The organism is Cupriavidus sp. 291-E7 (genome assembly GCF_057798835.1).
On sequence record NZ_JBYOJV010000017.1, the window covers coordinates 1 to 56,930 of the forward strand.

Below are 56,930 nucleotides of genomic sequence, written 5' to 3' on the forward strand. Positions count from 1 at the left end.
GGTTCTTCGGAGAATTCCGGGGACTGAATTGCCACATTCCGTATCCTAATGGCCGTTAAGACGGCTGTTGAGGAACGGGATGCTGGATCGGAAGACGCTGCAGGCCTTGGGCTGCTGGGATGGCTACAGGCTGGATCGGGTGGTATGGCCTGAAGGGGAGAGCCGTACGCTGGCGCTGTACTTGAAGCCAGTCAGCAAGGTCATGTACTGCGAGGAATGCGGATCGAAGTGCCGGCAGGTCCATGAAACGGTGGTGCGGCGCGTGCGCGATCTTCCGCTGTTCGAGTACCGGGTGGTGCTGCATGTCCCCCGCAGGCGCGTCTGGTGCGATCAATGCGGGGGGCCGCGACTCGAGCGGCTCGAATGGCTTGGGCGCTACCAGCGTGTCACAGCCAGGCTGGCGCAGGCCTGCGGGCAGTTGCTGCGTCACTGCACGGTGCAGGCCGTGGCGGCTTTCTATGACCTGGGCTGGCATACCGTCAAGACGATCGACAAGGCGCGCCTGCGCGAGGCAGTCGTCGAGCCGGACTGGTCCAGCATCCGCTACCTGGCCATGGACGAATTCGCGCTGCACAAGGGCCATCGCTATGCGACGGTGGTGGTCGATCCGATTGGGCGGCAAGTGCTCTGGATCGGTCAGGGCCGCTCGCGCGAGACGGCGCGCGCCTTCTTTGCGCAACTCCCGGCAGGCGCGGCAGAGCGCATCGAGGCCGTTGCCATCGACATGACGACCGCCTATGAACTGGAGATCCGCGAGCATTGCCCGCAGGCTGAGGTGGTCTTCGACCTCTTCCACGTCGTGGCCAAGTACGGGCGCGAGGTGATCGACCGGGTCCGTGTAGATCAGGCCAACCGCCTGCGGCACGACCGTCCGGCCAGACGGGTACTCAAGTCCACGCGCTGGCTACTGCTGCGCAACAAGGAGAACCTGAGCGACCCTCAAGCCGTGCATCTGAACGAGGTGCTGCAGGCCAATCAGCCGTTGCTGACGGTCTACATCCTGAGAGACGAGCTCAAGCGGCTGTGGTTCTACCGCCGCCCGGGATGGGCGCAAAAGGCGTGGGAGCATTGGTGTGAACAGGCAAGCCAGAGCCGGATTCCGGCTCTCGAACTGTTCGCCCAGCGCCTGAAAGCCTATTGGCACGGCATCATCGCCCGATGCCGGCACCCGCTGAACACGAGCGTCGTAGAGGGCATCAACAACACCATCAAGGTCATCAAGCGTAGGGCCTACGGCTACCGCGACGAGGAATACTTCTTCCTGAAGATCAAGGCTGCCTTCCCCGGAATTCCTCGTTGAACCTAAAAAAAGCCCCGCATTACGCGGGGCCTGCAGTACAGCTATTCAACTACGTTCAACCACCAGTGAAGAGGTCGCTTCTATTAATGTAGACGCGGACGCCCGCACTACCTGGCAGGTCTGGCATCAGCAAGCCAAGATCGACGCTCGTGTTCTTGATCATCTGTGCGAAGGTCCAGGCGGAGGTCTTCTCGCCGGCCCGAAACGCGACTGTCTCGCCTGAGTCCACATTGACGTAACGCAACCCTGGTTTGACATCGACAATGCGGGTTACGCGGGACGGATCGGTTGGATTACCGAACAATGCGGCGTAACGCTTTGCCTTCGCTTGCCCGGCCGACGCAGACACACCTGACTTCGGCCCGCTCGCTTCCATTGCGTACGACGCCGACATCCCACCCAACAGAATCGCCACGAACAGCAAGGCCTGTCTCTTCGCTTTCATAGTCATCTCCTTCTCAGAAGCGTGGTTGATCTATGAAAGCGAGTGTATGGATTGCACGCCTACTACAGCCTTGCCCAGGGATTACAAATAGGCAATCGCGCGCGATCTGGTTCCCGGTAGGTCCGCCAAGCCCTGCCCTTACCCCTTCGCCGCAACGACCTTCTTGTAAACCAGCGCGGAGAGCGCGACATCGACGAGACCGACGCCGACCGACTTGTAAACCCGAATGCCCTGGCCCACACCGTTGGCCGCGCCGCCGGTCAGCACATCGCCGATCTCCACGACGCGATCCCAGTTCACGATGCCCTCCTTCGCCATGACGAGGTCGCCAGCTTCCTTGCGCGCCTGCTCCTTGTGTTCGACGATGATCCGCGCCGCGCGTTGCAGCGTGACATCGTCGATCTCCCGCGTCTGAGGCTTGCTCGATCCGATGGCCGCGACGATGGCGTCGGACTTCAGAAGGTTGCCATCGAACAGCGGCGTCGCGCTGCGCGTGCAGGTGATGATGACGTCCGACTCCGGTACCGCCGTGGCTGCGTCAGCGGCCTTGAACTCGACATCCGGATGCGATTTGGCGAAAGCATTTGCCATCGCCGCGCCATCCCCCCTGCTCACGATGAAGACCCGCCGGAATACGCCGAGTTCGAGCATGGTGGCCAAATGCGCCCTGCCCTGAACGCCGGTCCCGAAAATCGCCAACGTCGAGCCCTTTGGCGGCAGTTGCGCCTCGATCACGACACGCGTTGTGGCGGCGGTCCGGAACTCCGTCAACGCATTGCCCTGCATCGTCGCCACGTAGTGCCCGTCCTTCCCATCGAACAGCACGACGACGAAATCGAACTGGCCCGCGTTTGTGGAATACACCTTCGCGCCGCACATCCCGGCCGGCGCCACGATTCCGCCCATCACGCTGAGCGTCAGGTGATCCAGCATCGTGCGCGAGCGCGGCAACGTCACCGCTTGTCCGCGCGCGGCAGCGATAAACGCATCGCGTACCACATCGCTGCTCTCGCGCATTGTGAGAACGTTGCGAACCTGCTCATCGGTAATCAGTGTCATGGCGTGCTTCCAGTCGGCTATGGGGTATTGCGTCAGCAATGAAGAGGGCGATTGTTTCCGGATCGCGACGTGGCGTCTAATGACTTTTCGTTCGCAGCCATGTCTTGGAGGTATGGCGAGCTGAACCGCGGATCGACGCAGCTGATCCCTTCTTCGCGATTCCCGCGCCGAACCCAGCCCCTGAAAGCACCTTTCACATTGCGAAATCCCGCAGGAATTCCGCTGCCACCCCGGTTTCGTTCTGAGAAAACACGTTCCACATTACAAAATATCATCGCTATCTTGTTGAAACATAAGGATAAACAAAGTCTTATGTCTTATATAAGAGTTGGGTTTCGAGCCGGGAAAGGGCCATACAATGTTTCCCATGCTGCTTGCTTCGACACCCTGTGGCGGCACCGGAACCCTTCTACAAACGCGTTACTTCTTAGGAACTTCTCATGGCCCAGTATCAAGACGACATCAAGGCAGTTGCCGCTTTGAAAGAGACCAACGGCAGCGCTTGGAATGCGATCAATCCCGAGTACGCCGCACGCATGCGTGCCCAGAACAAGTTCAAGACGGGCCTGGACATTGCCAAGTACACCGCCAAGATCATGCGCGCCGACATGGCCGCTTACGATGCGGACCCCTCGAAGTACACCCAGTCGCTGGGTTGCTGGCACGGCTTCATCGGCCAGCAGAAGATGATCTCCATTAAGAAGCACTTCAACAGCACCGACCGCCGCTACCTGTACCTGTCCGGCTGGATGGTGGCTGCGCTGCGGTCGGAGTTCGGTCCCCTGCCCGACCAGTCGATGCACGAAAAGACGTCGGTCAGCGCCCTGATCCGCGAGCTGTACACGTTCCTGCGCCAAGCCGACGCCCGCGAACTGGGTGGCCTGTTCCGTGAACTCGACGCCGCCCAAGGCCCGGCCAAGGCCGCCATTCAAGCAAAGATCGACAACCACGTGACCCACGTGGTGCCCATCATCGCCGACATCGACGCCGGTTTTGGCAATGCCGAAGCTACGTACCTGCTGGCCAAGCAGTTCATTGAAGCCGGTGCCTGCTGCATCCAGATCGAAAACCAGGTGTCCGATGAAAAGCAGTGCGGCCACCAGGACGGCAAGGTCACGGTGCCGCACGAAGATTTCCTGGCCAAGATCCGCGCCATCCGCTACGCGTTCCTGGAACTGGGCGTGGACGACGGCGTCATCGTGGCCCGCACCGACTCGCTCGGCGCCGGCCTGACCAAGCAGATCGCCGTGACCAACACGGCGGGCGATCTGGGCGACCAGTACAACTCGTTCCTCGACTGCGAGGAACTGTCGGCCGACCAACTGGGCAACGGTGACGTGATCATCAAGCGCGACGGCAAGCTGCTGCGTCCGAAGCGCCTGCCGAGCAACCTGTTCCAGTTCCGCGCCGGCACCGGCGAAGCACGCTGCGTGCTCGACTGCGTCACCGCACTGCAGAACGGCGCCGACCTACTGTGGATCGAAACCGAAAAGCCGCACATCGCCCAGATCAACGGCATGGTCAGCGAAATCCGCAAGACCATCCCGAACGCCAAGCTGGTGTACAACAACAGCCCGTCGTTCAACTGGACGCTGAACTTCCGCCAGCAGGCCTACGATGCAATGAAGGAAGCCGGCAAGGACGTGTCGAACTACGAACGCGGCCAACTGATGAGCGTGGAATACGACGACTCCGAACTCGCAAAGCTGGCCGACGAGAAGATCCGCACGTTCCAGGCCGACGCATCGCGCGAAGCCGGCATCTTCCACCACCTGATCACGCTGCCGACGTACCACACCGCCGCACTGTCGACCGACAACCTGGCCAAGGAATACTTCGGCGACCAAGGCATGCTGGGCTACGTGGCAGGCGTGCAGCGCAAGGAAATCCGCCAGGGCATCGCGTGCGTCAAGCACCAGAACATGTCCGGCTCGGACATCGGTGACGACCACAAGGAATACTTCAGCGGCGACGCAGCGCTGAAGGCGGCAGGCAAGGACAACACGATGAATCAGTTCTGATTCGTGTTGTTGGAATGAAAAAAGCCAATCCTGTGAAGGGTTGGCTTTTTTTGTTGTGACAGGCGCTGCGGTTCAATCCTCGCGCAGGCGCAGCGCTGCCAGTGTCAATGGTTTCGCCACCATTGTGGTAGCCAACGCCATTAGCAACAGGCCAGAGAAGGCAGCGGTACTGATCAGGCGGTTTTCCAGCAGGATTGCCAGAACCACCACTTCCATCAACCCCTTGGTTTGAGCCAGCGCGCCCACGGTCCACGCATCGCGCCGTCCAAGACCAGCCCAATGCGCGGGTAATGCGGTCCCCGCCATCTTGCCGATCACAGCCACGACCGTCGTCAATGCAAAAACCATCAACGCATCGCTTCCTGCCGCATTGAGGTCCGTCCGCAGGCCCGTCATCAGGAAGAAGAATGGCATCAACACCACAACGGTGGTGGGTTCGAGCCGAGCCTCCAGATCAACGGCAACGCGGTGCGGCACGACCACGCCTGCCAGAAAGCCGCCGAGGATGTAGTGCAGGCCGATGAGTTCAGATACGCAGGCCGATGCAAAGATCAGCAGCACCGCAGCCGCGAGCCGTGCGTCGCCGGCGTTCAATGTCGGTAGCCAGCGCGCCAACAGCGGCCTCACGATGACGAACATGGCCGCCACATAGATGGCACCGCCGATGGCCAGTCGCAGTGGGTCCTGCGCTGCCTGCCCGGTACTGGCCAGGATGCACGACAGCACGATCCAGATCGCGGCATCGCTGACCGCGGAACACGCTAGCGCAAGGCGGCCGGCTGTTGTATTGGTCATGCGCATCTCGCGCAGAATGGCACCGAGCACCGGGAGCGCGGTCACTGCCATCGACACACCCACCGCGATCGCAAACTGCCAACGCGTGGCCAGCTCACCGGCCAGCGCCGGTTGCCATCCGACCAGCAGCCAACCCGCTCCTAAGCCCAGTACGAACGGGACCGTCACGCAGCCGACCGCGGCGCTGACCGCGATACGTCTTAGCCCGGTCGATTCGGCACCGCTGATATGCAGGCCGGACAGAAATGCGAAAAGCACTACCGCCAGCCATTGGAGGCCCATCAATGGCGCCAGTTTCTGGGGGCCAAACAGCGCGTGCCAATGCTCCGGCCACAGCGCGCCCAGCAACGACGGCCCCAGCACAATGCCGCCGAGGATCTGCATGACCACCAAGGGAACGATCCTTCCAAGGCGGAACGCGCGCCAGAGGATCAACGGTGTGGCCACAACCAGGCATGCCTGGACAAAAAAGATCGCAACTGGAGATATGGCGGACGAATTCATGGCATTCCTGCACCGACGCGGGGGCTGCCGCCCCATTGATACAAAGAGCGGATGATACAGGTGCGGGTTTTGCGGCAGGCAATGACCGACCTAAGCTGGCGTCCGCCGACCGCTAGCGGCCCGGTCTAAGCCCCAGGTTGCTCGCTTACGATTTTCAGACGCTATTTTCAGACGCTACTTCGCCAGCAGCAGCGACCTGCCCATTTCTATCGTACGAACCTCATACCCCAGTTCGCTGTACAGGCGGCGTGCTCCCTCATTGAACGCCCACACCACTAGCCTGATATCCGTCGCGCCTTGATCGCGAGCCCATCTCTCTGCCTGAGCCATTAGCGCACGACCGATACCTTGGCCGTGCATGTTTTCGCACACGCAGACCGAGCCGATGCGGCCGATCGTTGCTGGCTGTAGAAGCGGACTATTCAACGTCGTGATCTGCACCGTTATGAATCCAACTGCGACCTGCCCTTCTTCGGCGAGGAAAGCCGCGTGCTTTTCCCCCTGGAGGCTCGGCAACCAATGCGGCGCATCGCGCATGGCATCCGTAGTCGCCTCCGTATAGATGTCGGGATGTTGCCCGTGATGGATCGCATTGAGAAGTTGGCCCAGCACGCAAATGGCTTCCAGATCTTCCACGCCAGCGCGGCGGTAGGTGACGGCATTTGTCACGGCGTCATGCGCCCAACGCCCGATCCAGGGCAGCTTGGAGCGCGGCACCATCCAGATCCTGGCCGATCAGCACGATACGGGTACCCTTCGTCTCGTCAACGCGCCAGGCGCGGTCGAAATAGCTGTCGAAGCGTTGGCCCACGCCATGCAGCACCAGCCGCATTGGCTTGCCGGGCAACGCGGCAAAGCCCTTGACGCGATAGATCGTGTGACCGGCCACCAGCTTTTGCAGCGCCGTCACCAGTGCGTCGCGTTCGACCGTGCCGGCTTCCACCACGACGGAGTCGAACTCGTCGTGATGGTGGTCAGCGTGATCCGGGTCGTCGGCGTTGCCGTGGTGATCGACGCGCAAGTGGATCGTTTCCTCTGAAGCCCGGTTCAGCCCCAGCAAGCTGTTCACATCGAGCGAGCCGGCTTGCGCTGGCACAATCTTGACCTCTGCCGGAATCTCGGGGCGTACCAGCGCTTCCACGGCCGCAATCTGAGTGGCGTCCATCAGGTCAATCTTGTTCAGGATGACCAGGTCGGCACTGGCCAACTGGTCTTCGAATAACTCGTGCAGCGGCGACTCATGATCGAGATTCGGATCAGCGCGGCGTTGTTCGTCAACGGCCGCCGGGTTCGCCGCGAACTGTCCTGCCGCCGCGGCGGGACCATCGACCACGGTCACTACCGAATCCACGGTGAAGGCATTGCGGATGCTGGGCCAGTGGAACGCCTGCACCAGCGGCTTGGGCAGTGCCAGCCCCGACGTCTCGATCAGCACGTGGTCGATCTGGTCGCGGCGCTCCAGCAGTTGCTCCATCACCGGAAAAAACTCTTCCTGCACGGTGCAGCACAGGCAGCCGTTGGCCAGTTCGTAAAGCTGGCCAGTCGGCTCGCCGGCGGCGTCGCAGCCGATGCCGCAGCCCTTCAGGATCTCGCCGTCGATGCCCAGTTCGCCGAACTCATTGACGATCACCGCGATACGGCGGCCGTTGGCGTTATCGAGAATATGGCGCAGCAAGGTGGTCTTGCCGCTGCCGAGAAAGCCGGTGACGATGGTGGCGGGAATCTTCGAGGTATGCATGGAATCCTCACTACGAAAAATTTGTTTTGCGAAACAGATGGAGGTCTAGCGGACAAGCCGTCGCCATCCCACGACGACGCCACTGACCGACATCACGAGGCCGACGATGGAAAGCGCCCAGACGACGATGTCCCATCCGGGACGGTTCTGCGTCAGGGTCACGAAGTCATAGCTGTGTACCGCGTTGAACAACCAGCGATATAGCCGCCGGCTGTCGTCGCCGCGGCCGATGACCTGGCCGGTCGCCGGGTCGATATAGGCCCAGGTGCTGTCCCGATCACCGAAGCCCACGCGCAGCACCGGAAACCGGCGCGCATGGTGGTGGCTGTACCAGTAGGCGTCGGGCTCCGTCTGAACGAGTTGCGACGCGATCCGCGCGTCCGGCAGCAATGTCGCGGCCGTGCGCGCCAGCTCGGCGCCATCCCATTGCATGGTCGCGCCGTGGTGCGGATCGACGGCCCGAACGGCCCCGTCGTCGGCGGACACCAGCAACACCGGCCTGCCGCCCACCCACGTCATGCGTGCTTCGCGCGCACCCTCGCCTATCGCCTGCCAGGCCGGTGCCGGAAACGATGCCGACGTATGCCCGGCGTAGCGCTGCAGCGCCGCCCCGTCGAAGCCGCGTCCGTTGAACCACTGGTTCGGATTGACCGACAGCCAGCCCGAGATCAGCCAGAACAGCAGGAATAGCGCACCGGCCAGCCCCGCCACATGGTGCCAGGCCATCCAGCCGTGATACGGCGACGTACCGTCCATGCTGCCGTGGGCAAAGCGGCGCCGCACGCGCAGCCGCAGCCAGCCGATCCAGATCCCCGTGATCGCCACCACCACGCACGGCCCCGACGTCCACAGCACCACCTGGCGCCACAGCGGCGGGTCCTTGCGGATCGGCGTGAAGTACAGCCAGTGGGGCACCGAACCCAGCCAGTTCCAGAAACGCTCGGCGCGGTGGGTATCGCGCATGACCTCGCCGGTCTTCGCCGACACGTAAAGCTCGGTGCCAAGGCCATCGTCGATGGCGATCCGGTGCAGCGGGCGCCAGGCATTGAGGCCGTTCGGCACGGTCCACTGGTCGCTCTCGGCCGTCTCCAGCCATTGCGCGGGCTTGCCGGCGAAGCGCTGCGCTGTGACCTGCGCCGTGGCGGCATCGACCTGCGCAATCACCCGGCCGTCGATGGCAGACACCGTATGTGGCAGCCCCTTGCCATCGACCATGCGATAGACCGGCAGGTCGCCCGCCATCTCCAGCCGCAGGCTGCGCGGGAAGGCATCGAGCCCGGCCGCCGCCATCGCCGCATCGGGCGAGACGGCCAGGCGCGCCGTATCGATGCGCGGCAGCCCGGCCAGCCGTTCGGCATCGGTCAGCGCCGGAAAGCCCACGTACATCATGACCAGCCCGGAGCCAAACCACATCGCGATCAGCAGGCAGCCGGCGATGCCCATCCACCGATGGATCAGGTACAACCAGCGTTTCAGCCTGAGCTTGCGCCACACGGCCGGGCCTCAGAAGTAGAAGTTGGCCGACAGCTCCGCCGAGCGCGGACGCCCCAGCAACCACTGCTGGCCGCCGTTCGAGAACGATTCGGCGTAGTCGCGGTTGAACAGGTTGTAGACGCGCAGCGTCAGCGCCGCCTGCTTGGTCACGCGCCACGACAGCGCGGTATCGATCGTCGTATAGCTCGGCACGCGCACCTTATTGGCGGTGTCCGCATAGCGCCCGCCCACGTAGCGCAGCCCCGTGGCAAAGGTCCATTGCGGCATGAAATTCCAGCTCAGCCAGGCGTTGGCGGCCTGCTGCGGCACGCTCGTCGGCACATTGCCCGCACGGGACACCGCCACACCACCCACCGACTCGTTGAAGTCGTCATAGCGCGCGCGCAGCACCGTGCCGTTTACGTCCAGACGCAGTCCGCGCAGCACTTCCACGCTGGCCGAGGCTTCCAGCCCGCGCGACGATTGCTCGCCCACCTGCTGGGTAATCGTCGGGTTGACCGTATCGCGCGACAGCAGGTTCTTCTTGCGGATCTCGTAGGCCGCGAACGTCCATTCGCCGCGATTGCCCCAGAAGGCCTGTTTCACGCCCACCTCCACCTGCTTGCCGGTGGCCAGGTCGAAATTGCGCTGGGCATCGCTCGTCGTCACCAGCGCGCCGAGCGGATCGGTGGCCGTGGCGTACTGCGCGTAGACCGACAAGCTCGGCGTGAACTGATAGACCGTACCCACGCGCCACGTAGTGTTGGCGAAGGTCTTCTCCCAGCCGGTGTTGGCGATCAGATCGGTACGGTACAGCGTGGCGTGATCGAAACGCACACCGCCAATCACCGACCACTGCGGCGTAAAGGCAATGCGATGCTCGCCGAACAGCGCGTACTGCGTGGTGTTGGTACGCAGGCGCGGCGACGTGACGATGCCCGGCGGGCTGAAGAACAGGCCCGGATCGAAGTTATACGCATTGACCGTGGACGTACCGCCGTACGGCGAGTTGTTCGAATGCGTGAAGTTGATCTTGTTGATATCGAAGCCGACGGTCGTCGCGTTCTCCATCCCGAACAGCTTGCTCTTGACCGTCATGTCCGCGCGGTTGCCCACCTGCTCCTGGTCGTGCAGGATTTCCAGGTAATCGGTACGCCGCACCTGCGAGGTGGCCGGCAGGAACGCGTAGGTCTCGCTGTCGCGCCAGTGCCGGTGGCTGGTCAGGTAGTAGAACTGGTTACGCACCGTGACGCGGTCGTTCGGCGTCCATTCGGCATTCAGGCGCGTCCAGCGGTCGCGATAGCTGATCTGGGCATCGCCGACGTTGTAGTTCTTCTTGCGCAGCGACGTGTCCAGGCTGCCATTGACCAGCGGCGTGCCAAAGTACTGCTGCGGATGTTGCGTGCCGTCGGCATAGGACAGCGTCAGGTTGAAGTCCGGGTTGACGTCCAGCCGCACCGACGCAGACACCATCAGGTTGTTCGAATCGCCCCGCTCGACCCAGCCGGCCGAGCGGTTGTACGCCGTGGCAAAGCGGTACGACAGGTTGTCGTTGACCTTGCCGCCGCTATCGAACGCTACGCGGGCGGTCTTCTCTGTGCCGCCGGTGATCTGCAGTTCGTTCTCGATGGGGCCACGGATCGGCTTTTTCTGCACCACGTTGACCACGCCGCCGATGGCACCTTCGCCATACATCACTGATGCCGGCCCGCGCAGCACTTCGATGCGATCCACCGACCAGGTATCGAACGGGAACGTGACGGTGCCCGAGGCCACGTACATGCGCGTGCCGTCGAGCAGTTGCATGACCGAACCCTGGCCGGAAAAACCGCGCGCCGTCAGCGACGTGCCGCCGTTGCCGGGCGCGGGATTGCCCGTGATGCCGGTAGCGCGTGTCACGGCTTCGCGCACGGACTGATCGCCGCGCGCGCGAATCGTCTCGCCGCTGATCACTTCGACGCTGGCCGGGGTTTCCAGCGGCGTCAGGCCCAGACGGCTGCCGGTGTATTCGGGCTTCGACAGCGCCAGGCCGGGCGGGTCGATCTGGGCGGACTCGCTGACCGTGACGGCCGGCAGGGTCGGATGCTTGGGGTCGGATGCGGATTCCTGTGCCAGTGCACAAGGGATATTGAAACTGGCCACCGTGCCAACGGAAGCGACCAGTGCACGCGAGCGACGCCCACGTGCGTGACGCGACGAGATTTCGGCCGTGCGCGAGCGGCTGGCGGTATGCGCGGACAAGTTGTATTTCATCGTGAAGCCGAGCGACCCCGCCCGGGCAAATGGATAGCGATGATGACAACAGGCCGGTATCCGGGCTTGCAGGCTGGAAGCGTCTGCTTCCGGGACGCCATCGTCTTCCCACGCCAGCGAAGCTTTTGCGCAGTGACTGTCGATCCGACAACCGAGGATCGACATGATGGTTCCCAAACCTGCTTACCGTTGCGGGGGCAGCACAGGCTGGCCGCTAGTGCGCGGCGTTCCTGTTTCCCGTTTAACCCGCGAAATCGCTCGCGGGCACCTGCATCACGTACGGCACGTCAGGGGGACGCACCGCGGGGCGCATTTTACTCGTAACCGTTGGTGACTTGCGCCGTCTGGTGTCAGAAACAACACCATCTGGACACGGAAAAGCGTCAATCCGACGGAATTTGCGTCAGATTTGGCATCTCCAGCACGAAGTGCCGTTCAGGTTCGTGATGCAGGCCATCCTCAAGTCGCGCCGGCTTCACCGCTACGCCACGATCGGGTCGCGCGTGCGCGCGCCATTCACGAGCCGGTCGATGCGGAGCGGATTGGCATTCCGCAGCGCCACCGGTAGCAGCGCGTCGTCCATGTTCTGGAAGCAGACGGGCCGCAGGAAGCGGTCGATGGCCAGCGTGCCCACCGAGGTGCCGCGCGCGTCGGACGTCGCGGGATACGGGCCGCCGTGCACCATCGCATCGCACACCTCGACGCCGGTCGGATAGCCGTTGACCAGCAGCCGCCCCGCCTTGTGCTCCAGCGCCGCAACCAGTGGCGCGGCCTCCGCCAGGTCTTCGGGGTCCGCGATCAGTGTTGCCGTCAACTGCCCCTGCAGCGCGTCGATGGCACGCCGCAGCGCGTCGGCATCTTCGAGCACCACCAGGACCGTGCAAGGTCCGAAAACTTCCCGCTGCAAGCGGCCATCGGGTTGGAACAGTAATGCGGCGTCGGCCTGCCAAAGCTCGGCGGAAGCCTGGCCGGGATGTGCCGGAGCGGCCGCCAGCAAGGCCATACCCTGCGTATCGGCAAACTTCCGCACCCCATCGACGTAGTGCTGCAATCCCGCTGCATTGAGCATCGTCTGCGCGGGCGAGGCGCCGATGGCTGTCTTGAAATGCGCGACAAACGCGTCGAGCGCGGCCGAGCGGATACCCAGGACCAAGCCCGGGTTCGTGCAGAACTGCCCGGCCCCCTGCGTGACCGACGCGGTCAGCTCGGCCGCGATGTCCGCGCCCCGCCGCGCCAGGGCCTGGGGCATCAGAATCAGCGGATTGACGCTGCTCATCTCGGCAAACACGGGGATCGGATGCGGACGGGCCGCGGCCATATCGCAAAGCGCGCGGCCGCCACGCAGCGAACCCGTGAAGCCGACCGCGCGGATCTCGGGATGCTTGACCAGATGCTCGCCAACGCGGTCGCCGAAGATCATGTTGAAGACGCCGCGCGGCATCTCCGTGGCCTCCGCCGCGCGCACCACGATGTCGGCGATCACCGACGCCGTCGCCATGTGACCCATATGGGCCTTGAACACCACCGGGCAGCCGGCCGCCAGCGCCGACGCGGTATCGCCACCGGCCGTGGAGAACGCAAGCGGGAAATTACTGGCGCCGAACACGGCCACCGGTCCGATGCCGATGCGGTATTGCCGCAGGTCGGCGCGCGGCAGCGGCGTACGCTGCGGCATGGCCTGGTCGATGCGCGCACCCAGGAAATCGCCGCGCCGCAGCACGGATGCGAACAGCCGCAACTGGTTGCTCGTGCGTGCGCGCTCCCCCGCAATGCGCGCGGCCGGGAGTCCGGTTTCCTGGCAGACCAGCGCGATGAACGCATCATCGAGCGCGTCGATGCCGTCGGCCACAGCGTCCAGGAAGCGAGCCCGCTGCGCCGGCACCAGCGAACGAAACGCGGGATAAGCCGCCGCCGCGGCGCGCGCGGCCGCGTCCACTTCGCCGGCCGTGGCCTCGTGGAATGCGCCGGGCAGCCGCTCGCCCGTTCCGGCATTCACGCTGTACAGCAAGGTAGAACCGGCGGCACTGCGCGTGCTGCCAATGTATTGTTGACCGGTAAATTGCAACGACATGGGAGTCTCCTGGAGATGGACGCGGTGTGGCCGCGCGTGTCGGGGGACTCTATGCGCAGGCACCGGCGGGCGCCAATGAAAAGGCCTGATTTGCCGATAAGCGGCGGTTATCCGGGCGCCGTGCCGGGATGGGTCGAAGGCGCTATAGTGTCGACTTTTGCACGCTCCGCCATGCACCCCCCGGCACTACCCTCGCTCGCCACCATTGCGTCAAGACTGCGCCTTAAGCAACTGCGCCTGCTGATCGCGCTGGACAATCACGGCTCGCTGCACAAGGCCGCGGACGAGATCGCCATCTCGCAGCCGGGCGCCACCAAGGCTCTGCGCGAGATCGAGGACATCCTGGGCATGTCGCTGTTCGAACGCCAGCCCAAGGGGCTGGTGGCCAACGAACTCGGCCAGTGCGTCACGCGCTACGCGCGCCTGATATACAGCGACCTGGAACACCTGCATGCCGAAATCACGGCCATTGCGCAGGGCCACGGCGGACATCTCGCGGTCGGGGTCATCATGGGCGCCATTCCGCTGCTGACCCGCGCGCTGACCGCATTGCGCGAACAGCAGCCGCATCTGTCCGTCGAGATCATCGAGAACACCAGCGCCGCGCTGCTGCCGCTGCTGGACGAAGGCCGCATCGATTTGGCCCTGTGCCGCTGCGGCGTCAGCCGCAGGCCGGGCGCCTACGACTGCATGGCTCTGGAAATGGAACCCCTCGCGGTAGTGGCGGCGCGCTCGCACCGGCTGGCGGGAGCCTCCGCGTTGACACTGGCGGACCTGGCCGGCCTGCCGTGGATGGCGTATCCGGTCAACACGCCGATGCGCCGCACGCTCGAACGCGAGCTTGGCGACGCGGGCATCGACCTGCCCCGCTATCCGCTGGAAACCGCATCGGCCTTCGCCACGCTGACGATGCTGCAGGACACCCCCGACCTGGTGGCCGTGGTGCCGCGCGCCGTGGCGGAATTCGGCGAGCGGTTCGGGATGCTGGTGCAGCTGCCGGTGCCGATGCGCGCGCTGGACGACCCCTATGGCGTGATCACCCGATCCGGCGCGCACCTGTCGCCGGGCGCGCGCCTGCTGATCGCGTCGCTGCAGGAGCATTGCGTCGAACCGCTGCCGGACGCCACACCGGACGGCAGCGAGAACGACCTCGGGGACGCGCACCCGTAACCGGGCGCGCGGGGCGCCGGCTCAGCGGATCGGTGAGAAATCCGCCGGGCGCAGCAGCTTGGACTCCATCTTGACCAGCATCGGGAAGGCCACCGGCACGAATTTTTCGAGCCAGTCGCGATCCTCGTAGAGCGCATTACGGCGGGCGATCCGGTCGTCCAGGCTTTCATAGGCCCAGATGTGCACCACCTGGTTCAGCTCGCCAATCTCGGTGTACCACCAACCCACCAGCTTGGCGTAGCGGGAGATCACGGGCAAACCCTCCTGCTCGAAGTGCCGCAGGTATTCCTTCATCTTGCCGATCTGGACCGTATAGGTCCGCATTTCGTAGTACATGTTGCTTCTCTGAGTCATGGATTAAGCGAACGCCTCGATGTCACCGCGATGCGCGGCAATGATGATCCGTTCGATGTCGGCGGCGCTGGTCAGACGCGGATTCACCAGCACGTTGCCGCTGCGCATCGAGTCCTTCACCATCTGCGGCAGGTGGGCCAGATCCACGCCAAGCTCGCGGATCGTCGACGGAATGCCGAGCCCACGATTCAGATCGCGGATCAAGGTCACCACGCGTCCGGCCGCGTCCAGATCCGTCAGGCCCGACACCTCGCTGCCCAGCGCCTGCGCGATATCGCGGAAGCGCTCGGGGCTGGCCGGCACGTTGAACGCCACCACATAGGGCAGCAACGCGGCGTTGGCAATGCCGTGCGCGATGTCGAACACGCCGCCCATCGTGTGGGAGATCGCGTGGACGTTCCCCAGCTTCGACTGCGAGAACGCGACACCCGCCAGGAACGATCCCATCAGCATGTCCGCGCGGGCCTGCAGGTCCGCGCCGGCGTAGAACGCCTTGCGCAGGCTGCCCCCGATCATGCGGATCGCATGCAGCGCCAGGGCCTGGCTGATCGAATTGGCCTGCTTCGATACGTAGGACTCGATCGCATGGGTCAGCGCATCCATGCCGGTAGCGGCGGTAATCGCGGGCGGCAGGCGCAGCGTCAGTTCGGGATCGAGGATGGCCAGTTTCGGGAACAGCTTCGGGCTGATGATGACGGTCTTGAACAGCGTTTCCTTGTTGGTGAACACCGTCGATGCGGTGCACTCGCTGCCGGTGCCGGACGTGGTGGGCACCGCGACGATCGGCAACGGCTCGTTCGGGATGCGGTCATAGCCCTCGTAGTCGAGGATCGACCCCGGGTTCGTCGCCATCGCGGCCACGCCCTTGGCCGTGTCGATGCTGCTGCCGCCGCCCACGCCCGCCACGGCCGTGCAGCCGTGCGCCTTCAGGAAGGACACGGCGCGTTCCAGCACCGAGGTATCGGGGTTCGGCGCCACGCCGTCGAACGTCTCGTAGGCCACGCCGGCGTCCCGCAGCGACTGGAAGAAGCCGTCGAGCACGCGGCTGCGCATGAGGCCCTCGTCGGTGACGACGAGCAGCTTGCCGCCGGCATGGGGGCGAATCAGTTCGCCGGCTTGCGCGGCCAGGCCGTTGCCGAACCTGAGCGTTGTGGGAAAGTGATAGAGGAAGGGATGCATGAGGATTCCGTTTCGGTACGTTGTCTCCAGACCGCACGGTACAAAGCGCTACGCCCCCCTGCCTAATGAAAAAGCGTGATGACCCGATAACGGCGGCGCATCGGGCGTCCCGCCTGCCGCGCCCGGCGGCGCTGCCGGCAGGCGCCGGCACCAGCGGTTATCACGCGATCACAACGCGTCATTAGGCAACGCGAGGGCAGCGCTTCTACAGTGCCGGGGCGATTCGCTCGCCCCGACAACCACAACGACGAGACAGCCATGCCATCTCCGCACCCTTCCGCCACTTCCGCGCCTGTCGCACCTGTCGCGCCCGCCCCAAGTACCGGTGCGTCATCGCCGGCCGCCGCGATGCGCCCCACCAACGTGCGCTGGCGCATCTTCCTGATCATGCTGCTGCTGACGGCCATCAACTACATCGACCGCGCGTCGCTGTCGGTAGCCCTGCCGCTGATCGCACCCGAATTCAATCTGACACCCGCCATCGAGGGCCTGATGCTAAGCGCGTTCTTCTGGTCCTATGCGCTGATGCAGATCCCCGCCGGCCTGCTGCTCGACCGCTATCACACGCGGGGCATCATCGCCGCCGCCACCATCGCCTGGGGCGCATTCCAGGCACTGGCCGCGGTCTCGCACAACTGGATCGTGCTGCTGCTCACGCGCATGGGCCTCGGGGTGTCCGAGTCGCCCATCATGCCGTCCGGCGCCAAGCTGATCGGCTCGTGGCTGACGCCGCATGAACGTGGGCGCGGCGCGGTGCTGGTCGATGGTGGTGCGCCGCTGGGCAGCGCCTTTGGCGCCATCATCATCGCCGGGCTGATCGCGTGGCTCGGTTCCTGGCGCATCGCGTTCGTGATTGCCGGCGTGGGCACCATGCTGGCCGGACTGCTGGCCTGGCGCTATATCCGCAACCATCCGTCCGAGCATCCCGACGTCAACGCCGCCGAACTGGATCACATCGTGCGCGGCAACGCCCCGGCCGGCGATGCGCAGGCGCACGCCGCGGTGCCCTTCCGCGAACTGATCCGCGACCGCTCGGTGCTGGCGATGTTTGCCGGCTATAGCTGCATCCTGGCGGTCTTCTACGGCTTGCTGACCTGGATGCCGAGCTACCTGCACAAGGCACACGGCTTCAACATCACCGCAATGGGCGGCGCCACCTTCCTGATCTTCATGTCCGGCTTTGTCGGCGAACTGGTCGGCGGCTACCTGGGCGACAAGTGGAAGGCGTCTGGCGCGTCGCCGAACCTGGTCATGCGCACCATGTTCAGCGGCTCGTCGCTGGTGGCCGCCGGCTGCATCCTTGCCGCCGCGTATATCGCGGATTCCACCGTGGTGGTGGCCCTGCTGTGCGTGGCGCTGTTCTTCATCCGGTTCTGCGGCATGTACTGGAGCCTGCCAGCCGTGATCGGCGGCCCGGATCGCACCGGGGTGCTGGCCGGGACCATGAATTTCTGCGGCAACATGGCCGGCGTGGTGGTGCCGGTGCTGATCGGCGTAATCGTGCAGTGGTCCGGATCCTACTTCCTGGCGTTGCTGTTCTTCGTCGTCATGGCTATGGGGATTGCCGTGTTTTCCAGCCTGATCGACTATCGTCCGCGCTCGCAGGCCGCGTCGGGCCACTGAACCCGTCCCGCTGGGCCGGCCACGCCGGCGCCGGTAGTGCCCGCCCCGGCACACGGGACCACGCACACCGGCCGACGCGGGAAGGCACCTATGGCCGGCCACCCGGCGCCGGTGCTATGTTGTGCATCCAGCCCGGCCGGATCCCGTGACAGGCGCCATGTGACGGCGGGCAAGACACAGCGGTGTTGCGACCCGACACGAACGCGAGACCATGTCCAGATCGATCCCTCCCCTGAATCCGCTCCGGGCGTTCGAGGTGGCCGCGCGGCACCTCAGCTTCACCCGGGCCGCCGAGGAACTGTTTGTCACGCCCTCGGCGGTCAGCCACCAAGTCAAGACGCTCGAAGAAAACCTGGGTGTGCAGCTGTTCATCCGCGAGGCCAAGGCACTGGTGCTGACGCCGGCTGGTACCGCCTACCTGCCGGCCGTGCAGCTCGCGTTCAAGCAACTGGCCGATGCCACGCATCGCCTGCACAGCAAGGACCGCCCCGCACTGAAGGTCAACATGCCGCCGACGTTCGCGGTCAAATGGCTGATTCCGCGCATGGACCGCTTCATGCAGGCCCATCCCGAGATCGACCTCAAGGTTTCCACCTCGAACCACCGGATCGACTTCGAGCGCGACGACTTTGACCTGGCCATCCGCTACGGCCGGGGCGACTATCCGGGGCTGTATTCGCGTCTGTGCCTGCCCGTCGAGGTGATCCCGGTCTGCAGCCCGGCGTTGCTGCAGGGCGCCGCGCCGCTGAACCAGCCGTCCGACCTGCAGCACCACACGCTGCTGCACGACGACAGCACCTACACCGATGTGAGCAACCCCGACTGGGCGATGTGGCTCGAACATGCGGGCGTTACCAATGTCGACGCCAGCCGCGGCCCGTCGTTCTGGCCAAGCCACCTGGTCATCAACGCCGCCATCAGTGGGCTGGGTGTGGCGCTGGTCAAGAAGAACTGGATCGAGCAGGACCTCGAGGAAGGCCGGCTGGTCAGGCTGTTCGAATCGATCCGGCTGCCGGTGGAGTTCTCATACTTCATCGTTTTTCCGCGCGAACGGCTCGACGATCCGCGTATCCGCAGCTTCGCCGACTGGATCTGCGGCGAAACCGCGGCACTACGGCAGCCGGCGGCGCCGGTCAGCGAACTGCCGGTGCGGCTGTAGCGGCTCCAGAGACTGAAGCGGCGGCCTCGGCCTTCTTGCGCACGCGCGACTTGAGCCGTTCCACGTCGACGACGAAGCGGCGATGGATGCCCGTGCACACGGTCTCCACGGCGTCGTGCGCGGCCACGCGGAACGTTACGCTGCGGCCATCGACGGCCGCGACCTCTACCTCGATGCGCACTTCCCCGCCCAGCGGCGTTGCGCCCGCATGCGCGACCGATACCTCGGTGCCCACCGAGCTTTGCCCCAGCGTCACGTGATCCTGCAGGAAGTCCAGGCAGGTCTGCTCGATATCGCGCACCAGTTCCGGTGTCGCATAGATGCGCAGGTCCTCGCCCAGGAAGTCGATCGTGCGCGCACGGTCGACTTCAAGCTTGCGGATGCATCGCGCACCCACCTTGATGTCGTTTTCCATAAATGTCGTCCGTTCAATCGGGCAGCCGGTAGCTGCGCGCGGCGTTGTCATGCAGTAACGCGCGCTGCTGCGCCTGGGGATAGATCGAAATGGCGGCCATAAAGCCCGCCAGGATGGTGGCGTATGGCGCCACGAGGGAGTCCACCGGATAGTTGCTGGCGAACATGCACCGATCCGCGCCGAAGATGGCGATGGCGTCGCGGATCACCGGCACGTAGTCGGCCTCGGTCCAGGGCCGACCGGGCAGGCCTAGTCCCGATACCTTCACCGCGACGTTGGGCTCGCGCGCCAGCCGTTCCATTGCGCGGCGCCAACCGTCCAACCCGGCCGCGCTGCGGTCTGCCGGCAGCCCGGTGTGGTTCAGCACGAGCTGGGTCTGCGGAAAATCACTCGCCAGGTCGGCAGCCTGATCCAGGTGCCACCACGGCGCCTGGAGGTCGAACGACATGGCGTGACGGCCCAGCAGCGCATAGCCGCGCCGCCATCGGTCGTCGTCCATCGAACCCGGCTGTCCACGGCGCGCGTCCTCGCGGCGCGCCGCCGTGGCCGGCTTGTTGCGGATGCCGCGCACCCTGGCAAACGCCGCATGGCCCGCCAGCACGGCTTCCACGTCGCCGCGGTCGAGCTGCGCATGCCCGACGATGACCGTGGGCCTGCCATAGGCCTCGGCCAGCGCGTCGATCCAAACGGTCTCGTCGACCGGATTTGTGCGCGCCCATTCCGCCTCGATGTGCACGGTCTTCACGGGCGCGCATTCCGCCGTATCGCGCGCATAGTCGGCCGGCAGGTAGTTACGCCGCAGCGCGCTGTAGTCGCCATACCGGAAGTTGGGCACCGTCTCGCCCTGTAGCCAGGGATACGGATGGCGCGCCAGATCCCAGAAGTGCTGGTGAGCGTCGATGAACGGCGCGGCGCTTTCGGTGGAGGCGTTCATCGTGCATTCTGCTGGGCGGCGATACGTTGCGCGAGCGGCCGGAACTGCGTTGCCTCCCGCGCCATCTCGGCCTGCAGCGTCACGTCGTCGGCATAGGTATCGGTGCTGAAATGAAGCTTCTCCAGCGTCTGGCGCATGACAGGCTCCTGGACCGATTTCGCAATCGCCGTCTTCAGCACGGCCAGCACTTCGGGCGGCGTGCCCTTGGGGGCCGAGATGCCGCGCCAGATGCCGATCGACAGGTCGATATTGCGTTCCTTCAGCGTCGGCACGTTCTCGAAACCGGCCACGCGGCGGTCCGCCATGACGGCCAGCACCTTGAGCTTGCCGGCTTCCACATGGGTGGCCACCTCGGCCGTGCTCACGGTGACCGCGTCGATATGACCGCCCAGCAGCGCCAGCGTGGCCGGTGCGCCGCCGGCATACGGAATGTCGTTGAAGCGGGCACCGGTCTTCTCGGCCAGCGCCACCGAGGCCATGTGCCACGTCGAGCCCTGCCCGGCCGTGCCGACCCGGATGTTGGCGCCGGGCTTGCGGGCATCGGCCAGGAATTGCTCCAGCGTGGCCCACGGCGCATCGGCGCGCACCACCACGGCCGCCGGATCGGCGTTCAGGCGGGCGATGGGCACCAGGTCCTGATAGGTGAACTTGGCCAGCCCCAGCGCGTTCAGAAACGTCAGCTCGCTGGACGACAGCACGAGCTTGTAGCCGTCCGGCTTGGCGTTGACGACCTCGCCCAGGCCCACCGCACCGGTGGCGCCGGGTTTGTTCATGACGACGAGCGGTTGCGGCAGGTGCTTGGCGGCAGCCGCCGCCAGCGCGCGGGCCACCACATCGGCACCGCCGCCGGCCTGCCACGGCACGATCAGCTCGATGCGGCGGCTTGGATAGGTTTCCGCGAACGCGGGCAGATTGCAGCCCAGCGCGGCCAGCGCCAGGGCGCCAAGCACGAGGTGCCGGCGTGAAGTGTGTACGGGGGTCATCCCTGTCTCCTGATGGTCTTTGTGGTCCCGGCGGGTCTGAGCCCGCTCGGTATTCAAGCTGTCTTGCGCGCTGGCGGCTGCACCGCGTCCTGCGCGCCGAATGCGCCCTGCGCGCGCAGCCGCGCCACGGCGGCGGTATCGATGCCGAACTCGGCCAGCACCTCGTCGGTATGCTGCCCCAGCAGTGGCGCCGGATAGCGCACCTGCTGCGGCGTGCCCCAGAGCTTCACGGGAAAGCCCAGTGCCTTGGTTGCACCCTCCACCGGGTGGTCGATGTCGAGCACCATGTTACGCGCCACGGCCTGCTCGCACACCAGCGCCTCGTCGTACGTGGCGATCGGCGCCGCCGGCACGCCCGCCGCCAGCAGCGCATCGACCCATTCGTCGGCGGGCCGGCGCGCGAACTCGGCCTCGATTTCGTGGATCAGGCTGTCGCGGTGCCGGATCCGCGCCGCGTTGTCGACGAAGCGCGGATCGTCCACCAACTCGGGACGCCCGATCACCTCGCACAACGCCTTCCACAGCTTGGGATTCGCGGCTCCGATCACGAAATGGCGGTCGGCGGCACGCACAGCCTGGTACGGCGCGCTCATGCGGTTGGCGCTGCCGATCGGCACCGGCACCGCGCCCGTGCCCCAGTATTCGGCCGATTCCCAGACTGAAAGCCCCAACGCGGTTTCGAACAGCGACGCATCGACGTACTGCCCCTGCCCGCTCAGCGCGCGGCCCATCAGCGCGCTGAGGATGCCGTAGGCCGTGAACAGACCGGCCCCCAGGTCGGCGATCGGCACGCTGGACTTCACCGGCGGCGCGTCGGGATGGCCCATGACGCTCATCACGCCCGACATCGCCTGCGCGATCAGGTCCAGGCCCGGACGGCCCGACCACGGGCCGGTTTGCCCGAAACCCGAGATGCTTGCGTAGACCAGGCGCGGATTGATCGCGCTCAGCGTGGCATGGTCGATCTTGAGCCGTGCCGCCACGCCGGGCCGGTTGTTCTCGACCAGTACGTCGGCGCCCCGCACCAGTTCGTAGAACGCCTCCAGGCCGGCGGGGTTCTTGAGGTCGATCTCGACGCTGCGCTTGTTGCGGTTCAGCGCCAGGAAGCCACCACTGTCATCGCCCTTGAGCCGGAACCCCATAGCCTTGCGGGTCTGGTCGCCCACGCCCGGCGTTTCCACCTTGATGACGTCGGCGCCCATGTCGCCCAGCAGCATGCAGCAAAACGGACCGGCCATGATCTGGCTGACGTCCAGGACCTTGATGTTCGATAACGGCAAATTCATGAAATGCACCTTGCGGATGGATGTAAGACGAAACGGCGTGGCGCGCGGCGCGCCTAGCGCCCCACGAACTGCGGGCGCGACTTCGACACGAACGCGTCGAAGCCAATGCGGAAATCCTCGGTGTCGAAGCATGCGTAAGCCTCGTCCTCTTCGTCGGTGCGAAGCGGCGCCGATTCCTGCAGCCGGCGTGCGAAGCGCTTGTGCCAGCGCGCCACCAGCGGTGCGCCCTGCGCGATGCGCCGGGCCGTGGCGTAGGCTTCCTCTGGCACGTCGGCGTCGGCGACCACACGGTTGACCAGGCGCATCTCGCGCGCCTCGGCGGCACCGAACACGCGCCCTTCCAGCACGATCTCAAGGGCCGCGGCCGGGCCGGCCAGCGCCATCAGGCCGCCCAGCTCGCCATACGACATGACCAGTCCCAGCCGGTTGACCGGCACGCCGAAGCGGCTCGACTGGCCGCAGATCCGCATATCGCACATCGACGCAATCTCCAGGCCGCCGCCCACGCATGCGCCCTGAATCAGCGCCAGCGTGGGATGCCGGCAATCAGCAATGGCACGCATCGTGGCGTGCGTGATCCGGCCGTAGTCGCGCGCCTGCGCCGCGGTAAAGCGGCGTGTGCGGAATTCCTCGATATCGGCGCCGGCGGCGAACGCCTTGTCCCCGGCGCCGCGCAGGACGACGCAGCGTACGGTGTCGTCCGCCGACAGCGTGGTCATGGCATCGGTCAGGCCCTGCCACATCGACAGGTCCAGCGCGTTGAGCTTCTCGGGGTTGTTCAGCGTGACGGTGGCGATCTGGCCATCGTGTTCGATCAGGATCGGCTGTCTCATGGTTTCTCGTTGGTGTGAGGATGTGCGGCAAGCCGTCGCCGGCGAGCTGGCTTGCAGTCTAGGGGCGCCGCCGCGCGCGGCAAAACGAGAAAAACTCGACCGGCTTTCAAGAAAATCTAGGCCCACGGCGTTGTGAGTTTTTCTTGGAGGCGCTTCAAGTAAATCCACGTTGTCCGCGCCCGGCCTTGTTCCTAGACTTCGACACCATTCCAGCCCCAATTCGAAAACCCGGATTGCCGCACCGCAGCACGGTCGCGGGCAACCATCAGGAGACGCCATGCCGCTGATTCAGTACATCACCCAGATCCAGATCGACTTTGGCGCCATCAAGCTGCTGCCGCAGGAATGCGAGCGCATCGGCATCACGCGGCCCCTGGTGGTCACCGATGCGGGTGTCAAGGCCGCCGGCATCGCCCAGCGCGTGCTGGAACAGCTTGCGCCGGGCATGGAGGCCGTGATCTACGACGGCACGCCGTCGAATCCGACCGAGCGGGCCATGCGCGAGGCCGTGGCGCTGTATCACGACTACCGCTGCGACGGCATCATCGCCATCGGCGGCGGATCACCGATCGACCTGGCCAAGGGCGTGGCCGTCTGCGCCACGCACGAAGGTCCGCTGCGCCAGTTCGCGGCCGTGGAAGGCGGCGTGGCCCGCATCACGGCCGCCACCGCGCCGGTCATCGCCATCCCCACCACGGCCGGCACCGGCAGCGAAGTGGGCCGCGGCGCCGTGCTGATCCTCGACGACGGCCGCAAGGTTGGCGTGCTGTCCCCGCACATCGTGCCGCGCGTGGCGATCTGCGACCCCGAACTGACGCTGGGCTTGCCGCCCGGCCTGACGGCCGCCACCGGCATGGATGCCATCGCGCATTGCATGGAGACCTTCATGGCCCCGGCGTTCAATCCGCCGGCGGACGGCATTGCACTCGACGGCCTGCGGCGCGGCTGGCAGCACATCGAGCTGGCGCAGCGCGAGCCGCAGAACCGCGCCGCGCGGTTGGCGATGATGAGCGCCTCCACCCAGGGTGCGCTGGCCTTCCAGAAGGGACTGGGTTGCGTGCACAGCCTGAGCCATGCGCTGGGCGGCCTGATGCCGACCCTGCATCACGGCACGCTCAACGCCGTGCTGCTGCCCGCCGTGATCCGCTTCAACGCGCAGGCACAGTCGGTGCGCGACGAGGACCGTCTCGCGCGGATGGCCCAGGCGATGGGCCTCGGCAGTGCCGATGACGTCGACGCGGCCATCGTCGACAAGAACCAGCGGCTTGGCCTGCCCACCGGACTGGCGCAGATGGGCGTGGACCCGGCGCTGTTCCCGCGCGTGATTGCCTATGCGCTGGCCGACCACTGCCACAAGACCAACCCGCGCATCGCCAGTGAAAGCGACTACCTGGAGATGCTGACGGCATCGCTCTGACGCCGGCCTCGTTCCGCACCACACCACATAAACATAAAAGGAGACCGCCATGCAACGTCGTACGTTTATCGGCGCGGGCGCCGCCATGCTCACGGCGCCGTGGGTACGGGCCCAGACGCTTCCGTCGGGACCGATCCGCATCATCGTCGGCTTTCCGCCCGGCGGCGGCACCGACGTGATGGCGCGCGTGCTGGCCGAGAAGCTGTCCGCGTTATGGCGAGCCTCCGTGATCGTCGAGAACCGCCCCGGCGCGGCCGGTGTGGTGGCGGCGGAGTACACCGCGCGTCAGCCCGCCGACGGCACCACGCTGCTGATGACCAACATCAGCAACCACGCTATCGCGCCGAGCCTCTATCCAAAGATCGGCTATTCGGTGGAAAAGGACTTCACGCCGCTGATGCTGGTCGGCGTCACACCGAACCTGCTGATCTGCCGCGCCGGCGGGCCGGCCCGCACGGTGCAGGACGTAGTGGCGCTGTGCCGCAGCCAGCCGGGCAAGATCACATTCGGATCGTCCGGCGCCGGCGCCGCGCAGCACCTGGCCCTGGAGATGTTCAAACTGCGCGCCGGCGTGGACGCATTGCACGTGCCCTATCGCGGCTCGGCGCCGATGCTGACCGACCTGGTCGGCGGCCAGATCGATTTCAGCTTCGAAACCATGACGTCGGCCACGCCGCAGATCCGTGGCGGCAAGGCCGTGGCCATCGCCCAGACGCGCCTGCATCGCGCGGCCAGTTTTCACGACGTGCCGACCCTGGCCGAGTCCGGATTCCCGGGCTTCGACGCGGGCACGTGGTACGGGCTGGTTGGTCCGGCACGGATGCCCACCGCGCTGGTGGCCAGGATGAACACGGACCTGAACCGCGTGATGGCGACGCCCGACGTCGCCCAGCGGCTGGCAGGTTTTGGCGCCGAGGACGGCGGTGGGAGTGCGGCCCACTTCGGCGAGTTCATCAACGCCGAATGCATCAAGTGGGCGCGCATCGTCAAGGAAGCCAACGTAAAAGTATGACTACGGGTATGAGCATGGGTACCACCATCCCCCGACGCATTACCATCGAAGAATCGCTGCCAGTCGACGCCGACCGCGCGCTGCTGGTTGGCCGTGCGTGGGTGCCCGGCAGCCTGGGCGGCCCGACGCTGGTCACGATCCGCCAGGGCGAGCTGGTCGATATCGGCGCCGTCGCTCCCACGATGGCCGGCCTGCTGGCGCTGCCCGACTGCGCCGCGCGGGTGGCGGCGGCCGATGGGCCATCGCTTGGCGCGCTGCAGGGCTGGCTCGACGATACCTGCGCGCATGGGCCCGACCCCGCGCACCGGCATCTGCTGGCACCGAACGACCTGCAGGTAGTCAAGGCTGCCGGCGTCACGTTTGCCGCGAGCATGCTCGAACGCGTGATCGAGGAGCGCACCCGTGGAGACGCGGCGGGCGCGGCCGCCGTACGGGCATCGCTGGCCGGGATTCTTGGCGACAGGTTGTCCGACGTGCGCCCCGGGTCGCCCGAGGCGCTGCGCATCAAACAGGTACTGCTCGCCCAGGGGCTGTGGTCGCAGTACCTGGAAGTGGGCCTCGGACCCGATGCCGAGATTTTCACCAAGGCGGCGCCACTGGCGTCTGTAGGCACCGGCGTGGGCGTGGGTATCCATCCACGCTCCACCTGGAACAACCCCGAGCCAGAGGTCGTGCTCGCCGTAGCGCCGGACGGTCGGATCGTCGGCGCGGCGCTGGGTAATGACGTGAATCTGCGCGATTTCGAGGGGCGCAGTGCGTTGCTGCTAGGCAAGGCCAAGGACAACAACGCGTCGTGCAGCGTGGGGCCTTGGATCCGGCTCTGCGGCGCACACTTCGGTCTCGACGAGATCGCCGCCACGGACATCGCATTGACCGTGGAAGGCGAGGACGGCTTCGTGATGAACGGCCACAGCACGATGCGCCACATCAGCCGCTCTCCGCAGGAACTGGTCACCCACGCGATGGGCGCTCACCACCAGTACCCCGACGGGATGATGCTGTTCTGCGGCACGCTGTTCGCGCCGATCGAGGACCGTGACGAGCCGAGCGCCGGCTTCACGCATCACCAGCGCGACCGCGTGACCATCCGCGCTGCGCAACTGGGCGGCCTCGTGAACTGGGTGCAAGACTGCACCACGCTGCCGCCGTGGACCTTCGGCCTCGGCGCCCTCATGCACAACCTTGCCCGGCGCGGCCTGCTGCATCCGCCGCCCTGACAACGCTGGCAAAGGGGCCGCATGGCCCCATCGGCGACCGCCACCCGGACATGCCACGGAGGTGGCGGCGCCCTTCATCACCCCAGGAGACAACCACTATGAAACACGCTATCTCGCATATCGTGCTGGCCGCGCTTTTGTCCATCGCCAGCGCGGCGGGCGCCCAGACCGTCAAGCTGCGCTTCGCACATACAGTGCCCGAGACCGATTCTCAGCATCTTGCCGCGCTCTCGTTCAGCGAGAAGGTCAAGGCGCGTACCGGCGGCGCCGTCGAGATCCAGGTCTTTGCCAACAGTCAGCTCGGCAACGATACCTCGCTGGTGACCGGTGTGCGCAGCGGCACCATCGACATCGGCGCCACCGGCAACCCGTTCGTTACCGGCCTGGCGCCCCGCCTCAACGTGCTGGACCTGCCCTACCAGTTCGAGGACGGACCGGGCGCCTACCGGGTGCTGGACGGCGCCGTCGGCCGCTCCTTGCTGGACGAGCTTGGCGCGCACCGCATCAAGGGCCTCGCGTTCTGGGAGATCGGCTTCCGCAGCCTGGGCAACAACAAGCGGCCCGTGCAGCGCGCCGAGGACATCCGTGGCCTGAAGATCCGCACCACGCCGAATCCGTCGCATATCAAGGCGTTCCAGCTACTGGGCGCCAGTCCGCAGCCGATGCCGTTCGCCGAAGTGTTCGGCGCGCTGGAGTCGGGCGCGGTCGACGGTCAGGAAAATCCACCCACGCTGATGGTGTCGGCAAAGCTCTACGAGGTGCAGAAGTACGTGTCGCTGACGCGCCATGCCTACACCGCGCTGGTGGTCCTGATGAACAAGGCGAAGTTCGAATCGCTCAAGCCCGAGTACCAGAAGGTGCTGCTGGAGGAAGCCGCCGCGGCCGCCAGCTATCAGCGCAAGCTCAATGCCGACAACGAGCGCGCGGCGATCGCCCAGTTGCGCGCCAAGGGCGTGCAGGTCAACGAACACCCCGACAACGACAGCATCCGCAAGGTAGTGCGCGAGGAAACCCGCCAGCTCTTCGTGCAGAAGAACGGCGACGCGGGCGGCGCCATCCTGCGCGCCATCGAGACACAGCGCTGATGGGCGCCGCGGACCCCAAAGAGCGTGACGCCATGACAAACCGCCCCGACGCCATCGTCGACGCCCATCACCACCTCTGGCACCTCGGTGCCGGCTGCTATCCGTGGCTGCAGGACCGCTACGACCCGCAAGCCTTCTTTCTGGGCGACTACGCGGCCCTGCGGCGCGACTTCGGCGCGGACGCCTACCTGGCGCACTGGCCAGGCGTCCGCGTGGACGGCACGGTCCACGTGGAAGCCGAGCGCGACCGCGCGGAGTCGCTGGCGGAGACGGCCTGGCTCCACGACCAGCATGCCAGGCACGGCTTTCCGAACGCCGTGGTGGCCCACGTCGACCTGTTGGACGTCGACCATGCCACCCACCTGCGCGCGCAACTGCGCTACCCGCTGGTGCGCGGCGTGCGCTGCAAGCCGCGCATCGCCAACGATGCCATGCACGACGTGCGTCACCAGCCGGGCACGCTGCAGGACCCGCGCTGGCGGGCCGGGCTCGAAGCGCTGGCCGCGCATGGACTGGCCTGGGACCTGCGCGTGCCGTTCTGGCACCTGGAGGAAGCCGCCGAGCTGATCGCCGCCGTGCCGGGCCTGCGGGTCGCGGTGGAGCACGCCGGGCTGCCGTGGGACCGCTCGGAGACCGGCCTGGCGCGATGGCTGCGCGGCATGCGCGCACTGGCCAGCCTGCCCGACGTCCACGTGAAGCTGTCTGAGTTCGGCCTGCCCGGCGCGCCGTGGCATCGCGCCAGCAACGTGCGCGTGATCGGTCACGCCATCGACACCTTCGGCGCCGCGCGCTGCATGTTCGCCAGCAACCTGCCCGTATCGGGGCTGCGCGCCGACGTAGCCGAAATTGTCGACACCATGACCGACGCCATGACGGACCTCGATGCCAGCCAGGCACGCGGCATCTGGCGCGACAACGCCCTCGCGTTCTACCGCATCACGCTCGATGGCACGGCGCCGCACGCAGGTGCCGGCCGGCCATCGGCAGCTTCAACAGGAGTGCAAGCATGACCCGCCTCACCCTTCGTATCGCCCACGGCGCGATGGTCGTCCTGATGATCGCCATGATCGGGCTCGTCTTCGGCAACGTGGTGCTGCGCTACGTGTTCAACACCGGCATCGCCTTCTCCGAGGAAGCTTCGCGTTTCCTGTTCATGTGGCTCACGTTGCTGGGCGCGCTGCTGGTCATGCACGACCGGGCGCACCTGGGCATGAACACCGTCGTCGCACGCCTTGGCCCGGGCGCCCAGCGCGTGTGCCGCCTGCTGGCCGATGCCGGCGCGCTGGGATGTTGCCTGCTGCTGACCCACGGCGCGTGGCAGATCGTGGAGATCGGCATGGACGACCGCGCGCCTGTCACCGGCGTGCCGCTCGGCCTGGTCTACGCGTGCCTGCTGCTCTGCGGCGCGGGCATGGCGGCAATGCTGGCGTGGTCGCTCTGGCGGCTGGTCAGCGGCCGCATGGCGCTGGGCGAGCTGGTGCCGCAGTCGGGCACCAGCGGCGAATGACGGCAAGGAATATCGGGACGGAGTAGGAAATCATGACCATTTTTGTTTTTGTCGGCTCCCTGCTGGGAGCTATGGGCCTCGGCATGCCGATTGCCTTTGCCCTGCTGGCCTCGGGCGTGGCGTTGATGCTGCATCTGGGCAACTTCGATACGCAGATCCTGGCCCAGACGATGCTCGAGGGCGTCAACAACTACCCGCTGATGGCGGTGCCGTTCTTCATGCTGGCCGGCGAGCTGATGAACGCGGGCGGCCTGTCGCGGCGCATCGTCCGGGTGGCCGACGCCGCCGTGGGCCACGTGCGTGGTGGCCTGGGCTACGTCGCGATCATCGCGGCCACGGTCGTGGCCAGTATCTCGGGGTCCGCGGTGGCCGATACCGCCGCCGTGGCCGCGTTACTGATCCCGATGATGCGCAACGCCGGCTACAACGTGCCACGCGCGGCGGGGCTGATCGCGGCCGGCGGCATCATCGCGCCGGTGATTCCGCCCTCCATCGCCATCGTCGTGTTCGGGGTGGTGGCGCAGATCTCGATCACCAAGCTGTTCCTGGCCGGTATTGCACCGGGCGCAATGATGGCCCTGACGCTGGCCGCGACGTGGTACTTCTGCGCCCGCAAGGAAGACCTGGCCCCCGTGGAGTCGTTCTCGGCTCGCAGGCTGTTGCGCGCGCTGCGCGAGGGAATCTGGGCGCTGGTGCTGCCGGTGGTGATCATCGGCGGCATGAAGATCGGCGCCTTCACGCCGACCGAGGCCGCCGTGGTGGCCGTGGTGTATGCGACGGTGGTGGGCCGCCTGGTCTACGGCGAACTGTCGATGCGCCAGGTGCCCGACCTGATCGTCACGGCCGCCAAGACATCCGGCACCGTGCTGTTCCTGGTGGCCTGCGCGCTGGTGTCGGCGTGGCTGATCACCATCGCCAACATCCCCGCGCAGGTGACCGCGCTACTGGAGCCGTTCATCGGCAACAAGATCCTGCTGATGTTCATCATCATGCTGCTGGTGATCGTGGTAGGCACGGCCCTGGACCTGATGCCCACGGTGCTGATCATGACGCCGATCCTGATGCCGGTCATCACCAAGGCCGGCATCGACCCGGTCTACTTCGGCGTGATGTTCGTGCTCAACAACGCCATCGGCCTGCTCACGCCGCCGGTCGGCACCGTCCTGAACGTGGTGGCAGGCACCTCGCATTGCAGCCTCGACAGTGTGATCGGCGGGGTCTGGCCCTTCCTGCTCAGCCTGACCGCGCTGATGTTCCTGTTCGTCCTGTTCCCGCAACTGATCCTGGTGCCGGCCGCCTGGCTGCACTGAGCCCCGACCCTTCACAAGACCCATCGACAAGCCAACCCAACGAGGAGATCGACATGCACACCACCCCTGCCCGCTCATGGCTGGCATCCACCATGCTGGCCTTGGCCGCGACGACCGCCATCGCCGTCGTTCAACCGGCTGGAGCCCAGACCCAACCCGCGACATCGGCCGGCTGCAACGGCATGCTGCGCGTGGAACCCGAGAACAGGAACTACCCGAACGTGCGGCGCTATATCAAAACGCCCACCGGCTACCTGCTGGTGCTGCGCATGGGCGACAACGTGCTGGACCGCCTGGCCGCCTTTGCCGAGTGCGAAAAAATCCCAAGCGCAAGCCTTTCGGCCATCGGCTTTGCCAACGTGACCTTCGGTTTCTGGGATGCCAGCAAGCAGCAGTTCAACCCCAAGACCTATCGCGACGTGGAAATGGCTAGCGTGGTCGGCAGCGTGGCCTGGAAGGAAGGCAAGCCGTCGATCCATATCCACGGCGTGGCCGGCGATGGCAAGTTCGATACCTACGGCGGCCACATCCTGGCGATGGAGGTCGGCACGGGGTCGCTGGAAGTAACTATCGCCGTGCACGGGCAGCAGCTCGAGCGCGCGATCGATCCGCTGATCGGCGCCAACGTCCTGCAGTTGTCGCGGGAATAGCCGCAGTATCAGAACGGCGCGGTGATCCGCGCCGTTCCCTCACACCCGGGGCACCCCTGCCTCGGTCAGCAGGCCCCGCCCGCGAGCCAGCTCATCGTTCAGGAACGATGGCATGGCCGCGCGCGACGACGGGGTCGCTCGTGATCCGGTCGTCCTTGTAAGGCACATGGACGACGGAGGGTAGTCCGACCTTCTTCAGGAAGATTTCCAGGAACACCCCCCTAATGGATGGGTGTTTAGTTGGCGCAACATTCTGGCCGCAATAAAACCCTCGATGTGACGCAAAGCGCTCCGGCTTTGGCAGAATGCATCCGATATCGGCATCGAAGGGTATCGAGCCGGCAATCGTCACCACGGGGTAGCTGTGGCCGGTGACGACACAAAAAAACACGCAAAAACAAGAAAGGTGTCCGCAGTGGGTCGCATTAAAACCAGCCTGGCGCTTGGCGCGTTGGGCCTCGTCCTGTCCGGGTGCAGCCTCGTTGCACCGCCCTATCCTCCGTCGCTCGATAACGTCCAGACCCTCAAGAACAGTGGCGCCGCGCCCACGCGCGTCGGCACGTTCAATGCGAGCGGAACCGGCGTTACGCACCCTATTCCGCTGCGCGCCAACACCCTGGAGTCACCATACGGTGGCACGTGGTCGGCGTATCTTTCGGAAGCCGTCACGCGCGAGCTGACCATGGCCGGCAAGATCTCGTCGAACGCAGACGTGGTGATCTCCGGCACGCTGCTGCGCAACGAGATCGACCCTGCGATCGTCACCGCCTCCGGCGACGTATCGGCACGCTTTGTCGTGAAGAAGGGGGAAACCGTCCGTTACGACCAGATCAAATCTGTCCATCGCGAATGGGATTCGTCGTTCGCGGCCGCCGTGGCGATTCCAAAGGCGGTCACCGAATACGGCTACACGGTACAGGCGCTGCTTGCCACGCTCTACTCCGACCCCGCTTTCCTGGACGCCTTGAAGTAAACCCCACAGAAACACCAAAAGGAGAAAACGATGCGTGCCTGGTTCACGATCGCTAGCCGTTGCGCGGCTGTCGCCGCGCTGATCGCACTGGCTGGCTGTGCTCACCCGATTCAGATCGCGACGGACAAGTCCGCGCCCGCCACGCCGGCCGAGAAGAAAGTCGACAAGAACATCGGCTTCGTTCTCCCCGATGCGCTGCTGACCAAGGAAGTGATCACGCCGGGCGGCGGTGGCGACAAGGTCAGCTACCTGCCGTACCGCGACCTCGAAGTGCCGATCTACAGCACGCTGTCGAACGTGTTTGCCAATGCGACCAAGCTAAAGGCACCGGACGATCGCGCGGCGATCGACAAGGCGCAGCTCGCCTACATCCTGACGCCGGAGATCACGACCGATTCATCGTCCGACAGCGCGCTCACGTGGCCGCCGACCCGTTTCACGATCAACCTCGCCTGCACCGTGACAGACCTCAACGGCAAGGTCGTCCTCAAGAAGGTAGTCACGGGTCAGGGGAACGCAGAGTTCTCCGAGTTCAAGCGCAACTTCTCGCTGTCCGCCCAGCGCGCCAGCGAGAACATGCTTAGCAATCTGCAGAAAGCGCTCAGCGAAGCGCCAGAACTCGCGGCGCGCTGATGCCTCGCGCGGTATCGCTTGCAACGGGGGCTTCATGCCCCCGTTTTCAATATCGGCAAGCCAATAGTGGTCCTCAGAACCGGTGACGAATACCCACCACCGCACCGAACTGATTCGCCCCTGGCTCTACATTGAACACAGCGCTTGACCCCGTTCCGCTGTTGAAGCCATTGACGCCCAGTTGCGACTTGTCCTTGTTGAGTGCATACGATACCGACGCATAGACATCGGTTCGCTTGCTCAACGTATAGTCGCCCATCACCGAAAACAGCCACGGATCCGAACCGGTCTGACGGAAATCCTGGTAGTAGGCTGAGCTGGTTACCGTGAACGCTGGCGTCAGTTGGTACGAAAGCGCGAGCCAGTAGAGGTTCGATCCGGTATTCGCGGCCTGGGCTCCCGGCAGCATGGCGCCATCGAGCGCCTTGGCGAGCCGGTACCCGGCGAATACCTTCGCCGGACCCGTCGCGTACGTACCCCCCACCGAATAGCGCCGGAAGACTGGCGCCTGGTTTGCGGGTGTGCCGGCACGGGCGTCATCGTAGGACACGCCCAGTGCAAATGGGCCCATCGTGTAGTTGAAGAAGGCACCGAAATCACGGCCAAACGCATAGGCGCCGGGCACCTCGTTTCCGTTGGCCTGGAACGAATAGAAGGCTATTGCGGTCAGCCCGCCAAATTGACCAACGTACTTGATTGAGTTATCTGCCCGCGCGCCAAACTCGGGCGCGATCGACAGGATGCCGTAGCGGTCGGCCAGTTGTGCCGGGTCATAGACATTGCCGAACTCGCGCATGGCGGTCTGCTGGCGGCCCAACAGTAACGAACCGTAGGTACTGTTCAGCCCGACGTAGGCATTGCGCCCGAACAGGCGCCCACCCTGGGCGGAATTGCCGGTATCGAGGTCGAATCCGCTTTCCAGGACGAATACGGCCTTCAAGCCGCCGCCCAGCTCCTCGCCCCCGCGCAACCCCCAGCGCGAGCCGGACAGATTCCCTGAAGTCAGCCGAGTGAGCGTGTTGCCATTGCGCCCTGCGTTCGTATTGAATTCGACGCCGGCATCGACGATCCCATACAGCGTGACGCTGGACTGGGCGTATGCGGTGCCGGTCAGGGTGGCGGCCGCGATCAACGCAATAGACTTTTTCATGGGGCCTCCGAATCCTCTTTTGAGCACTTCCTGTCCTGGAAGGCGAACGCGTTCGCCGGACTCATACCACTGGTCTTGTGGCCCGTGGTTCTGTGCGATTTAGTGGTCGGTTGTCATACATAGGTGCCAGCGGACAGTATCCGGACGATCTTCGCGTCTTGACTGTCCCCTTTCGCACATTGCAGAGGACCGCTCGGATCGAGGACCGTCAGTGGCAGCGTGTCCCTCAAACTGGGGACGCGGAGATCCCCATCACACCGCTAGAATCGCGCAGAAGCCGCCAGGATTGGGGGCCGCCGCCCTTGCCCACAGGCGACGGGACGGTACATATCTATAAACTCGGGTACGGTCCATGTCTTGCCACTTTGCTGCAGGTGCGCGCGCTCGCAACCTCGCCTCACTTCCTGCCACCTCCCGCGTACGCCTGTTGTCTCCCAAGCCGCTAAAGCGGCAAACGATCATCTGGCTGCTGTTGTCGTTGATGCTCGCGTATCTCCTGTCGGGTTGCGGCAATGATGATGCGGCGCCGCAGGCCCCGGCTGGCCTGACCTACGGCATGACGTCGGCTACCTATCAGGTAGGCACGGCGATTGTGGCAAACCGCCCAACCGCGAGCGGTGGCATCGTCGACCGCTATACGATCACCCCCGCACTGCCGGCCGGTCTCTCGATCGATGCTGCCACGGGCATCATCAGCGGCACACCGACGACGGCGAGCCTCTCTACTATCTATACGGTCGCGGCACAAAACGCTAGCGGCATCGCCACCGCACGCGTGCAGATCGAGGTGCGCGGCGTTGCCGCCGCTCCGTCAACGCTGACCTATCGCGAGGCCACGATCACCTACCCGACCGGCGTCGCCATCACCGCCAACACACCGACGAGCAGCGGCGGCCCCATCACGAGCTACAGCGTCACGCCGGCCCTGCCGGCCGGTCTCTCGCTCGACGGGCAGACCGGTTTCATCACCGGAACACCAACCGCCGTCACGGCCGCCGCAACCTACATCGTGACGGGAAGCAACGCGGCCGGTAGCACCACCGCAACGCTACGGATCACGGTACAGGCGGCCGTCGTCGCGCCCGCAAGCCTGACTTTCAGCGCGACGTCCGCCCTCTATGTCACGACCGAACCGATTACGCCGAACGCGCCCGTGACCACCGGCGGCCCCATCGATACATTCAGCGTCTCGCCCCCGCTTCCCGCCGGGCTGAGCCTTAACGCCGCGACGGGCGTCATCAGCGGTACGCCCGCGGCGGTCCAGTCGTTGGGTGTCTACACCATTACCGGGACGAACGCTGTCGGCAGCGTGCAGGCACAGGTACGGATCACGGTGACGTCGCGTGGCACCTGGACCGCCGCCGCGCCACTGCTTGTGCCGGTGCATTACTTCACCGCCACCCGTCTGAACGACGGCCGCGTGCTGGTCGCGGGCGGGACTGGAGCCGGTGGCTTTACCGCGCGGGCCGAGTTCTATGATCCCGCAACCAATACGTGGCAGCTGACCGGCGCAATGAACTCCGCGCGCAGCGGGCACACTGCCACGCTGCTGCCGGACGGCCGCGTGCTCGTTGCTGGTGGTGAAGTCGTTTTTCGGATGGCCGTCGATAGCGCCGAGGTCTACGATCCGGCCACGGGCGTCTGGACGCCCGCCGGCAACATGAGTGAGACACGCGCGAACCACACCGCAACGCTGCTGCAAAACGGCAAGGTCCTGGTCACCGGTGGCTATGACACCAACGGTACAACCACGTTTCGGAACAGCATTGAGCTCTTCGATCCAGTCGCCAATGCGTGGACGCGGATGACCACGACGTTGGCAGCCCCCCGTGCCCAGCATGCCGCGGACGTCCTGCCAGATGGCAACGTACTGGTGATGGGCGGAGTGAACCGGTTCGGCTTTGTCACCAGCGCCGAGCGAATCGCCGTCAACGATAGCGGTACGACGACCGAGGCGTTTCCCATTTCCGGCAACGTGACCATCTCGGCCCGACTCGCCGATGGCACCATCCTTGCGCTGGCCGACGGATCGACCGATGCGCCGCGCTACACCCCGTCGGCATCCACCTGGACCGCCAGCACGATGGCCGTGCTGCGCACCATGCCGACAATGACGACGCTTGCGGACGGGCGAGTGCTGGTTGCGGGCGGCGCGGTCGGTGCCACCCACACGACATCGACCGAAATCTATAGCCCCGATACCAATACGTGGATCGTCGGCACCCCGATGTCCTCTGCTCGGGGCTCGGCCCAGGCCGTGCTACTTACCGACGGCAGCGTGCTCGTGATCAGCGGCTTCGGCGGCACTGGCGACGTGCCGACCGTTGAACGCTTTCGGCCGTAGCGGTTTCGCCGGGGGCGGCCATGCGCAGTGGGCCCGTCCCCATCGCATCGGTCATTCCACCCCAAGAAGGCCATGCTGCACTCCCAGTGCAGCGCGTGAAGCACTTAATGAATCGAAAAAGCTATCTTCCACCTGCTTTGTAGAGATATCTACAACATTGAAGTAGCCCATACAGCCCGCTAAGCTGGCTGCATGAACGCTATTCCATCGCCCCCCGAGACTGCCTGGCTGCTGCTCGTTGTCAGCCTGCCAACATCCGCCTCCACGGCCCGCATGCGTTTCTGGCGTGGCACCAAGACGCTTGGCGCCACGGCACTGCGCGACGGCGCCTATCTGCTTCCCAATCTGCCAGGACTGCGCGCACCGTTGCAGGCACTGGCCACCGATGCGGCGAGTGAAGATGGCAAGGTCTGGATGCTGTCCGTACAGGCCGCGGATGAAAAGCAGGAGGCGGAATATCGCGCATTGTTCGATCGAACCACCGAATACGCGGAATGGATGGCCGAACTCTCCAGCGCCCGTTCCACGTTGTCCGATGCGGATGAGGCTGAGTTGCTGCGCGTGGCACGCCGGCATGGTCGTGGGATCGACGCCATCCGCAAGATCGATTTCTTCCCCAACGAGGCGTCCGCGCGTGCCGAAGCACAGTGGCGCGACTTCAATGCGGCGATCGACATCCTGCTTTCGCCCGGCGAGCCGCGCGGCGTGGCCGGCAGCATTCCGCGGCGTGACCCCACCCAGTATCAGGGGCGCCGGTGGGCAACCCGCCAGCATCTATGGGTGGACCGTATTGCCTGCGCCTGGTTGATCCGGCGCTTTATCGATCCTCATGCCACGTTTGTCTGGCTCGAAGATATCCGTCAGTGCCCGGGCGACGCACTTGGATTCGACTTCGATGGCGCGACGTTCACACACATTGCCGACCGCGTTTCGTTCGAGGTGCTACTCGCCAGCTTCGGACTAGACGAGGACAAAGGACTCGCCCGCCTCGGCCAGATGATCCATGTGTTGGATATCGGCGGCACGCCCGTTGCAGAGGCCAGTGGGTTTGAGGCCGTGCTGGCTGGCGCACGGGAGCGCCTTCCCAATGACGACGAACTGTTGGACGAAATGCGCTACGTCCTTGACTCGCTATACACGCATTTCTCAGGCGTGCGCAAACGCTAGTCGCCGCTATCCACAAAGATACGGATCACTCAACAGACAAGATGAACTCGCCCCAACCACCTGATACCAATGCAGCCGGGCCGGTACACGGCGACGTCGCTTATACGCTCCGGCAACTGGTGATGTACTTCCTGCGGCTTGGCACCTTTGGCTTCGGCGGCCCCGTGGCGCTGGCCGGCTATATGCACCGCGACCTCGTCGATGCCCGGCAGTGGATCACCGATGCCGACTACAAGGAAGGGCTTGCCCTGGCGCAACTGGCGCCGGGCCCCCTGGCCGCTCAACTGGCGATCTACCTCGGGTACGTCCACTATCGCGTCGTTGGCGCGACGCTCGTTGGCATCGCCTTCGTACTGCCGTCTTTTTTGATGGTGCTGGCACTCGGCTGGGCATACGTGCGCTTTGGCGGTTTGACCTGGATGCAGTCGGTCTTCTACGGTGTGGGCGCGGCAGTGATCGGCATCATCGCAATCAGTGCGTACAAGCTGACCAAGAAGAGCGTCGGCAAGGACAAATTGCTGTGGTTTATCTATCTGGTGCTCGTTGCCGTTACGGTCATCACCGAATCGGAAGTGGCGTGGCTGTTCCTTGCGGCTGGCGTCCTGGTCTGGTTCTGGCGTGCCCCGCCAAAGTGGCTGCGCCAAGGCAAGCTCAATGCGTTGGCGGCAACCCCCTTACCAATGGCAGGCGGATTGATGAGTACGCTGGACTGGCCCCTTCTTTCGCAGATAGGCGTGTTCTTTGCCAAGGCAGGCGCCTTCGTTTTCGGGTCGGGCCTTGCCATCGTGCCGTTCCTGTACGGCGGCGTGGTGACGGAGCACCACTGGCTGAACGACAAACAGTTTGTTGATGCCGTCGCGGTTGCCATGATCACCCCGGGCCCGGTTGTCATCACGGTTGGCTTCATCGGCTACCTCGTGGCGGGCTTGCCTGGCGCCTGCGTGGCGGCGGCTGCAACGTTCCTCCCGTGCTATCTGTTCACGGTCCTGCCAGCACCCTATTTCAAGAAATACGGAAAGCTACCCGCCATCCTGGCGTTTGTGGACGGTGTCACGGCGGCGGCCATCGGCGCGATTACCGGCGCGGTGATCGTGCTTGCGAAGCGGTCGATCGTTGATATTCCGACGGCGTTGCTGGCGCTTGTCACCGTCGCACTGCTGCTGAAGTTCAAAAAGCTGTCCGAACCCGTGATCGTTGCCGGAGCGGCCTTGATCGGTCTGATCGCCTATCCGTTGTTGCATCACTAAGATGCCCGCTACCGCAGCTCGGAACCAACCGAAGAAGGTAATGCCATGCCAAACACCACCTCCCCACTGGAACTCGCGGCAGCCCTGCAATCGGTTGACGCGCCGCAGTTGATCGACGTCCGGCGCAAGCCAGCGTTCGATGCAAGCGAGCAAATGATTGCAGGGGCCATCTGGCGCAATCCTGACGAACTTGGCAAATGGATCACCACGCTCGACGCGAACCGCCCTGTCACCGTCTATTGCGTCCGCGGCCATCAGGTCGGTCAGGACTGCGCGGCGCTACTCCAGGCAGCCGGCTTCGACGCGACGTATCTTATCGGCGGCCTCGAAGGATGGGTCGCGGAGAATCACCCGACGATTCGCAAACCGTTATCGATAGAACCGTGAAGTGGATCACACGTTAGTGGCCGACGTAGGGTCGACGAATGGTCGTGAAGGGCCGTCGACGCATTTCCGCAAGGCGACGGCCTTCCGCGCGACTCAACCATCCGTCGAAACCGTTACGGTCTCCCACGTCCGAAGCTCGTCTTCGAGGGCCGACAATTTGCCTCGCACCAGGCTGAGTGCATCGCTGCCGAGCAGAAGATGAACGGGCGGGTTGTCCGCAGCAATGGCGGACAGCATTGCGCGTGCCGCTTTGCGAGGATCGCCCAGTTGCTTGCCGCTCTTCTCTTCGCGCGCTTTGCGGATGGGGTCAAACACCTCGTCATAGTCGGGGATGCTCCGGGGCGTTCGCGCCATTGAGCGGCCTGCCCAGTCGGTCCGGAAAGAGCCGGGCGCCACAGCTGTGACGGCGATTCCGAAATGCTTGACCTCTTTGGAAAGGGCTTCGGAGATGCCTTCAAGCGCAAACTTGCTGCCGCAGTAGTACGTGATTCCGGGCATCGTGATGAAGCCGCCCATCGACGTAATGTTCAAAATGTGGCCGCGTCGGCGTGCGCGCATAAACGGCAATACCGCCTTCATCATGGCGACGGCGCCAAAGACATTCACATCGAACTGCCGACGCATCTCCGACAGGGGCGATTCTTCCATCACCCCTTCGTGCCCATAGCCGGCATTGTTGATCAATACATCGATGGGACCGACGCTCGTCTCGATTTCCGACACGACGCCGTCGATCGCGTCGAAATCCGTCACATCAAGAATCCGTCCATAAGCGCCGCCCGTGGATAGCGACTCGAAATCGCGCTTGGCTTCTGAACTTCTCACCGTACCGACCACTCTGTGGCCCGCCGCGAGCGCCTCTTGAGCGAGCGCCCGGCCAAAGCCGCTGCTCACGCCAGTGATAAGAAGAGTTTTGCTGGAATGCATGGGAACAACCTCCATCGCGTTGATTAGTGGTTGCATGGTAGTCTTGCGACCACAGCCATAGAAGGCTTGTTTCGCTAATTTTCTTGCCTAAAACTATGAGCGCAAAACCTGCCTCGGCGGCGCGGCCTGAAGGCTCCCGTCAAAGTCAGAGCCGCATCGTTACCCTGCTGCACGGCCTGGCGCCTGACGAGGGATACAACTTGACGGCCCTGCCGAGCGTTCGCATCCTGCGTTCGAACCGGGCGTTGTCACGCGCGCCGGTTCTGTATGACCCTGGCATCGTGATCGTGTGTCAGGGCCGCAAGCGAGGTTACTTCGGTGATCAGCTCTATCTATACGACGAGCATCACTACCTCGCGGTTTCCGTACCCGTGCCATTCACGATGGAAACCGACGCCACGCCGGAACGTCCACTGCTTGCGCTGTACCTCCATCTCGATTTCACGATGGCCGCCGAGCTGGCGGCGCAGATTGATAGCGAAGGTGCCACGGAGACAACGCAGGCACCCCAGAGCTTGATGTCTACGCCGATGGATGACGCGATGCTGTCGTCCGTGCTGCGTTTTCTCGAAGCGATGCACCAGCCGCTTGAAGCCGCCGTATTGGGCCAGGGTCTGCTGCGCGAACTGTACTTCCGTGTGCTGACTGGAGCGCAAGGCCAATCCATGCGAGAGGCTCTGGCAATGCGCGGGCAGTTCGGCCAGATTGCGCGGTCGCTGCGCCTTATCCACACCCGCTATGCTCAGTCGCTCGACGTCACGCAGCTTGCCGAGGAAGCGGGCATGAGCGTGCCGAGCTTCCACAGCCACTTCAAGGCCATCACGCAGATATCGCCCATGCAATACGTCAAGTCGACGCGTCTGCATCAGGCGCGCCTGTTGATGGTGCGCCAGGGTCTGAGCGCGGACACCGCCAGCCACGCGGTGGGCTACACGAGCGCTTCGCAGTTCAGCCGGGAGTTCAAGCGTCTCTTCGGTTTGACACCCGCAGCGGAGACCAGGCGCATGCGCGAGAACTTCACCGTGCCAGCATTTGCCGATGCGACTTATGTGTCGTCCCACTGAACCGAGCCACGGCTGACAACGACTACACCAATCGCAGATCCCACAGCACATCAAGTACGTGTTGGGTGGAGCGTTCGACGTACCCCGCTCGATGCGCGATGCCGAGCCGGCGCCATAACGCCGGGCGCAGCGGACGCATGACGATGCGCTTGTCCGGCAATGGTGTGGTGGCCTCGTGCGGCAACAGCGCCGCGCCGTAACCCGCCGCGACCAGACTCTTGATCGCATCGTTGTAGTTCAGTTGAATGCGTGGTGCCGGATGATGTCCCGCGGCCGCGAACCACTCGGCGGTCTGACGCGAGAGGCGCGTGGTGGTGTCATTGAGAATCAAAGGCTGGGCGGCAAGCCATTCCGGCGTGACGCGGGCCGGACACTGCCAATGCGCCGGCACGAAAGCCATCACGGGGTCGCGGCGCCAGGGCTTTATCACCAGCCCGGGCACCGGCGTCTGAGGCAATGCCACCAGCCCGATATCCAGCGTGCCGTCCGCCAGTCGGGACAGCGTTTCCTGCGAAGTGAAGACTGCAATCTGAATGTCGATGGCGGGATGCCGCTCGCGCAGCACTTCGAGCGCCTGTGGCAGCAGGTGCGCAATCGCGCCGGTCGACGCACCGAGCCGGGCGCGCCCTTCGAGCCCCTCCACCTGGCGTTGGATATCGTCCAGCGCCCGCTCCGCATCGGCCAGCAGCCGGCGCCCGCGCTCCACCAGCACCTCTCCGATTGCCGACGGCCTTACCTGTCCGCGTTTTCTCGACAGGAGCGGCGCCCCGATGCGTTGTTCCAGTTCAGCAATGTGAAGGCTGACCGTGGGCGGCGCCAGATGCAAGGCACGCGCCGCCTCGGCGAATGAGCCGTGGTCGGCAATGGCGACCAGCGTGCGCAGGCGGTCCAGGCTGATCTCTCGCATGTCGGCTCCAGATTCAGGAAAACTGAATATCAAGGTTGTGAAATTCAACTTTCCCTATTCTAGGGGGTAATGGAAGATTGGGGCTCCTTCGACGTGTTATCCCTTCAGTCACCGGAGTATTCCTCGCATGAGCTCTCCCCTGGTTTTCATCGACGGCGACCAAGGCACCACCGGGTTGCAAATCCACGAACAGCTGCGCGGCCGCACCGACCTCCGCTTGCTCACGCTTCCCGCGTCGGAACGCAAAGACCCACGGCATCGTGCGGAAGCCATCAATGCCTGCGACATCGCCATCCTTTGTCTGCCCGATGCCGCCGCACGCGAGGCGGTGAGCGCCATCGTCAATCCCGACGTCAGGGTGATCGACGCAAGCTCCGCCCACCGCACGCATCCGGACTGGACCTATGGCTTCCCGGAAATGGCATCGGACCAACCCGCGCGCATCGGGAACGCGCGGCGGGTCACCAATCCCGGCTGCTATCCGACCGGTGCGATTGGTCTGCTGCGTCCGCTTGTGCAAGCCGGGCTTGTCCCAGCCAGCTACCCGATCAGCATTCACGCGGTGTCCGGTTACTCGGGACGCGGGCGTGCCGGCGCGGAGGAATATGAGGGGGCCGATGCCGTCGGCGGGCCGGAATTCCAGGTGTATGGGCTCGAACTCGCGCACAAGCACCCTCCGGAGATCCAGCAGCATTCCGGGCTCGCGCAGCGTCCGATCTTCGTTCCCGCGTATGGCGCGTTCCGCCAGGGCATCGTGCTGACGGTTCCGCTCGCGTTGAGTCTGCTGGCCCCCGGCGTGGATGGCGCCATGCTCCACGCATGCCTCGCCCGACACTATGCCGGCGCGGGCCATGTACACGTCTTGCCGCTGCACGAATCAGGCGTGCTAAAGCACCTGGACCCGCAAGTGCTGAACGGTACGAACGACATGCAGTTGAGCGTATTTCCCAACGTGGAACACGGGCACGTCCTGCTGTCGGCGGTGTTCGACAATCTTGGAAAAGGTGCATCCGGCGCTGCGGTTCAAAACCTGAACCTGATGCTGACGCAGCAATAGGGGCCGATGGGTTGCCGCCGTTCCGGAATTTCTGACGGCCGAGATCGGCCAGGGCATCCGTATAGCGCAACCCTCCCCGCTTCGCCGCTCGTGTGTCGCCGGCATACGAGCAAAAGCCTGCGGACCTTTCAGTCCGCAGGCTTTTGTCATCCCGCGTGCAGTGCGTCGCCGCTTTATGGCGTGACGATGTTGAACCAGAACTCGAACGTATCCAGATAACTGACCAGTTCGTCCAGCTTGGCCTGGTTACCACTGACCTTCGCGCTGCCGTTGCTGATGGCATCGGCCATCTTGGTCTGGCCGAGGATGATGCCATTCAGCGTGTCACGCGACATCGTTACGTTGGCATCCGCCTGCTGCGCCTGCACGCCCGCCGTGTGGTTGAGCACGCCGTTTTCCAGCTCCAGTAGGTAGGTTCCGTCCGGCTTGCCAAGGTCCACATTCAACGCGATATGGGCGTTGGCGGCCTTGGCGCGGTTCACGCGAACACTGAGATAGTCGAAGAACATCTCCGGCGTCATCGCCCTCACAGTGTCGGCACTGGCTGTGTTGGGCGTCGGCAGTTTCTTCACGCCTTCACGCAACTCCTTGGCGCCGGTCAGATAGAAGTTGCGCCACGGACCGGACTCCGCCTGGTAGCCGAGTTGCTCCAGCGCATCGGCCTGCAGGGCCTTGGCAGCCTGGTTCGACGGATCGGCGAACACCACGTGATTCACCACCTGCGCTACCCAGCGGTACTCGCCGCGCGCGTAAGCCTGTTTCGCCTTCGCCAATACCGCGTTGGCACCACCCATGAACTCGACGTAGCGCTTGCCAGCCTCCACCGGCGTCAGTTCGTCCAGCGTGGCCGGATTGCCGTTGAACCAGCCAAGGTAGAGCACATAGGTCGCCTTGACATCGTGACTGACAGAACCGTAGTAGCCCCGGTTGGCCCACATATTGGCCAGGCTTGGTGGCAGCCTGAACTTGTCCGCGATCTCGACCATCGTCTCGCCTTGGTTGGCGAGATGCAGTGTTTCGTCGTTGATATAGCGGTACAGGTCACGCTGCTGGCGCAGCAGCTTCACCACGTTATCGCGGCCGAACGTCGGCCAGTGATGCTGCGCAAACATCACGTCCGCCTTGGCACCCCACATGGTCACCGCCTGGTTCAGGTACTTGGACCACGGCAACGGTTCCCGAATCTTGGCGCCGCGCAGCGAGTAAGTGTTATGCAGCGTATGCGTGCAGTCTTCCGCCGCCGAGATCGCGCGCTTCTCTTCGATGTACCACAGCATTTCCGACGGCGCCTCCGATCCTGGCGCCATCAGAAACTCATAGGTCAATCCGTCGATCGTGCGTTTCTCGCCGGTCTTCGTGATGATGTCGGTGGGCGGCAGCAGCGTCACCGTGCCCGCGGACGTCGTCGTGCCCAGCCCGGCGCCAACCTGCCCCTTCGGGTCGGGCGGCAGCAGGTTCCCGTACATATAGCTGGCGCGGCGGCTCATGGCATTGCCCGCCATGACGTTCTCGGCAACGGCCGCGTCCAGAAAGCCTTCCGGCGCGTAGATCTTGACCTTGCCGGACGAGACATCGCCAGGCTCCACCAAAGCGCGCACGCCGCCATAGTGGTCGACGTGGCTGTGGGTATAGATCACCGCCTTGACTGGTTTGCGACCGCGATTGGCATAGTAGAGGTCGATGGCAACCTTTGCGGTTTCCTGTGAAACCAGTGGATCCACCACCGTAAGCCCTTCCTTGCCTTCGATGATGGTCATGTTCGACAGGTCCTGGTTGCGAACCTGATAGATCCCATCGGTGACCTGGAACAACCCGCTGATATTGATGAGTTGCGCCTGCCGCCAGAGGCTCGGATTGACCGTGCCCGGCGCGGCGGATCCTTCCTTGATAAAGGCGTACTGCTGCGGATTCCAGATCGGGTTGCCCGACGTGCCTTTGATGATGGCATCGGGAAGCGGCGCAACAAAGCCGCGATGCGCATCATCGAAATCCGAACGATCCGAGAACGGCAACTCGCCAAGCAGCTTCTGATTGGCGGCCTTGGTCGCGCTGGTGGCGTCCTTGCGCGCATCCTGCGCCATGCCCGCGCTGGCCTGCACCAGGGCGACAACGGCCAGTGCGATGCCACTGATCACGATATTGCGGTTCTTGGTCATTCCTAACCCCTGTTCCAATGTGGTGGAGCACAACCTGAACGGATTTGCCTGCGTTACCGAGTGCCGGGAAATACTCTGACAACGTCAATGGAAGCGGAAGTGAATCTTTTCGGAACGCGTCCTAAAAGGAAAATCACAACCTCGGGGGTAATTCCGATACCGTCGCTCGGGACATTTTCTCCAGCCTATCCATCGGATCGCGCCTAACCTAAAGTAAGCGATGAGGCGCCCACAGCTCCGCCGCGTTGTTACCAACAACAAGGAGACGATCCAAATGTCCAAGGCCAAGAACAAGAACGGCGATGAGCGAGTGGGCGATCAGACTTCCCAATCCAAATACTTCACGTCCGACGAACGCGCCGCGAAAGGCCGGATGCTGCGCGATGCGGTGCCCCGGTCCTCCCAATCCGGATGGCGACCCGCCAACGATCGCCGGGACCCCGTGGCGCTGCTGGAAGAATCAAACACCGGGCGAATCCTGGAGCTCGTCCCCATTCGATTTGGCCGCATGTCGGCCTCACCGTTTGCCTTCTATCGGGGTGCGGCGGCGATCATGGCCGCCGATCTTGCGACGACGCCGTCCAGCGGCATCCGCGTACAGGCCTGCGGCGACGCGCACCTGATGAACTTCGGTGGATTCTCCACACCGGAGCGCAATATCATTTTTGATATCAACGATCTGGACGAAACCCTTCCGGCGCCCTTCGAGTGGGATCTGAAACGCCTCACCGCCAGCATCGTGATTGCCGCTGACCATCTGGCATTGCCCAGGAGCGACGCCGCGCGTGTGGCAACCGATTCGGTTCGGGAGTATCGGGAACGCATGCATAACTATGCGGGGATGCGCGCGCTCGACGTCTGGTACGACCGCATCGACCTGCAGAATTACGAGGATCGTACGGGCGACCCCAAGGTCGTTGAAGCAACGCGCAAGCGGCTAGCGGAACGCATCGAGGCGGAACGGCGCAAATCGGTGCCCGATCACCTGTACCCGAAATTCGTTGCCGAAGCGGGCCTGCATCCAAGAATCAAGGACGAGCCGCCGTTGATTTTTCATCCGTCCGAAGACCTTGCGCCCGATCTTTCGTCGGGATACCAGGCCGCCATTGAAGCGTATCGGGCAAGCCTTGCCGACCATACGCGCGTGCTGTTCGACCGCTTTCACTTCTTCGACATGGCCATCAAGGTAGTTGGCGTGGGCAGCGTAGGCACGATGTGCGCCGTGTGTCTGTTCATGGCGGCTGATAACGATCCGCTGTTCCTGCAGGTGAAGGAGGCGCGCGCGTCAGTGCTCGAACCGTATGCGGGCAAGAGCGTCTATGACAATCACGGCCAGCGCGTCATCGTGGGGCAGCGTCTGATGCAGGCCGCCACGGATGTGTTCCTTGGCTGGACACGTGGCAGGAACGGAAAGGATTTCTACGTTCGTCAGCTGAGGGATATGAAACTGTCTGCCCTGATCGAGGATTGGGACAGCGGCTTGCTGCGTCAGTACGGCAGGATGTGCGCCCACGCGCTGGCCCGTGCGCATGCCCGGACCGGCGACGCCGCGATGATGGCGGGATATATGGGATCGGGACGCACCTTCGATGACGCGATCTGCGAATTCGCCACCGAATATGCGTCCCAGAACCGCAGCGACTTCCGCGCCTACCTCACAGCCATTCGAAGCGGGCGCATCGAAGCGACGATCGAAGACATCTAGGCAGGCGCCAATCAATTAGTACGGCGCGTTCACCACGACGTACTGCGATCCTTGCGGCTGGTACCAGGTGCCGCCGCACTGTTGATACACCATGCCGCCGTAGTTGACCGGGGCACAGTTCGGCGGCACCGAGCGCACCATCGATCCGACCACTGCGGAGGTCACGGCTACCGTCGCCGTAACGGCTGCCGCCGTGGCCACCGGATGGTAATCGTTGTCCCAACCACCGTGGTTGTCGACATTCACGTTGACGTTGCGGTTCGAATTGACGTTGACGTTGCGATTGGTGTTGACGCTGTTGACGCTATTGCTGCGCACGTTGTTGGAGCGTACGTCCGCCCGGCTGTTGTTGGCCTGGCGCGCAGCGCCACCACCACCGCCGCCACCACCGCCGGCCATATGCCCGCCACCGCCGCCGCCTCCGGGGCGCGCTTCCGCCGTTGGCACCCACCCCATCGCGGCCAGAACCAGTGTGGTTGCGCAAACCACGGACAGCTTGCCGAATGCGTATGTCATCGCAGGCTCCTTAGCGGGTCTTCAGTGGAACGAACTCGGCGGGCTTGGCACCCGGCGGCGGCGTGAACGCGAAGGTGGCGTTGCCGAACTTCGGATTCAGGTTCCACTTGTAGTACGTGATCGATTGCGGGCGCGCCTCGTCCGCGCGATTCGTGATGACCAGTTTGCGCGGCAACGGCCGTGCGCCGGCCGAAATCCAGATCTGCCAGTCGAACTGACCTTGCCTGAAGGCATAGTGATCGCAGAGGTCACCCGCGATGAAATCCTGTCCGGCATTCATTGCCGACACGATGTTGTTGGTCGGCGCGGCCGGTGTTCCCCAAAGGAACAAGTCCGCGGACGGCACTTCGATGCCATAGCGCTCACTCAATCGATCCACGAGCGTGCTGAGGTTGTCGCTGAATTGCGCCTGCGAGTAGAACTTCTGCTCTGGCTGGTAAAGCGTCACGGTCTTGCCGTCGTAGATCAGGTCCCGCTGCAGGCGGGCACTACGCATCTGCGCGCGCAACTTGTTGGGGCGCACGACATCAAGGTCGGCAATGGCGGTGTGCTGCAACTTCTGTCCGTCCTGCAGTACGCGCTCGCCGGTCAGGCTGATACCGACTTCAAACTGCTTAAGGGATTGCAGGGTCGCGCCCATGTCCTGCAATGCCTTGATGACCGCCGGGTCCACCGCATTGGCTTCCGGCTTCGCCGCCTGGGGCTGTGCGGGCGCGGCAGCCGCCTGGGGCGGATTCGCGGGCGCGCTGGTTGGAGTCGGGGGAGTGTTGCTGCAAGCCGTCAGAACGACAGCGAGCAAACCAAGTACCGGTAGGCGTGCCATGAGGAAACTCCAGTCGATGTACAGCCGTTAGTAGCGAACCGCACCGGAGGCAGTCAGCCGTCCGAGTTCAATGCAGCACGGTGGATCGTTCGGGCAACGGTCCCAGGAACATTCTTTTGAATCGGTCGCGGCCAATCGCACGGACGATTTCGGCGATGACGCAGTACGAAAAGATCAGAGTCAGCAGCAGGATCTGGATAGCCCAGAAGCGCGGCCAGCTTATTTCCGTGAACAACGTGTGGTTGGCAGCCGCGAAGCTTGGCGCCTCTTTCCAGAATTCGTACAACCGCTCCAGGTAGTGCACGAGCAGCGCCACCAGTGTGTAGATCAACGTCTTCCAGCCGACATTCCAGATCAGCGGCTTATCGGGAAACCGGTTGATGAAGGGCATCATGTTTGCGATCAGCACGGCTTTGCCAAGGATCAGCGCGGCTAGCAGTATCGATGCCGATGTCTCCACTTCGATGCCGGAACTGCGGAGCATCAAGGCGCGGATCACCGCGACGATATGAAGTGCCACCAGGAAGAAGATCGTGGGCGGCAGCATCTCCATGAACTCGTGCTTAATCGTTGCGAAGACATTGCTCATTCCGCGCCTCCTTCAATATCGCGCCCCTCCGAATGCTCGCCGGTCAATCGTCGTCACACGTAGGGATGCGAGACGCGGCATGGTCGCCTCAGGCGGCGGCGGCCGGCCTGCGCTGGATGGAAATCCGAACGAATACTTGCAGCTTTGGCGACGCGACGGAAGTGAATGATTCTGTTCGTGACGGTAATTTGTTTCGAGCGCACCCTCGGTGGGCACAGTGTCATTAAAGTCAACGCGCTCAGCAGTCTGCAAGCTGCATGTGCATGGCTTTCAGAAGGCACTTCTATCGGCCGCAGTCTTGGACTTCGGGCCGTCTGTAATGCTGTGCGGTTTGGATCGCACCCGCAATCTCAGATGCCGTCTGTATTTGCTTTGTCAGGCGTTGCGAGGTCGAGCGGTTATTGCGCTGCTGTTCCCTGAATCTGAGGCAGGCGAACGCTTGGCGTTAGTACAGCTTCTTCGGCGCTCCGGTGAGCGGACTTGCCTTGCGACGCCGTTCAAGCCAGACCGAGATGCCGACGCCTATGGCGACGAAGAGAATTGGCGCCAAGACATACGATCCGAAGAGGACGCCCTTGTCGTAGGCGGATGCGCCTTCGATTTGCTCGATCAGCACAGTGACCAAAGCTCCAACTGCCACCATCGCGCCGAATCCCGCGAGCCTCAGCCGGGTCACCAGGACGCGCCGCAGCAGCAAGTTCAGAAGGACCGCGCCGTACTTTCCGGCGAAGTAGATGATGACGTATGCGATTGCAGCAGCGATACCCATGATTTCGCTTTTTATTTGTGGTGACTGGTGACTGATGACTGGTGGCGGCTGCCTGCGGAACCGGCTTCGCATCACGCCGGAGTGCTTTCTTATTCTGATTATCGGAAATGACTGAAATTTCGCCTGGCACCTTATCATTGGTCCCCAGCGACTGACCACCCTTAAAACAGGGGTGTCAGTACTCCGCCACAGGACAAGTCATGGTTTCCGGATCAGCAGCCGTCCTTTGCTGGCGTTGATCCAAATGAACTGGGCGGAAGCAGCCTTTCTGGTTTCGGACGTATATTGCTGGGTCCGGCAACGACTCCTGGCGCTTGCTCCCTGTGCGCCACGGTGGCGATCTCTTACACAATGAAAACAACCCGCATCGATCCAACCACGCTGTTTCTTTTGACGTTTCCACCGCTTGCCTGGGCAGGTAATGCCATCGTCGGTCGCCTGGCGGCAGGCGTTGTGCCGCCGATCACCCTGAATCTGGTGCGCTGGATTATCGCGGGCCTGCTACTGGCGCCCTATGCATGGCGCGGCGTCGTGAGCCATCGGGCCGCACTCCGGCGGCATATGGGCGTTCTGACGGTCATGGGCGTGCTTTCGATCGCCAGCTACAACGCATTCCAGTATCTGGCGCTGACGACTTCCACCCCGATCAACGTCACGCTGATCGGCGCATCCACGCCCTTGTTCCTGCTGATTATTGGCGCCACTTTTTTCAAGGAATCATTCCGGTCGTGGCATGTGGCGGGCGCCCTGCTCTGCCTGCTTGGCGTGTCTTTCGTATTGATGCGTGGCGACCCCGGTCGGCTGGCCCAGCTCGAATTTGTGCCGGGAGACCTCTATATGCTCGCGGCGACTGTCGCATGGAGCTTCTATACGTGGCTGCTGCGCAAGAATCGCCCTGACCTGCCGCTTCCCGTTCTGCTGTTTGCGCAGATTGTTGCCGGCGTGATTGCAAGCATTCCCACCGCCGCGTGGGAAATCAGCATGCTGACGCAGCCTCTGCAATGGAGTGGCAAGGTTGCCTGGATTCTGCTCTACGTTGGTACCGTGCCGTCGCTGTTGGCGTATTTTGCGTGGGATCGGGCCATTTCACGCGCCGGGGCACAACTGCCGGTTTTCTTCATTACGCTCACGCCGCTGTTTGCCGCCGTGCTCTCCACCGTGCTGTTGGGCGATTCCCCGCATTGGTACCACGGCGTGGGCCTGGTCTGCATTGGCCTGGGAATATGGCTGGCGCAGCGCCGCTAGCGGTTCGCAAAAAAGGCCCAGCCAGACCGGCTGGGCCCAAGCGCGGTTCGGGGATTACCCGGAACGGCGCAGCCACACCACTCAACGCACCGATTTGAACGCTGCCCTCAACTCTTCCACAAACAGCTGCGGCTGCTCCCACGCCGCGAAATGTCCACCCTTGGCCACCGTACGGTAGTAGTACAGCGACGGATAAGCCTGTTTGCTCCAGCTTTCCGGCGCCTGGTAGATTTCATGCGGAAACACGCTGATGGCTACCGGCACCTTGATATCGCGCGTCTTCTGGGCATCCGCGCTGAAATTATTGTTGTTGTTTTCCCAGTAGAAGCGGGACGACGATGCGCCCGTATTCGTAAGCCAGTACAGCGTGATGTCATTGAGAATGGCATCGCGGGACAGCACACGCTCGGGCACACCGCCGCTGTCGCTCCATTCCGCAATCTTCTCGTAGGTAAATGAAGCCAGTCCAACCGGCGAATCCGAGAGGGAATACCCAATGGTTTGCGGACGTGTGACCATCATCGCGCCGTAGGCCGCGTTACGGCCGAAGAAGCTGCTCAGCGACTGATATGCCTTGCGCTCCGGATCTGTCAATTCGGAAGGCGCCGCGTCGCCGGCGAGGATCGATTTCATCAGCGGGCCCGGCACCGTGGCTGGCATATTCAGGTGAATCGCCTTGAGCCCCGGCGGCGCCTGCCGCGCGAGCGCGTCTGAAACAACGGACCCGTGATCGCCACCCTGCGATACATAGTTCGTATAGCCAAGCCGTTTCATCAGAACATCCCAGGCGCGCGCAGTGCGATCCGGACCCCAGCCCAGATCCTTGGGCTTACTGGAAAATCCGTAACCCGGAATCGACGGAATCACTACATCGAACGCATCCTCGGCACGCCCGCCATAGGCGGTCGGGTCCGTCAGCGGCCCGATTGTCTTGACGAATTCGAATATGGAACCCGGCCAGCCGTGGGTCAGGATAATCGGCAGCGCGCCAGGATGGCGCGAACGGACGTGGATGAACTGGATGTCGACACCGTCGATGGTCGTCACGAACTGCGGCAGCGCATTGAGCTGCGCCTCTGCCTTGCGCCAGTCATATTGGGTGCCCCAATATTTGACAAGCTCCTGCACGCGGGCCAGTTGAATGCCCTGGCTTTCATCGGTCACGGTTTCCTTGTCGGGCCAGCGCGTGGCGGCAATGCGCTTGCGCAGATCGTCGAGCTGGGCCTGCGGCACATGCACGTGGAACGGGCGGATACTTTCGTCAGCATTGACGCGCGTCGCGGCAGCCGTCTTCGGCGCGGCGTCCGCGGCCCGGGCCGGCTGGATATGGCCGGCAAAGGCAATGGCGGCCAATGCCGACGCGGCCGCAATGGCGCGGGCGGCTGAAGGGAATTGCGGAAAAGCTCGGGCAACTGCATAAGACATGATGGTTCTCCTGATTGGCTCCAATCCATGCAATGAGTGGGAGCGGGCTTGAACGAACCATCACAGTCTAAAAATCGAATCGTCGCGCCAAGTGTCGGCCTGGGCGCCTTTTTGGATCGCCCTGTATCGACCGATCTCATCGATACAAAGGCATACATCCGAAGCTCATTTCGTCTGGAAATCTATTCAACCGGATCCGACGCCGCTCAGTAACACGATGTACCAATTGCCAGCGCGGATACATTGCGATACATAACGCGATAGATCGTCAGCCGACCCGCTGCTATAAGTTGGCGCGAAACCCGCCGGTTATCCGGCGATCCCGGTTTTATATTCGTCTCCACCTCGCCAGAACAAGAAGCAACGCCGTGATGAAATTCGAGTCATTTGCCACTCCCGCATTCTTCGAGAATCCCTATCCGATGTACGAACAGATCCGCGCCGCTGGTCCGCTGCTGCCGCTGGGTCCCAATACGTACGTCACCGGACGTTTCAGTGTCATCGATGCCTTGCTGCGCGACCGCCGTATGGGCAAGACCTATCTCCAGAGCGTGCAGGCCCGCTACGGCGAAGCTGCCACGCAAAACCCGGTGTTCCAGGCGTTGAGCCGCACGTTCCTGATGATCAATCCGCCCGCGCATACCCGGCTGCGGGCCTTGCTGATGCAGGCGTTCAACCGCAGGCAGGTTGAAGCACTGACGCGGATTGTTGAAACCACCACGCGCAGCCTGCTCGACCGGATCGGTAACAAGACCGAATTCGACCTGGTTGCCGATTTTGCGCTGCCGTTGCCGGTGGAGATCATTTGCCGGCTGCTCGATATTCCCGTCGAGGACGGCGTCAAACTCGGGGGCGCCGCCAGCCGGCTGGCCAGCGCGCTCGATCTGGCTCCGCTCAACGAAAGCCAGCTTGCCGATGCCAACGAAGGTGCGATGACCCTGGAGGCCTACTTCCGCGATGTGGTGGCGCAACGGCGTGCGCGACCGGGCGACGACCTTGTGTCCAGCCTGCTCGGCGTGGAGGAAGATGGCGCAACGCTGACCGAGGCGGAGATCATTTCGAACGTGATCCTGCTGTTCGTTGCGGGCCACGAAACGACCTCGAACATGATCGGCAACGCGATGATCGCGCTGTTCCGTGCACCCGGCGAACTGCAACGCCTGAAGGAAGGCTTGTCCGATCCGTCGGTGGTTTCGAAGGCCGTGACCGAGTGCCTGCGCCATGACGGCGCGGTGCAGATGGTGGTACGCACCGCATTCGAGGACGTGACGCTCGACGACGTCACCGTGCCACGCGGCAGCATTGTCTTCATGCTGCTCGGCGCAGCCAACCGTGACCCGGGCGCGTTCCACAATCCCGATCAACTGGATTTGTCGCGTGAGGGCGCCCCGTCATTGTCATTCGGTGGCGGCATTCACTACTGCCTGGGTGCTCGCCTGGCCGTGCTCGAACTGGAATGCGCGATTGCCGGTCTGCTCCGGCGTTTCCCGGCACTGCAGCCCGTGGATCTTGCGCAGCTTTCTTGGCATCGCCGCAACAACCTTCGCGGCGTGCAAGCCCTGCCGGTTCGAACCGTCGCCTGAGTTCGCGGCGCCGGGCGCATGCCACGCCCGGCGCCGCCGTAAATTACCGGCTCTCGACGTACTGCTTGAAGTTGTTCAGGATGGCCTGCCATCCTTGCTGTTGCTGCTCGACCGGATACTCGGTCTCAGCGTCGAACGTCACGCTGACCGTCACGCCCTGCGGCGATTCCGTGAACGTAACCTGGGCGGCACGCTCACCAAACGCATACTCGATGCGTTCGTGCTTCACAACGTTCGTGTAGGTACCGGCGAAGTCGAACCCCATGCTGCCGTCCTTGGCCTCCATCCGCGAGGAAAATGCCCCGCCAACGCGCAGATCGACAGTGGCGGCGGTGGTGTGCCAGTCATCGGAGGCGGCATTCCACTGCTTGATGTCGGCCGGCGTGGTGTAGGCGTGCCACACCTTCTCAACCGGGGCGGCAACCGTCGTTTCCACAGTGATCTTCATCGTCACATCTCCTTAAATAGTTAGCCAGACGGGTAACTATAGGTAGGAGAGACGAGAAATGCAATGCGCATTTACCGGTGCCAGACAACCAGAAGCGCATGCTGCAGATAATCCGCTCTACAGCACAACATGCCGCGCTGACGTCACCGTACAGCGCATTCCGATACATTCCATTGTCTTCCGCGCCCTAGAATCGTCTGAACGACGAAGGCATTCGAATCAGGAGACGAATCATGGGACGCGCCGAGCCACTGAATCCACTGCAGATCGATGGCGATATCGATCCGCTTGAAACCCGGGAATGGATCGACGCGCTGAGCGGCGTCGTGGACAGCGCGGGGCCTGGGCGCGCCGGGTATCTGCTGGAGCGATTGGGCGAGCATGCGGGCCATCTGGGTCTGGACCAGCGCGCGCACCCGTACTCCGCCTACCAGAACACGATCGCGCCGCAGGCGCAGCCGCCCTACCCTGGTGACCTGGCCATCGAACAGCGACTGACCGCCATCCTGCGCTGGAATGCGCTGGCGATGGTGGTTCGCGCCAACAAGGCTTATGGCGAACTGGGCGGGCATCTTGCCAGCTATGCCTCGGCCGCCGAAATATTCGAAGTCGGCTTTCAGCATTTCTTCCGCGCCGATACGCCGGACCGCAAGGGCGACCTTGTTTTCTTCCAGCCGCACTCCGCGCCGGGCGTGTATGCGCGAGCCTTCCTGGAAGGCCGGCTGTCGGAGGCGCAATTGTCGCGTTACCGTCAGGAGGTGGATGGCGGCGGCCTGTGTTCCTATCCGCATCCGTGGCTGATGCCGGATTTCTGGCAATTTCCTACCGGGTCGATGGGTATCGGCCCAATCAGCGCCATCTACCAGGCGCGGTTTCTGCGCTATCTGGAGCATCGCGGCATTGCCACGACGGATCAGCGCCGCGTCTGGGGTGTGTTTGGCGACGGCGAGATGGATGAACCCGAATCGCTGGCTGCGTTGTCGCTGGCAGCCCGCGAGCGGCTGGATAACCTGACCTTCGTAATCAATTGCAACCTCCAGCGGCTCGACGGTCCGGTTCGGGGCAATGGTCAGGTCATCAACGAACTTGAAGCGTTGTTCAGCGGTGCCGGCTGGAACGTGATCAAGGTGATCTGGGGCTCCGAGTGGGACACCCTGTTTGCGCGCGACACCAATCACGCCTTGCTGAAGCGCTTTGCCGCGATGGTCGATGGCGAATACCAGAATCTTGGCGCCAAGGACGGGGACTACAACCTGTCGCACTTCTTCCATCAAGACCCGGAACTGAAGGCGCTGGTGGCGGGCATGAGCGCGGCCGACATCGACGGGCTGCGTCGCGGCGGCCATGACCTGCGGAAGCTCCATGCTGCCTATCACGCCGCTGTACATCATGCTGGCCGTCCGACCGTGATTCTTGCCAAGACCAAGAAGGGGTATGGCATGGGCAATGCGGGCGAATCACGCATGACCGCGCATCAGCAGAAGAAGCTCGATGTCGATGCACTGCACGCGTTCCGCCAACGGTTTCAGTTGCCGATCGACGATGCCGCGCTGGAATCGATGCAGTTTTACAAGCCCGCCGACAACAGCCCGGAAATGGTGTACCTGCGCGAGCGGCGCGCGGCACTGGGCGGGCATCTGCCCCGCCGGAGCGATACCACGCAGCCCCTGCCAGTGCCGGCGCTCGACAGCTATGCCGGATTTGCGCTGTCGCCGGACGGACGCGAGGTGTCGACCACCACCGGCGTCGTTCGACTGTTCACGAACCTGATCAAGGACCGCACGATTGGCCGGCGTATTGTCCCGATCGTGGCCGACGAGGCGCGCACCTTCGGCATGGCCAACCTGTTCCGCCAGATCGGCATCTATTCGCCGGTGGGGCAGCTCTATGAGCCGGAAGATGCCGGCTCGATGCTCTACTACAAGGAAAGCCAGGACGGTCAGCTGCTGGAGGAAGGCATCACCGAGGCAGGCGCGCTGGCTTCGTGGACGGCGGCCGCCACGTCATACAGCGTCAACGGCG

General features: G+C 64.0%; 51 protein-coding genes and 1 riboswitch (1 of these 52 running past the window's edge). Of the genes, 25 read left to right on the plus strand and 26 right to left on the minus strand.

The genetic code is table 11. The features are described from left to right. Positions 1 to 79 precede the first annotated feature (79 nt). Positions 80 to 1,300, plus strand: coding sequence for an ISL3 family transposase (locus AC3FLX_RS25155; RefSeq protein WP_488694692.1), 1,221 nt, complete (start codon positions 80 to 82; stop codon positions 1,298 to 1,300). A gap of 55 nt (positions 1,301 to 1,355) precedes the next feature. Here the strand turns inward: AC3FLX_RS25155 and AC3FLX_RS25160 are convergent, their stop codons facing one another. Both AC3FLX_RS25160 and AC3FLX_RS25165 read right to left on the minus strand, forming a co-directional pair. Continuing rightward, positions 1,356 to 1,745: a CzcE family metal-binding protein gene (locus AC3FLX_RS25160; protein ID WP_488700049.1), complete on the minus strand. Its 390-nt coding sequence runs from the start codon at positions 1,743 to 1,745 to the stop codon at positions 1,356 to 1,358. A gap of 138 nt (positions 1,746 to 1,883) precedes the next feature. Continuing rightward, on the minus strand, positions 1,884 to 2,804 hold the full coding sequence (locus AC3FLX_RS25165) for an ornithine cyclodeaminase family protein (protein ID WP_488700050.1): 921 nt from the start codon (positions 2,802 to 2,804) through the stop codon (positions 1,884 to 1,886). Positions 2,805 to 3,244: 440 nt separating this feature from the next. On the opposite strand from AC3FLX_RS25165, the gene AC3FLX_RS25170 reads away from it, so the two are divergent. Further along, positions 3,245 to 4,825 (plus strand): isocitrate lyase, encoded by a 1,581-nt coding sequence (locus tag AC3FLX_RS25170; protein WP_488700051.1) that lies wholly within the window; start codon positions 3,245 to 3,247, stop codon positions 4,823 to 4,825. A gap of 72 nt (positions 4,826 to 4,897) precedes the next feature. On the opposite strand, the gene AC3FLX_RS25175 is transcribed toward AC3FLX_RS25170, so the two are convergent. The 6 genes from AC3FLX_RS25175 to AC3FLX_RS25200 form a co-directional block, all read right to left on the minus strand. Continuing rightward, entirely contained in the window at positions 4,898 to 6,124 is a 1,227-nt protein-coding gene (locus tag AC3FLX_RS25175) for a cation:proton antiporter (protein ID WP_488700052.1), read from the minus strand. Positions 6,125 to 6,298: 174 nt separating this feature from the next. Continuing rightward, on the minus strand, positions 6,299 to 6,844 hold the full coding sequence (locus tag AC3FLX_RS25180) for a GNAT family N-acetyltransferase (protein WP_488700053.1): 546 nt from the start codon (positions 6,842 to 6,844) through the stop codon (positions 6,299 to 6,301). Next, positions 6,798 to 7,862 (minus strand): cobalamin biosynthesis protein CobW, encoded by a 1,065-nt coding sequence (gene cobW / locus AC3FLX_RS25185; RefSeq protein WP_488700054.1) that lies wholly within the window; start codon positions 7,860 to 7,862, stop codon positions 6,798 to 6,800. Before cobW ends, AC3FLX_RS25180 begins: the two co-directional genes overlap by 47 nt. A 45-nt stretch (positions 7,863 to 7,907) precedes the next feature. Next, a complete protein-coding gene (locus AC3FLX_RS25190; RefSeq protein ID WP_488700055.1) occupies positions 7,908 to 9,356 on the minus strand; it encodes a PepSY domain-containing protein in 1,449 nt (482 codons plus the stop codon). A gap of 9 nt (positions 9,357 to 9,365) precedes the next feature. Further along, the gene (locus tag AC3FLX_RS25195) at positions 9,366 to 11,576 is read right to left on the minus strand and encodes a TonB-dependent receptor (protein ID WP_488700056.1); all 2,211 of its coding nucleotides are present in this window, start codon (positions 11,574 to 11,576) and stop codon (positions 9,366 to 9,368) included. Positions 11,577 to 11,622: 46 nt separating this feature from the next. After that, positions 11,623 to 11,871, minus strand: a riboswitch (cobalamin riboswitch). 198 nt (positions 11,872 to 12,069) lie between these two features. Beyond that, positions 12,070 to 13,659, minus strand: a complete 1,590-nt coding sequence (locus AC3FLX_RS25200) for an aldehyde dehydrogenase (NADP(+)) (protein ID WP_488700057.1) — start codon at positions 13,657 to 13,659, stop codon at positions 12,070 to 12,072. Between the two features lie 171 nt (positions 13,660 to 13,830). Between AC3FLX_RS25200 and AC3FLX_RS25205 the strand changes: the two genes are divergently transcribed. Beyond that, entirely contained in the window at positions 13,831 to 14,829 is a 999-nt protein-coding gene (locus tag AC3FLX_RS25205; RefSeq protein ID WP_488700184.1) for a LysR substrate-binding domain-containing protein, read from the plus strand. A 21-nt stretch (positions 14,830 to 14,850) separates the two neighbouring features. Here AC3FLX_RS25205 and AC3FLX_RS25210 read toward each other — a convergent pair whose 3' ends face one another. Together AC3FLX_RS25210 and AC3FLX_RS25215 are read right to left on the minus strand one after the other, a co-directional pair. Continuing rightward, positions 14,851 to 15,183, minus strand: a complete 333-nt coding sequence (locus tag AC3FLX_RS25210; RefSeq protein WP_488700058.1) for an NIPSNAP family protein — start codon at positions 15,181 to 15,183, stop codon at positions 14,851 to 14,853. 3 nt (positions 15,184 to 15,186) lie between these two features. Then, complete coding sequence (locus AC3FLX_RS25215; RefSeq protein ID WP_488700059.1) at positions 15,187 to 16,362, minus strand: iron-containing alcohol dehydrogenase; 1,176 nt, start codon at positions 16,360 to 16,362, stop codon at positions 15,187 to 15,189. Positions 16,363 to 16,620: 258 nt separating this feature from the next. Between AC3FLX_RS25215 and AC3FLX_RS25220 the strand changes: the two genes are divergently transcribed. Then, entirely contained in the window at positions 16,621 to 17,985 is a 1,365-nt protein-coding gene (locus AC3FLX_RS25220) for an MFS transporter (protein ID WP_488700060.1), read from the plus strand. 211 nt (positions 17,986 to 18,196) lie between these two features. After that, positions 18,197 to 19,144 (plus strand): transcriptional regulator GcvA, encoded by a 948-nt coding sequence (locus AC3FLX_RS25225; protein WP_488700061.1) that lies wholly within the window; start codon positions 18,197 to 18,199, stop codon positions 19,142 to 19,144. On the opposite strand, the gene AC3FLX_RS25230 is transcribed toward AC3FLX_RS25225, so the two are convergent. Genes AC3FLX_RS25230 through AC3FLX_RS25250 form a run of 5 tightly spaced genes read right to left on the minus strand, consistent with a single transcriptional unit; the run spans position 19,119 to position 23,595 of the window. Next, positions 19,119 to 19,559, minus strand: a complete 441-nt coding sequence (locus tag AC3FLX_RS25230; RefSeq protein ID WP_488700062.1) for a thioesterase family protein — start codon at positions 19,557 to 19,559, stop codon at positions 19,119 to 19,121. The genes AC3FLX_RS25225 and AC3FLX_RS25230 overlap by 26 nt on opposite strands. Positions 19,560 to 19,572: 13 nt before the next feature. Continuing rightward, on the minus strand, positions 19,573 to 20,493 hold the full coding sequence (locus AC3FLX_RS25235; RefSeq protein ID WP_488700063.1) for an amidohydrolase family protein: 921 nt from the start codon (positions 20,491 to 20,493) through the stop codon (positions 19,573 to 19,575). After that, entirely contained in the window at positions 20,490 to 21,476 is a 987-nt protein-coding gene (locus AC3FLX_RS25240) for a tripartite tricarboxylate transporter substrate binding protein (protein ID WP_488700064.1), read from the minus strand. Before AC3FLX_RS25240 ends, AC3FLX_RS25235 begins: the two co-directional genes overlap by 4 nt. Before the next feature lie 53 nt (positions 21,477 to 21,529). Beyond that, a complete protein-coding gene (locus AC3FLX_RS25245) occupies positions 21,530 to 22,762 on the minus strand; it encodes a CaiB/BaiF CoA transferase family protein (protein ID WP_488700065.1) in 1,233 nt (410 codons plus the stop codon). A gap of 53 nt (positions 22,763 to 22,815) precedes the next feature. After that, positions 22,816 to 23,595, minus strand: a complete 780-nt coding sequence (locus tag AC3FLX_RS25250; RefSeq protein WP_488700066.1) for an enoyl-CoA hydratase-related protein — start codon at positions 23,593 to 23,595, stop codon at positions 22,816 to 22,818. A gap of 277 nt (positions 23,596 to 23,872) precedes the next feature. Here AC3FLX_RS25250 and AC3FLX_RS25255 point away from each other — a divergent pair, with 277 nt between their 5' ends. The 8 genes from AC3FLX_RS25255 (at position 23,873) to AC3FLX_RS25290 (ending at position 31,793) form a co-directional block, all read left to right on the plus strand. Beyond that, a complete protein-coding gene (locus AC3FLX_RS25255) occupies positions 23,873 to 25,012 on the plus strand; it encodes an iron-containing alcohol dehydrogenase (RefSeq protein ID WP_488700067.1) in 1,140 nt (379 codons plus the stop codon). A gap of 49 nt (positions 25,013 to 25,061) precedes the next feature. Continuing rightward, positions 25,062 to 26,024 (plus strand): Bug family tripartite tricarboxylate transporter substrate binding protein, encoded by a 963-nt coding sequence (locus AC3FLX_RS25260; RefSeq protein ID WP_488700068.1) that lies wholly within the window; start codon positions 25,062 to 25,064, stop codon positions 26,022 to 26,024. A gap of 14 nt (positions 26,025 to 26,038) precedes the next feature. Then, positions 26,039 to 27,241 carry a fumarylacetoacetate hydrolase family protein gene (locus AC3FLX_RS25265; protein ID WP_488700069.1) on the plus strand — a complete coding sequence of 401 codons (1,203 nt, stop codon included), beginning with the start codon at positions 26,039 to 26,041 and terminating at the stop codon, positions 27,239 to 27,241. A 98-nt stretch (positions 27,242 to 27,339) separates the two neighbouring features. Beyond that, positions 27,340 to 28,326 (plus strand): DctP family TRAP transporter solute-binding subunit, encoded by a 987-nt coding sequence (locus AC3FLX_RS25270; protein ID WP_488700070.1) that lies wholly within the window; start codon positions 27,340 to 27,342, stop codon positions 28,324 to 28,326. 32 nt (positions 28,327 to 28,358) lie between these two features. After that, positions 28,359 to 29,336: an amidohydrolase family protein gene (locus AC3FLX_RS25275; RefSeq protein WP_488700071.1), complete on the plus strand. Its 978-nt coding sequence runs from the start codon at positions 28,359 to 28,361 to the stop codon at positions 29,334 to 29,336. Then, the gene (locus AC3FLX_RS25280) at positions 29,333 to 29,833 is read left to right on the plus strand and encodes a TRAP transporter small permease (protein ID WP_238264991.1); all 501 of its coding nucleotides are present in this window, start codon (positions 29,333 to 29,335) and stop codon (positions 29,831 to 29,833) included. Before AC3FLX_RS25275 ends, AC3FLX_RS25280 begins: the two co-directional genes overlap by 4 nt. Before the next feature lie 32 nt (positions 29,834 to 29,865). After that, positions 29,866 to 31,143, plus strand: a complete 1,278-nt coding sequence (locus AC3FLX_RS25285) for a TRAP transporter large permease (protein ID WP_488700072.1) — start codon at positions 29,866 to 29,868, stop codon at positions 31,141 to 31,143. Positions 31,144 to 31,196: 53 nt separating this feature from the next. Further along, a complete protein-coding gene (locus AC3FLX_RS25290) occupies positions 31,197 to 31,793 on the plus strand; it encodes a PPC domain-containing DNA-binding protein (RefSeq protein WP_488700074.1) in 597 nt (198 codons plus the stop codon). A gap of 91 nt (positions 31,794 to 31,884) precedes the next feature. On the opposite strand, the gene AC3FLX_RS25295 is transcribed toward AC3FLX_RS25290, so the two are convergent. Further along, on the minus strand, positions 31,885 to 32,148 hold the full coding sequence (locus tag AC3FLX_RS25295; protein WP_488700075.1) for a hypothetical protein: 264 nt from the start codon (positions 32,146 to 32,148) through the stop codon (positions 31,885 to 31,887). A 60-nt stretch (positions 32,149 to 32,208) separates the two neighbouring features. On the opposite strand from AC3FLX_RS25295, the gene AC3FLX_RS25300 reads away from it, so the two are divergent. Together AC3FLX_RS25300 and AC3FLX_RS25305 are read left to right on the plus strand one after the other, a co-directional pair. Further along, a complete protein-coding gene (locus AC3FLX_RS25300) occupies positions 32,209 to 32,766 on the plus strand; it encodes a hypothetical protein (RefSeq protein WP_488700077.1) in 558 nt (185 codons plus the stop codon). Positions 32,767 to 32,796: 30 nt separating this feature from the next. Next, positions 32,797 to 33,399 carry a hypothetical protein gene (locus AC3FLX_RS25305; protein ID WP_488700079.1) on the plus strand — a complete coding sequence of 201 codons (603 nt, stop codon included), beginning with the start codon at positions 32,797 to 32,799 and terminating at the stop codon, positions 33,397 to 33,399. A 73-nt stretch (positions 33,400 to 33,472) separates the two neighbouring features. Here the strand turns inward: AC3FLX_RS25305 and AC3FLX_RS25310 are convergent, their stop codons facing one another. Continuing rightward, positions 33,473 to 34,549: a porin gene (locus AC3FLX_RS25310; protein ID WP_488700080.1), complete on the minus strand. Its 1,077-nt coding sequence runs from the start codon at positions 34,547 to 34,549 to the stop codon at positions 33,473 to 33,475. A 427-nt stretch (positions 34,550 to 34,976) separates the two neighbouring features. Between AC3FLX_RS25310 and AC3FLX_RS25315 the strand changes: the two genes are divergently transcribed. From AC3FLX_RS25315 to chrE, 4 genes are all read left to right on the plus strand, one after another. Further along, positions 34,977 to 36,893 (plus strand): Kelch repeat-containing protein, encoded by a 1,917-nt coding sequence (locus AC3FLX_RS25315; RefSeq protein ID WP_488700081.1) that lies wholly within the window; start codon positions 34,977 to 34,979, stop codon positions 36,891 to 36,893. 192 nt (positions 36,894 to 37,085) lie between these two features. Continuing rightward, entirely contained in the window at positions 37,086 to 38,060 is a 975-nt protein-coding gene (locus tag AC3FLX_RS25320) for a chromate resistance protein ChrB domain-containing protein (RefSeq protein ID WP_488700082.1), read from the plus strand. A gap of 41 nt (positions 38,061 to 38,101) precedes the next feature. Continuing rightward, positions 38,102 to 39,307 carry a chromate transporter gene (locus tag AC3FLX_RS25325; RefSeq protein WP_488700083.1) on the plus strand — a complete coding sequence of 402 codons (1,206 nt, stop codon included), beginning with the start codon at positions 38,102 to 38,104 and terminating at the stop codon, positions 39,305 to 39,307. A gap of 45 nt (positions 39,308 to 39,352) precedes the next feature. Then, complete coding sequence (gene chrE / locus AC3FLX_RS25330) at positions 39,353 to 39,694, plus strand: rhodanese family chromate resistance protein ChrE (RefSeq protein ID WP_488700084.1); 342 nt, start codon at positions 39,353 to 39,355, stop codon at positions 39,692 to 39,694. 93 nt (positions 39,695 to 39,787) lie between these two features. Here the strand turns inward: chrE and AC3FLX_RS25335 are convergent, their stop codons facing one another. Further along, the gene (locus AC3FLX_RS25335; protein WP_488700085.1) at positions 39,788 to 40,621 is read right to left on the minus strand and encodes an oxidoreductase; all 834 of its coding nucleotides are present in this window, start codon (positions 40,619 to 40,621) and stop codon (positions 39,788 to 39,790) included. 95 nt (positions 40,622 to 40,716) lie between these two features. Between AC3FLX_RS25335 and AC3FLX_RS25340 the strand changes: the two genes are divergently transcribed. Further along, positions 40,717 to 41,685, plus strand: coding sequence for an AraC family transcriptional regulator (locus AC3FLX_RS25340; protein WP_488700086.1), 969 nt, complete (start codon positions 40,717 to 40,719; stop codon positions 41,683 to 41,685). A gap of 22 nt (positions 41,686 to 41,707) precedes the next feature. On the opposite strand, the gene AC3FLX_RS25345 is transcribed toward AC3FLX_RS25340, so the two are convergent. Beyond that, positions 41,708 to 42,592, minus strand: a complete 885-nt coding sequence (locus tag AC3FLX_RS25345) for a LysR family transcriptional regulator (protein WP_488700185.1) — start codon at positions 42,590 to 42,592, stop codon at positions 41,708 to 41,710. Between the two features lie 127 nt (positions 42,593 to 42,719). On the opposite strand from AC3FLX_RS25345, the gene argC reads away from it, so the two are divergent. Beyond that, a complete protein-coding gene (gene argC / locus AC3FLX_RS25350; RefSeq protein ID WP_488700087.1) occupies positions 42,720 to 43,649 on the plus strand; it encodes an N-acetyl-gamma-glutamyl-phosphate reductase in 930 nt (309 codons plus the stop codon). 173 nt (positions 43,650 to 43,822) lie between these two features. Here the strand turns inward: argC and AC3FLX_RS25355 are convergent, their stop codons facing one another. Continuing rightward, positions 43,823 to 45,805, minus strand: a complete 1,983-nt coding sequence (locus tag AC3FLX_RS25355; protein WP_488700088.1) for an alkyl/aryl-sulfatase — start codon at positions 45,803 to 45,805, stop codon at positions 43,823 to 43,825. A gap of 274 nt (positions 45,806 to 46,079) precedes the next feature. Between AC3FLX_RS25355 and AC3FLX_RS25360 the strand changes: the two genes are divergently transcribed. After that, positions 46,080 to 47,510: a DUF2252 domain-containing protein gene (locus tag AC3FLX_RS25360; RefSeq protein ID WP_488700089.1), complete on the plus strand. Its 1,431-nt coding sequence runs from the start codon at positions 46,080 to 46,082 to the stop codon at positions 47,508 to 47,510. 15 nt (positions 47,511 to 47,525) lie between these two features. Here AC3FLX_RS25360 and AC3FLX_RS25365 read toward each other — a convergent pair whose 3' ends face one another. The 4 genes from AC3FLX_RS25365 to AC3FLX_RS25380 form a co-directional block, all read right to left on the minus strand. After that, a complete protein-coding gene (locus AC3FLX_RS25365; protein WP_333682225.1) occupies positions 47,526 to 48,026 on the minus strand; it encodes a hypothetical protein in 501 nt (166 codons plus the stop codon). 10 nt (positions 48,027 to 48,036) lie between these two features. Then, positions 48,037 to 48,849, minus strand: coding sequence for a DUF2092 domain-containing protein (locus AC3FLX_RS25370; protein WP_333682223.1), 813 nt, complete (start codon positions 48,847 to 48,849; stop codon positions 48,037 to 48,039). Positions 48,850 to 48,916: 67 nt separating this feature from the next. Next, entirely contained in the window at positions 48,917 to 49,438 is a 522-nt protein-coding gene (locus AC3FLX_RS25375) for a hypothetical protein (RefSeq protein ID WP_488700090.1), read from the minus strand. A 445-nt stretch (positions 49,439 to 49,883) separates the two neighbouring features. After that, positions 49,884 to 50,207, minus strand: coding sequence for a hypothetical protein (locus tag AC3FLX_RS25380; protein WP_488700091.1), 324 nt, complete (start codon positions 50,205 to 50,207; stop codon positions 49,884 to 49,886). A gap of 351 nt (positions 50,208 to 50,558) precedes the next feature. Between AC3FLX_RS25380 and AC3FLX_RS25385 the strand changes: the two genes are divergently transcribed. Further along, positions 50,559 to 51,452, plus strand: a complete 894-nt coding sequence (locus AC3FLX_RS25385; protein ID WP_488700092.1) for a DMT family transporter — start codon at positions 50,559 to 50,561, stop codon at positions 51,450 to 51,452. 81 nt (positions 51,453 to 51,533) lie between these two features. Here the strand turns inward: AC3FLX_RS25385 and AC3FLX_RS25390 are convergent, their stop codons facing one another. After that, entirely contained in the window at positions 51,534 to 52,877 is a 1,344-nt protein-coding gene (locus AC3FLX_RS25390) for an epoxide hydrolase family protein (protein ID WP_488700093.1), read from the minus strand. Between the two features lie 371 nt (positions 52,878 to 53,248). On the opposite strand from AC3FLX_RS25390, the gene AC3FLX_RS25395 reads away from it, so the two are divergent. Continuing rightward, positions 53,249 to 54,460, plus strand: coding sequence for a cytochrome P450 (locus AC3FLX_RS25395; protein ID WP_488700094.1), 1,212 nt, complete (start codon positions 53,249 to 53,251; stop codon positions 54,458 to 54,460). 43 nt (positions 54,461 to 54,503) lie between these two features. Here AC3FLX_RS25395 and AC3FLX_RS25400 read toward each other — a convergent pair whose 3' ends face one another. Next, entirely contained in the window at positions 54,504 to 54,908 is a 405-nt protein-coding gene (locus AC3FLX_RS25400; protein ID WP_488700095.1) for an SRPBCC family protein, read from the minus strand. Between the two features lie 233 nt (positions 54,909 to 55,141). On the opposite strand from AC3FLX_RS25400, the gene mdeB reads away from it, so the two are divergent. Further along, positions 55,142 to 56,930, plus strand: partial view of an alpha-ketoglutarate dehydrogenase gene (gene mdeB / locus AC3FLX_RS25405; RefSeq protein WP_488700096.1) — the 5' portion only. The gene runs 869 nt beyond the window's last position; 1,789 of the gene's 2,658 nt are visible here — the first part of the coding sequence; it begins with the start codon at positions 55,142 to 55,144; its stop codon lies beyond the right edge, outside the window.

What these genes read in the sequence shown, in the direction of transcription:
- AC3FLX_RS25155 (WP_488694692.1), top strand. Translation starts at nt 80, where the DNA reads ATGCTGGATCGGAAGACGCTGCAGGCCTTGGGCTGCTGGGATGGCTAC.
- AC3FLX_RS25160 (WP_488700049.1), bottom strand. Translation starts at nt 1,745, where the DNA reads ATGAAAGCGAAGAGACAGGCCTTGCTGTTCGTGGCGATTCTGTTGGGT.
- AC3FLX_RS25165 (WP_488700050.1), bottom strand. Translation starts at nt 2,804, where the DNA reads ATGACACTGATTACCGATGAGCAGGTTCGCAACGTTCTCACAATGCGC.
- AC3FLX_RS25170 (WP_488700051.1), top strand. Translation starts at nt 3,245, where the DNA reads ATGGCCCAGTATCAAGACGACATCAAGGCAGTTGCCGCTTTGAAAGAG.
- AC3FLX_RS25175 (WP_488700052.1), bottom strand. Translation starts at nt 6,124, where the DNA reads ATGAATTCGTCCGCCATATCTCCAGTTGCGATCTTTTTTGTCCAGGCA.
- AC3FLX_RS25180 (WP_488700053.1), bottom strand. Translation starts at nt 6,844, where the DNA reads ATGGTGCCGCGCTCCAAGCTGCCCTGGATCGGGCGTTGGGCGCATGAC.
- cobW (WP_488700054.1), bottom strand. Translation starts at nt 7,862, where the DNA reads ATGCATACCTCGAAGATTCCCGCCACCATCGTCACCGGCTTTCTCGGC.
- AC3FLX_RS25200 (WP_488700057.1), bottom strand. Translation starts at nt 13,659, where the DNA reads ATGTCGTTGCAATTTACCGGTCAACAATACATTGGCAGCACGCGCAGT.
- AC3FLX_RS25205 (WP_488700184.1), top strand. Translation starts at nt 13,831, where the DNA reads ATGCACCCCCCGGCACTACCCTCGCTCGCCACCATTGCGTCAAGACTG.
- AC3FLX_RS25210 (WP_488700058.1), bottom strand. Translation starts at nt 15,183, where the DNA reads ATGACTCAGAGAAGCAACATGTACTACGAAATGCGGACCTATACGGTC.
- AC3FLX_RS25215 (WP_488700059.1), bottom strand. Translation starts at nt 16,362, where the DNA reads ATGCATCCCTTCCTCTATCACTTTCCCACAACGCTCAGGTTCGGCAAC.
- AC3FLX_RS25220 (WP_488700060.1), top strand. Translation starts at nt 16,621, where the DNA reads ATGCCATCTCCGCACCCTTCCGCCACTTCCGCGCCTGTCGCACCTGTC.
- AC3FLX_RS25225 (WP_488700061.1), top strand. Translation starts at nt 18,197, where the DNA reads ATGTCCAGATCGATCCCTCCCCTGAATCCGCTCCGGGCGTTCGAGGTG.
- AC3FLX_RS25230 (WP_488700062.1), bottom strand. Translation starts at nt 19,559, where the DNA reads ATGGAAAACGACATCAAGGTGGGTGCGCGATGCATCCGCAAGCTTGAA.
- AC3FLX_RS25235 (WP_488700063.1), bottom strand. Translation starts at nt 20,493, where the DNA reads ATGAACGCCTCCACCGAAAGCGCCGCGCCGTTCATCGACGCTCACCAG.
- AC3FLX_RS25240 (WP_488700064.1), bottom strand. Translation starts at nt 21,476, where the DNA reads ATGACCCCCGTACACACTTCACGCCGGCACCTCGTGCTTGGCGCCCTG.
- AC3FLX_RS25245 (WP_488700065.1), bottom strand. Translation starts at nt 22,762, where the DNA reads ATGAATTTGCCGTTATCGAACATCAAGGTCCTGGACGTCAGCCAGATC.
- AC3FLX_RS25250 (WP_488700066.1), bottom strand. Translation starts at nt 23,595, where the DNA reads ATGAGACAGCCGATCCTGATCGAACACGATGGCCAGATCGCCACCGTC.
- AC3FLX_RS25255 (WP_488700067.1), top strand. Translation starts at nt 23,873, where the DNA reads ATGCCGCTGATTCAGTACATCACCCAGATCCAGATCGACTTTGGCGCC.
- AC3FLX_RS25260 (WP_488700068.1), top strand. Translation starts at nt 25,062, where the DNA reads ATGCAACGTCGTACGTTTATCGGCGCGGGCGCCGCCATGCTCACGGCG.
- AC3FLX_RS25265 (WP_488700069.1), top strand. Translation starts at nt 26,039, where the DNA reads ATGGGTACCACCATCCCCCGACGCATTACCATCGAAGAATCGCTGCCA.
- AC3FLX_RS25270 (WP_488700070.1), top strand. Translation starts at nt 27,340, where the DNA reads ATGAAACACGCTATCTCGCATATCGTGCTGGCCGCGCTTTTGTCCATC.
- AC3FLX_RS25275 (WP_488700071.1), top strand. Translation starts at nt 28,359, where the DNA reads ATGACAAACCGCCCCGACGCCATCGTCGACGCCCATCACCACCTCTGG.
- AC3FLX_RS25280 (WP_238264991.1), top strand. Translation starts at nt 29,333, where the DNA reads ATGACCCGCCTCACCCTTCGTATCGCCCACGGCGCGATGGTCGTCCTG.
- AC3FLX_RS25285 (WP_488700072.1), top strand. Translation starts at nt 29,866, where the DNA reads ATGACCATTTTTGTTTTTGTCGGCTCCCTGCTGGGAGCTATGGGCCTC.
- AC3FLX_RS25290 (WP_488700074.1), top strand. Translation starts at nt 31,197, where the DNA reads ATGCACACCACCCCTGCCCGCTCATGGCTGGCATCCACCATGCTGGCC.
- AC3FLX_RS25305 (WP_488700079.1), top strand. Translation starts at nt 32,797, where the DNA reads ATGCGTGCCTGGTTCACGATCGCTAGCCGTTGCGCGGCTGTCGCCGCG.
- AC3FLX_RS25310 (WP_488700080.1), bottom strand. Translation starts at nt 34,549, where the DNA reads ATGAAAAAGTCTATTGCGTTGATCGCGGCCGCCACCCTGACCGGCACC.
- AC3FLX_RS25320 (WP_488700082.1), top strand. Translation starts at nt 37,086, where the DNA reads ATGAACGCTATTCCATCGCCCCCCGAGACTGCCTGGCTGCTGCTCGTT.
- AC3FLX_RS25325 (WP_488700083.1), top strand. Translation starts at nt 38,102, where the DNA reads ATGAACTCGCCCCAACCACCTGATACCAATGCAGCCGGGCCGGTACAC.
- chrE (WP_488700084.1), top strand. Translation starts at nt 39,353, where the DNA reads ATGCCAAACACCACCTCCCCACTGGAACTCGCGGCAGCCCTGCAATCG.
- AC3FLX_RS25335 (WP_488700085.1), bottom strand. Translation starts at nt 40,621, where the DNA reads ATGCATTCCAGCAAAACTCTTCTTATCACTGGCGTGAGCAGCGGCTTT.
- AC3FLX_RS25340 (WP_488700086.1), top strand. Translation starts at nt 40,717, where the DNA reads ATGAGCGCAAAACCTGCCTCGGCGGCGCGGCCTGAAGGCTCCCGTCAA.
- AC3FLX_RS25345 (WP_488700185.1), bottom strand. Translation starts at nt 42,592, where the DNA reads ATGCGAGAGATCAGCCTGGACCGCCTGCGCACGCTGGTCGCCATTGCC.
- argC (WP_488700087.1), top strand. Translation starts at nt 42,720, where the DNA reads ATGAGCTCTCCCCTGGTTTTCATCGACGGCGACCAAGGCACCACCGGG.
- AC3FLX_RS25355 (WP_488700088.1), bottom strand. Translation starts at nt 45,805, where the DNA reads ATGACCAAGAACCGCAATATCGTGATCAGTGGCATCGCACTGGCCGTT.
- AC3FLX_RS25360 (WP_488700089.1), top strand. Translation starts at nt 46,080, where the DNA reads ATGTCCAAGGCCAAGAACAAGAACGGCGATGAGCGAGTGGGCGATCAG.
- AC3FLX_RS25365 (WP_333682225.1), bottom strand. Translation starts at nt 48,026, where the DNA reads ATGACATACGCATTCGGCAAGCTGTCCGTGGTTTGCGCAACCACACTG.
- AC3FLX_RS25370 (WP_333682223.1), bottom strand. Translation starts at nt 48,849, where the DNA reads ATGGCACGCCTACCGGTACTTGGTTTGCTCGCTGTCGTTCTGACGGCT.
- AC3FLX_RS25375 (WP_488700090.1), bottom strand. Translation starts at nt 49,438, where the DNA reads ATGAGCAATGTCTTCGCAACGATTAAGCACGAGTTCATGGAGATGCTG.
- AC3FLX_RS25380 (WP_488700091.1), bottom strand. Translation starts at nt 50,207, where the DNA reads ATGGGTATCGCTGCTGCAATCGCATACGTCATCATCTACTTCGCCGGA.
- AC3FLX_RS25385 (WP_488700092.1), top strand. Translation starts at nt 50,559, where the DNA reads ATGAAAACAACCCGCATCGATCCAACCACGCTGTTTCTTTTGACGTTT.
- AC3FLX_RS25390 (WP_488700093.1), bottom strand. Translation starts at nt 52,877, where the DNA reads ATGTCTTATGCAGTTGCCCGAGCTTTTCCGCAATTCCCTTCAGCCGCC.
- AC3FLX_RS25395 (WP_488700094.1), top strand. Translation starts at nt 53,249, where the DNA reads ATGAAATTCGAGTCATTTGCCACTCCCGCATTCTTCGAGAATCCCTAT.
- AC3FLX_RS25400 (WP_488700095.1), bottom strand. Translation starts at nt 54,908, where the DNA reads ATGAAGATCACTGTGGAAACGACGGTTGCCGCCCCGGTTGAGAAGGTG.